Raw genomic sequence first — 57,671 nt, 5'->3', positions numbered from 1 at the left:
CATGCCCCGCAGGTCCAGAACAACGTCAGGCCCGCCAAAGCGGTCTAACCTGATTGTTCAGCCTGGCCCGTGCCGTGCGGGCCGATACAGAGCGGTGATACCGGTAACCACGACTGCCGGGCACCGGAGCACAAGGAGTTGGCAATGCCCTCGCTCGATAGCCTGAAAACCCTCAAGACCCTCCAGGTGGCCGACCGCGCCTACCACTATTTCAGCCTCACCGAGGCCGCCAGCCAGTTGGGCGACCTGCAACGCCTGCCCATGTCGCTCAAGGTCCTGCTGGAAAACCTGCTGCGCTGGGAAGACGGTGAAACCGTCACCGGCGACGACTTGCGAGCCCTGGCCGGCTGGCTGCAAGAGCGACGCTCCGACCGCGAGATCCAGTATCGACCTGCGCGGGTACTGATGCAGGACTTCACCGGCGTGCCCGCCGTGGTCGACCTCGCCGCCATGCGCGCGGCCATGGCCAAGGCTGGCGGCGATCCCCAGCGGATCAACCCGCTGTCGCCGGTTGACCTGGTGATCGACCACTCGGTAATGGTCGACCGCTACGCCACCGCCGAAGCCTTCGAACAGAACGTCGACATCGAGATGCAGCGCAACGGCGAACGCTACGCCTTCCTGCGCTGGGGCCAGAGTGCCTTCGACAACTTCCGCGTGGTGCCACCGGGCACGGGGATCTGCCACCAGGTCAACCTGGAATACCTTGGCCGCACCGTGTGGACCCGCGAGGAAGACGGGCGCACCTACGCCTTCCCCGACACCCTGGTCGGCACCGACTCGCACACCACCATGATCAACGGCCTGGGCGTGCTCGGCTGGGGTGTCGGTGGCATCGAGGCGGAGGCGGCGATGCTCGGCCAGCCGGTGTCGATGCTGATCCCCGAGGTGATCGGTTTCAAGCTCACCGGCAAGCTGCGCGAAGGCATCACCGCCACCGACCTGGTGCTGACGGTCACGCAGATGCTGCGCAAGAAGGGCGTGGTCGGCAAGTTCGTCGAATTCTATGGCGACGGCCTGGCCGACCTGCCGCTGGCCGACCGCGCCACCATCGCCAACATGGCGCCGGAATACGGAGCCACCTGCGGCTTCTTCCCGGTCGATGACGTCACCCTCGACTACCTGCGCTTGTCCGGTCGCCCCGACGAGACCGTGCAACTGGTCGAAGCCTACTGCAAGGCCCAGGGCCTGTGGCGCCTGCCTGGCCAGGAACCGCTGTTCAGCGACAGCCTGGCGCTGGACATGCACGAGGTCGAAGCCAGCCTCGCCGGGCCAAAGCGCCCGCAGGACCGAGTGGCGCTGTCCAAGGTCAGCCAGGCCTTCGACGGCTTCATCGAACTGCAGCCCAAGCCCTTGGCCAAGGAGGTCGGACGCCTGGAAAGCGAAGGGGGTGGCGGTGTTGCCGTGGGTAACGCCGACCAGGCCGGCGAGATCGACTACACGCACAACGGCCAGACCCACAAGCTGCGCGACGGCGCCGTGGTGATCGCGGCCATCACCTCCTGTACCAACACCTCCAACCCCAGCGTGATGATGGCCGCCGGGCTGGTCGCCAAGAAAGCCATCGAGAAAGGCCTGGCTCGCAAACCCTGGGTCAAGAGTTCGCTGGCGCCAGGTTCGAAAGTGGTCACCGACTACTTCAAGGCGGCCGGCCTTACCCCCTACCTCGATCAGTTGGGCTTCGACCTGGTCGGCTATGGCTGCACCACCTGCATCGGCAACTCGGGCCCGCTGGACGAGGCCATCGAGAAAGCGATCGGCAGCGCCGACCTGACCGTGGCGTCGGTGCTGTCGGGTAACCGCAACTTCGAAGGCCGGGTGCACCCGCTGGTCAAGACCAACTGGCTGGCCTCGCCACCGCTGGTGGTGGCCTATGCTTTGGCCGGCAGCGTGCGCGTGGATCTCACCCAGGATGCCCTGGGCACTGGCAAGGACGGCCAGCCGGTATACCTGCGCGATATCTGGCCCAGCCAACAGGAAATCGCCGACGCGGTGGCCAAGGTCGATACCGCCATGTTCCACAAGGAGTATGCCGAGGTGTTTGCCGGTGATGCCCAATGGCAGGCCATCGAAGTACCCCAGGCCGCTACCTATGTCTGGCAGGACGACTCCACCTACATCCAGCACCCGCCGTTCTTCGACGATATCGGCGGCCCGCTGCCGGAAATAGCCGACGTGCACGGGGCGCGCATTCTCGCGCTGCTCGGCGACTCGGTGACCACCGACCACATCTCTCCAGCCGGCAACATCAAGGCCGACAGCCCTGCCGGTCGCTACCTGCGCGACAAGGGCGTGGAGCCGCGCGACTTCAACTCCTATGGTTCACGTCGCGGCAACCACGAAGTGATGATGCGCGGCACCTTTGCCAACATCCGCATACGCAACGAAATGCTCGGCGGCGAGGAAGGCGGCAATACGCTGCATGTGCCCAGCGGCGAAAAACTGTCGATCTACGATGCTGCCATGCGCTACCAGGCGCAAGGCACGCCGCTGGTGGTGATCGCCGGGCAGGAATACGGCACCGGCTCCAGCCGCGACTGGGCCGCCAAGGGCACCAACCTGCTGGGGGTCAAGGCAGTGTTGGCCGAGAGCTTCGAGCGTATCCACCGCTCCAACCTGGTAGGGATGGGCGTTCTGCCCCTGCAGTTCAAGGCTGGCGACGATCGCAAGCGCCTGGGCCTGACCGGCAAGGAGCGCATCGATGTGCTGGGGCTCAGTGGCGCGCAGATCCGCCCGGGCATGAACCTGCAGTTGCGCATCCTGCGCGAGGATGGCCAGCAACAGGAGATCGAGGTGCTGTGCCGGATCGACACGCTCAATGAAGTCGAGTACTTCAAGTCGGGCGGGATTCTGCACTACGTGCTGCGACAACTGATCGCCGGTTGAAGGGAAGGCATCGCGGGTTCGCCCGCGATGCCTCTGCGACGTGTCCTGGCGCCCTCGGGGTGAGTCAAAGCATCATATCGATTTGCCACCTACCGGATTTCCGATGTCGCCTGCCCACTGGATCGCCCTCGCCCTGCTTGGTCTGGGCTATGCCCTCGCCCTGTTCCACGGCCACCTGGGGCTCGCCACCCTGCCCGCCTTGCTCGCCCTGTGTTGTACCGCACTGCTGGTGCGACGACCCGCAGGCTGGCAACGAGTGCTCGGGCACGGCTTCTTCATCGTCCTGGCCCTTGCCCTGGCGTTGCACTGGTTGCCCGGTTTCCAGGGGGCAAAGGTCATCGACAAGGTGGTGTTCAGCGAGGGCGCGCTGCCGTTCTCCATGTACCTGAACCTGGACAAGCCGCTGATCGGCTTCTGGATTCTGCTGGCTTGCCCCTGGATCCTGAGCCTGCGCGGGCGCGCTCTACTGCCAAGCCTCGGGCTGGTCTTGCCGCTGACATTGCTGGCTTGCCTGGGTGGCGCCTGGTCGCTTGGGATAGTGGGTTGGGCGCCGAAATGGCCGGAACAGACCTGGATCTGGGCCCTGAACAACCTGCTGCTGGTCAGCCTGACCGAAGAGCTGCTGTTCCGCGGTTATATCCAAGGTGGGCTGCAACGCCTGTTCAGGCACCAGGGGCTTGCATTGATCGTGGCCGCGCTGTTATTCGGCCTGGCGCATCTGGGGAGCGGCTGGCAGTGGTTCTACCTGGCAAGCCTTGCGGGTATCGGCTACGGCCTGGCGTATCGACTCGGCGGCTTGAGCGCTGCGGTCGTGTGCCATTTCGCTGTCAACCTGACCCATTTCGCATTGTTTACTTATCCGATGCTGGCCCCAGGCTGAACAACGAGTCATGATCGGACCATAACGTCATAAATCGTTAAAATGCTGACATCTTGAGTGCAAATGCAACCAACGAGCCGCCTCCCTAGCTGATGGCTCATGGCCACTTATTGCTCCAGATCAAGCAAGTTAAATATTCATTCAATAAAACCATGGGCTTGCCGATACCTGTCGAAAGCCTTGCGGATTGAACAGCCAATGCGTAACAACCAGCCGATTACCCAGAGAGAACGGACTTTCCCTGCCCAGCAGCGGTTGATTTCCACCACCAACGCCAAAGGCGTGATCACCTACTGCAACGATGCTTTCATCGAAATCAGCGGTTTCTCACGCGAAGAGCTCACGGGAGCGCCACACAATCTGGTACGCCACCCTGACGTGCCCCCAGCAGTGTTCGCCCACATGTGGCAGACCCTCAAGCAGGGCCTGCCGTGGATGGGGATCGTCAAGAACCGCTGCAAGTCGGGCGACCATTACTGGGTCAATGCCTACGTCACGCCGATCTTCGACAACAACCAGGTGGTCGGTTTCGAGTCGGTGCGGGTCAAGCCCACGGCCGAACAGATCCGTCGCGCCGAAGCGCTTTACCAGCGTCTGAACCAGGGCAAGCCGGCGGTGCCGCGTCGTGACAAGTGGTTGCCGGTACTGCAGGACTGGCTGCCGTTCATTCTCATCAGCCAGATCGGCTTCCTCATCGGCAACTGGCTCGGCCACTCCTGGGGCTTTGCCCTGGCTGCTGCCGTTTCTGTCCCCCTCGGCCTGCTTGGCCTCACCTGGCAGCAGCGCGGCCTCAAGCGCCTGTTGCGCCTGGCCGAACAGACCACTTCCGATCCGCTGATCGCGCAGATGTTCACCGACAGCCGTGGCGTGCAGGCACGCCTGGAAATGGCCATGCTCAGCCAGGAATCCCGCCTGAAAACCTGCCTCACCCGGCTGCAGGACAGTGCCGAGCACCTGAGCGAGCAGGCGCGCCAGTCCGATGTGCTGGCGCACAAGAGTTCTTCGGGGCTGGAACGCCAGCGCGTGGAGACCGAGCAAGTCGCCGCTGCCGTCAACCAGATGGCTGCCACGACACAAGAAGTGGCCAACCACGTGCAGCGCACCGCCGACGCTACCCAGGAAGCCAATCGCCTGACCAGCCAGGGCCGTCAGATCGCCGGGGAAACCCGCGAAGCCATCGAACGCCTCTCCGCAGCGGTGGGTGAAACCGGCCAGACCGTCACCCAGTTGGCCAAGGACAGCGACGAGATCGGTGGTGTGGTCGATGTGATCAAGGGCATCGCCGACCAGACCAACCTGCTGGCGCTCAATGCTGCCATCGAAGCGGCCCGCGCCGGCGAAATGGGCCGGGGCTTCGCCGTGGTTGCCGACGAAGTGCGCCAGCTGGCGCAACGTACCGCCGAATCCACCGGACAGATCCACGGCCTGATTGCCAAGCTGCAGCAGACTGCCAGCAATGCCGTGCAAACCATGGAGACCGGCCACCGTCAGGCCGAGGAAGGCGTCGAGCGAGTGATGCAAGCCGACCAGGCGCTGGTAGGGATCAGCGAAGCGGTGGCCAACATCACCGACATGGCTACCCAGATCGCTGCTGCCACGGAAGAACAGACTGCAGTGGCGGACGAGATCAGCCGTAACATCAGCACCATAGCCGATCTGGCCGACCAGACGGCAGAGCAGGCGCAGCATTCGGCACTGCTCAGTGAAGAACTGACCAGTACGGCTGGAACGCAGTACTCGCTAGTGGAGCGGTTCAACCGCTGAGTGACAAAAAAGGGGCTGCCTGAGGCAGCCCCTTTTTTTACCAGTCCAGACTCAAACGGCTCTGGAAATACCGCTTTTCACCCGTCAGCGGATCGTCGAACCCTAGACTTTGCGCCAGCAGTTTCAATGGCCGCTCGTAGTCGTCCTCGCCCTCGAGCAGTGTCGGATAGAACGGGTCGTTGCTGATCGCGGCGCCCAGTGCCGCCATGTGCACTCTCAACTGATGGGTCTTGCCGGTCACGGGCGAGAGCCCGTAACGCCACAGGTTACCGTTCTTCTCCAGGACTTGGGCCAGGGTCTCGCTGTTCGCCACCCCTTCGACCTCACGCATGCGAAAGAACGGCTCACCATGCTCCAGCCGACTACGGTGCACCAACGGAAACTCCCGCGTCGGCAGCGCAGCAGCGATGGCCTGGTAGCGCTTGTCGATGCGCCGCTCGGGAAACAGCCGCTGATAGGCGCTGCGCGACTGCGGATTGGACGAGAACAGTACCAACCCCGCCGTATGCCGGTCGATGCGGTGCAGCGGCACCAGGTGGGGATTGTCCAGACGACGGATCAGGCGTCGCAGCAGGGTGTGCTCGACATATTCGCCCGTGGGTGTGACTGGCAGGAAATGCGGCTTGTCCGCCACCACCAGGTGCTCATCGCAATGCAGGATCGTTTCCTCCACGGGAATGGGCCTTTCATTGGGGACTTCACGAAAGTAATGCAGACGCATGCCACGGCGGTAAGGCAGATCGGCCGCCACTGCCCTGCCCTCGGCATCGAGCACTCGCCCTCGACTGAAGCGATCGAGCCATTGGTCACGGCCAATGCCCTTGAAGTGATCGCACAGGCAATCGAGGACCGTGATCCAATCGCCAGGCGGCAAACAAACGGTACTGGCTTGCTGGTGAGCTGGGTCGAACGGCGTGGACATGGCAGGCTCTGTAATCAATGAGCGGGCATTATCGCCAATGCCCGCTCACTCAACCAGCCTCGCCAACTTGCTCACAACGCGACTTGAGCCAGCGCAACACCTGCACCGCCTCCCAGCGTCCGGCATCATAAAGGGCGTAGACCACCCCCTCGTAGCCAACGACATCCAGCGGGCGATGAAACCCTGCGCGCTGGAACAGTGCCTCGATCTCGGCAAAGCAGGTATTGAAATGGACCTTGCCGAACGGAGTACGGTCGTCGGTCACCAAGCCCTCCATGCGCAGCTCAAGCACCGCATCGCACACCGCTTCCGGGGGCATGCGGTTGACGCTGTACTTCAGTTGCTCGACATTGTGCATCGCCTCACCCCAAATACTGTATCTTTATACAGCATACGAATACCGTGGCCATTCCGTCAATTCGCAACAGCTCATTGCAAGCCTGGCAGGTGGCCGGTCCCCTTGCGAACAGTCATTACCTGGCGCCTGGGGTTGTCGCGTGAAATGGCCAGGTGAACCCAGGTGTCGAACTCCAGGATCAGTTGATCGAACACAATGGAACTGTCGCGAATGCATTCGGCCAGTTGCCGGGGCGTCATCGTTTTTACGCACATGTCGGCGGCCAGGCCGAGGCAATGCGCACTGTTGCGCACGCCGCCCACAAGCTGGTTGACGGTTTCATTGCGAAAACCGCTGGTGATCTGGATCGGGGAGTCGATCAAGGCTCGCACCTCTTCGAGCACCCCGCACAGCAAGCGCAGATTGGCCAAAGCCTCGGGATCGGGATCGTTGGGTATAGCGTTGTGCGCGGCGGCCAGCGAAAACGTCATCTCTTCGAGCGTGAAGTTCGGCGTAAGAAACATGATGTGTCCCCGGGTGATCGGCTGTATCGGGCCAGCATCATCGACCAGGACCACACCGGACGGGATGAAGGAAACGCTCCCCCCTACCTGTCACTTGAGGAACGCCGCCACCTGCTGCGCGTCGAACGGCCAGAGCAGTTCGGTGCCGCTGTCGCAGCGACGCAAGACAGGGATGATCAAGCCGTAACGCTCGAACATGGCTTCATCATCGGCGATATCAACCAATTCGACCCACAGCCCGTGCTCGACGAACGGCATCAACACAGCCTCGGCGACTTCACACAAATGGCACCCCAAGGTGCCGAACAATTGGCATTCAGGCAGCATTATCAGTTCCCGGGCCCAGTGAAGAGACGCTCATTCTAGGCCCGCCGGGAGCCGCCTGCATCTGCTGCTCAATCCTGACTGGTAGCGCCGATACGGTGCAGGGACAGGTCCGCCCCCTGGAACTCCTGCTCATGGCTCAAGCGCAAACCATGTACCGCCTTGACCAGCCCGTACACGGCAAAGCCACCAGCCAAGGCCACCAGTACGCCTGCCAGGCTGCCAAACAACTGGCTCGCCAGGCTGACACCGCCCAGCCCTCCGAGCGCCGACTGGCCGAAGATACCGCACGCCAAACCGCCCCAAACGCCGCATACACCATGTAGCGGCCATACGCCAAGTACATCGTCGACTTTCCAGCGATTCTGCGAGGCAGTGAAGCACCACACGAACAGTGCTCCCGCCACCAGCCCGGTCACCAGCGCGCCAACCGGGTGCATGAGATCGGAACCGGCACACACCGCCACCAATCCGGCCAGTGGGCCATTGTGCAGGAAGCCCGGGTCATTGCGCCCGACCAGCAAGGCCGACAGCGTGCCGCCGACCATCGCCATCAGCGAATTGATCGCCACCAGGCCGCTGACACCCTCCAGGGTTTGTGCACTCATGACGTTGAAGCCGAACCAGCCGATGATCAGGATCCACGACCCCAGCGCGAGGAACGGAATACTGGAAGGAGCGAAAGCCACCAGCCGTCCATCACGGTACCGTCCGCGACGGGCACCGAGCAGGATGACGGCAGCCAGCGCCAGCCAGCCGCCCATGGCATGCACCACCACCGAACCGGCAAAGTCATGGAACGGTGCGCCAAACCGGGCTTGCAACCAGGCCTGGACGCCCAGGTTGCCGTTCCACACCGCCCCTTCGAAGAAGGGGTAGACGAAGGCCACGATCAGCGCGGTGGCACATAACTGCGGGGCAAAACGTGCACGCTCGGCGATGCCTCCGGAGATGATTGCCGGAATCGCCGCAGCGAAGGTCAGCAGGAAGAAGCACTTGACCAAGGCATAGCCATGATCGCTGGCCAACTCCGCAGCCGGCTGGAAAAAGCTGACGCCGTAGGCGATCCAGTAGCCGATGAAGAAATACACCAGCGCCGAGACGGCGAAGTCGCTGAGAATCTTGCATAGGGCATTGACCTGGTTCTTGTGCCGCACGGTACCGACCTCGAGAAAGGCGAAACCCGCGTGCATGGCCAGGACCAGAATGGCCCCCATGAGGATGAACAGGGTGTTGGAGCCATGGACGAGTGAGTCCATCGCGCTATGCATGTTTTCCATGGAATGGGCAGACCTGCTGAAAAGTGCACCAGGACAGTTCAGAAACCTTGCTCGCGCACCTGATCGGTGCCTGCCGTGCGCCCCGTTTTGGGGGAGCGGCTACATAGGGAGTGGTTTTTTCTTGGGTTTGTCGTGGATTGGGTTAAGGTTTATCGGTGTCGGCCAGGGCCTTGCGCGCATATGGGGCAGCGCCCGGCATCGACGCCCCGCGACCCGGCAGAACAAAGCAAACGCCGTACCAGCGACAAGTGGTGAACCTTCCGCCACACTCATCACTCGAAATAGCCACACACATCGACAGGGAGAGACCCCATGGCCAGCAAATCGGCAAAGACTGCACAAGAGATCTTGATGGCTGACTTCCAGGCACTGGTGCGCGACACCGAGAAATTACTCGCCGACACTGCCAATCTGGCGGGCGACCAGGCCGACGAGCTGCGTGGCCAGATCCACGACCGCCTGCAGCAGGCCCGCGAAAGCCTGCAACTGACCCAGGACTCGGTCCGCGAGCGCGGTCAGGCAGCGCTGGGCAGTGCCGAGGAGTACGTACAGGAAAACCCATGGCAGGCCATCGGCATCGCAGCCGGTGTCGGGCTGCTGGTCGGCCTGCTCGCCAGCCGCCGCTGAGGAGGACGCATGGACAACGATGCCATCGGCGCCGGCGTTTCCGGCAGACGCCTCGGCGCGGCCATCCTGGGGCTGCTGCACAGCCACATCGAACTGTTCGGCATCGAATTGCAAGAGCAGAAAGGCCGAACCCTTCGCCTGCTGCTGTTCGCAGGCCTGGCACTGGTATTCGCCCTGCTCCTGCTGACCGCGCTGTCCGGGCTGATCCTGGTACTGCTGTGGGACAGCTACCGATTGGCCGGCATCGTCGGCCTTTGCGTGTTCTACAGCGCCGCGGCACTCTATTGCGGCCTGCGCCTGAAGGCCGCAGTGTTCGATGAATCTTCACCGTTCAACAGCACCCTCGAAGAACTCGCCAAGGACCGGGAGCGCCTGTTGCCATGAGCCTGCCTGAACTGCCTAATACCCGTAATCCTCGCGAACTGCGCAAGGCGCTGCTACGCCTGCGTCTGGAAATGCACCGCCAGGAGATCCGCCACGAGTCTCGTCAACTGCTCGAGCCGGTCCAGCGCCTGCGCGGCATGGGCGCATCGGTCCAGGACGGCCTCGGCATCAAGCACGCTCCGCTGTGGGGCCTGGGTGTCGTGGTCGCCATGGGCTTTCTGACCGGAAAGGGCGTGCGCAGCGGCAACCTGGCGCGCCTGGTGCGCCTGGGTGGCAGCCTGGCCCCTCTGGTGCGCCTGTTCCTGCAGAACGGCCGTCATCGCTGAAACGAGGCGCCCGCCGCTTGCGCGGGCGCCCGTGACACGGGAAGCTATGGCCACCATCTGACGGGAGATCGAGCCTTGGACTGGCATACCCTGCTCAACCGCGAACGCCTCGGCAAAGCCTTATACAGCCCCGAAGAACTGGGCCGCAGCCCATTCCACAAGGACCATGACCGCATCATCTTCTCCGGCGCCTTCCGCCGCCTGGGGCGCAAGACCCAGGTCCACCCGGTGTCCAGCAACGACCACATCCACACCCGCCTCACCCACTCCCTCGAAGTCAGTTGCGTAGGCCGCTCGCTGGGCATGAGGGTCGGCGAGACCCTGCGCGCCAACCTGCCCGACTGGTGTGCACCAAGCGACCTGGGCATGATCGTGCAATCGGCCTGCCTGGCTCACGACATCGGCAACCCACCGTTCGGCCACTCCGGTGAAGACGCCATCCGCCACTGGTTTCAGCAGGCAGCGGGCCGTGGGTGGCTCGACGACATGAGCGACGACCAACGTGCCGACTTTCTCAACTTCGAAGGTAATGCCCAGGGTTTTCGCGTGCTCACCCAGCTGGAATACCACCAGTTCGACGGCGGCACCCGTCTGACCTACGCCACCCTCGGCACCTACCTCAAGTACCCATGGAGCGCCCGTCATGCCGACGCGCTGGGGTACAAGAAACACAAGTTCGGCTGCTACCAGAGCGAACTGCCGCTGCTGCAGCAGATCGCTCACAAGCTGGGCCTGCCACAGCTCGAGGAACAACGCTGGGCTCGTCACCCGCTGGTGTACCTGATGGAGGCCGCGGACGACATCTGCTACGCGCTGATCGACCTGGAGGACGGCCTGGAGATGGAGCTGCTGCAGTACGCCGAGGTCGAGGCGCTGCTGCTGGACCTGGTCGGTGACGACCTGCCCGACACCTATCGGCAACTGGGCCCGGCGGATTCTCGTCGGCGCAAGCTGGCCATTCTGCGCGGCAAGGCCATCGAGCACTTGACCAACGCCGCCGCCGAGGCCTTCGTCGAACAGCAACAGGCACTGCTGGCCGGGCATCTGGCAGGGGACCTGGTCGAGCACATGCACGGACCGGCCAAGCACTGTGTGCTGCAGGCCAAGGATATCGCGCGCAAGAAGATCTTCCAGGACAAGCGCAAGACCCTGCACGAGATCGGCGCCTATACCACGCTGGAGATCCTCCTCAATGCCTTCTGCGGCGCAGCGCTCGAGCAACACGGTGGGCGCACGCCGTCATTCAAGAGTCGGCGTGTGCTGGACCTGATCGGCAACCACGCCCCCGACCCACACGGCACCCTGCACAACGCCTTCCTGCGCATGATCGACTTCATCGCTGGCATGACCGACAGCTACGCCAGTGAAATGGCTGGAGAAATGACAGGACGCTCCAGCCCTCATTGACAGACAACGAGGGACGGTCAGCCCCGGCTTGCCGTCCCTCTTGAAAGAAACTTCCTACGCAACCACTGCGCCATTAAATACTCAGAAGAATAATTTGAGATTTAGTGACTTTCTCGTCTTGACTCCTTACAAAACTCATACATATCCAAGCTGCGTGTAGTACTTGGACGTAGGTCTTTTCCCATATATGGCGTTACGCCTAGCCTCTCATGCGCGAAGGCGGTCAACTGCGATAAGGTTTTGTTTGCATCTGACAATCGCCGACTGGGAAGTTGATATGAGCTCCATATTTATTGTTGATGACCACCCCGTGATTCGCCTGGCCATTCGCATGTTGCTGGAAAATCAGAGCTACAAGGTCATTGGCGAATCTGACAACGGCGTCGAGGCCATGCAGATGATCCGTGAGACCCAGCCTGACCTGGTGATCCTCGACATCAGCATCCCCAAGCTCGACGGTTTGGAAGTCCTGGCACGTTTTCAGACCATGGGGCTGCCACTGAAAGTGCTGGTACTGACGGCACAGTCGCCTGCGTTGTTCGCGATCCGTTGCATGCACTCAGGCGCTGCCGGATTCGTATGCAAGCAGGAAGATCTGAGTGAATTGCTCAGCGCAGTCAAGGCCGTACTTTCTGGTTACAACTACTTCCCCAGCCAGGCAATGAACCCCCACCAGGAAATATCCGCTCGTGACATGGATCTTTTCCGACAAGTTAACGACAGAGAGTTGATGGTTCTTCAACTTTTCGCACAGGGGCGCAGCAACAAGGAAATAGCCAAAGGCATGTTCCTCAGCAACAAGACTGTCAGCACCTACAAAAAACGCCTGATGCAGAAGTTAAGGGTCGATACCTTGGTCGACCTGATCGAAGTGGCCAAGCGCAACGCGCTGGTCTGAGGTGGATCATGCCGAGGTACATCGCCTGCGTGCTGCTGACCCTGCTCAGCCTGGGTTGCCAGGCTCAAACGAAGCAGGAGCCCGCCCCCAGGAAACTCAACCTGCTGGTCCGCTCCACCTCCGAAGCAACCGTGCCAGCTTTTTCGACCGCGCAGCAGCAATGGCTGCAATGCCGCACCAGCCTGACACTGGGAACCTCCGCGCCCAACAATCCGCCCTTCGACGTCACCAATGGCAGCGAATATCAAGGCTTGACAGCGGAGTATGCCGGCCTGATCGGCAGGGCACTGGGGCTGGAAATAAAGGTGCTGCGCTTTAATCATCGCCAGGACGCAGTGGAAGCACTCAAGGCCGGGCGCATCGATCTGCTTGGCAGTGCAAACGGCTATGAGGCCGCGGTCGAGGGGGTGGCGCTGTCCAAACCCTACGCTGTAGATCGCCCCGTTCTGGTCACCCGCGAAGACGAGACACGCCCCCTCGACCTGGGGCTCGCCGACTTGCGCCTGAGCACGCTCTATCATTACCTGCCGCTCGAGGATATACATGCGCTTTACCCGCAAGCCCAGCTGAAAACCTTCGGTTCCACCTCCGAAGCGCTGAACGCTGTCGCATTTGGCCAGGCCGACGTCTTTCTCGGCGATACCATTTCGACTCACTTCCAGCTTACCCGCGGTCATCTGCCACAACTGCGCATGAGCAATTTCGGCAAGCACGAAGCCGTGGGCTTCAGCTTTGCCGTGCGTGCCCAGGATCAGCTGTTGATGGGCCTGATCAACACCATCCTGGACAGCCAGCCGGCCAGCGTCAGGAATTCGATCTTCAAGCGCTGGAGCGCGGGCAGCGACCTGCTGCTTACCGATCGTCGGCTGCAACTGACGCCGCGCGAGCAGCAATGGCTACATGATCACCCGAGCATGCGCGTGGTGGTAAACGATACCTCGGCTCCCCTGTCATTCTTCGACGGCAACGGCCATTTCCGCGGTATCACTGCCGACCTGCTGGAGCTGGTTCGACTGCGCACCGGCTTGCGTTTCGAGATCCAACGCGCTACCGGGATAAAGGAAATGATCCAGTCACTCGCGCAGGGCAGTGCTGACCTGATTGCTGCACTTGCCATCGCATCGCCTGCCCGAACAGACCTGCAACTCAGTCGCCCGTATCTCGAGAGCCCCTATGTACTGGTTACCCGCAGCGGCCGACCGTACACGTCGCTGGAACATCTGAATGGCCGCCGGGTCGCCGTTACACGACATACCTCCCCCTCCGTCCTGCTGGCGACGGCACACCCGAAGATCCGACTGATCGAGACCGAAAGCACTTTCTACTCCATGGCCCTGCTGGGCAGCGGCGCCGTGGACGCAGCCATCACCACGCTGCTGGATGCCAACCACGCCATCGCCGCCAACAACGATCTGGTGATCCGCAGCACCGTCGGCAACGACCCGGCCACCTTCTCCATGGCCAGCGTCAAGGACGCCAGCCCCCTGGCCTCCATCCTCGACAAAGCCTTGCTGAGCATCACGCCTGAAGAGCTGGGTGTCATCAACAGTCGCTGGCGCGGTTATGCATTGCACGATGGTGGCCAATGGCGCGAGTACCAGCGTCTGGTGCTGCAGGTCGTGCTGGGGATCGGCATCCTGCTGTTACTGGCGCTGGCCTGGAACGCCTACTTGCGACGCCAGATACGGCAGCGTCGCCGGGCAGAACGCGCCTTGAACGATCAGCTCGAGTTCATGCGCGCCCTGCTCAATGGGACCCCTCACCCGATGTACGTACGCGATCGCGAAGGACGGTTGCAAAGCTGTAACGACAGCTATCTGGAGGCCGTCGACGCGAGTGCCGACGCGGTCATGGGCAAACTGCTCCATGAAAGCCTGTTCAGCAACTGCGACTATACCCGGCAGATCCAAACCGACTATCTGCAGGTAATGGAAGCAGGCACGCCGCTGATCATCGACCGCCCCCTGCGCCTTAAAGACCGCGAACTGACCATCTACCACTGGATCCTTCCCTACCGCGACTCGCTGGGCGAAGTGCAAGGCATCATCGGCGGCTGGATCGACATCAGCGAACGCCGCAAGCTGATCCAGGACCTGCGCCTCGCGAAACAGCAGGCCGACGATGCCAACCGGGCCAAGAGCACCTTCCTGGCGACCATCAGCCATGAAATCCGCACGCCGATGAACGCCGTCATCGGCATGCTCGAACTCGCGGCCAGACGCGCCGATCAGGGGCAGTTGGACAAAGCGTCGATCGAGGTCGCCTATCATTCGGCCAGGGACCTGCTCGGGCTGATTGGCGATATTCTCGACATCGTCAGAATAGAGTCCGGGCATATGTCCCTGAGCCCCGAACCGATCGATCTGGCATCCCTGATCGAATCGGTACGACGGGTATTCGAAGGTCAGGCCCGAGAAAAAGGCCTGCTGCTGGAAGTGGTCATAGATCCCTCGGCACGTTGCCACGCCCTGCTCGATCCACTGCGTTTCAAGCAGGTGCTCTCCAACCTGGTCAGCAACTCGATCAAATTCACCAACGATGGCCATGTACGCATCAAAGCCTCGGTGCAGGAAAGCGAGCGCGACATGCTCGAGCTGGAAGTGCGCGACAGCGGGATCGGCATTCACGATGACGACTTGCGACGGTTGTTCACCCCCTTCGTACAGGTCGACCCACAGAGCGAAAGCGCCCGTGCCGGCACTGGGCTGGGCCTGGCGATCTGTCGCACCCTGTGCGAAATGATGGGCGGCCAACTGGCGATCAAGAGCCTGCAGGGCGTGGGTACCCAGGTACGACTGCTGATGCCGCTGCAGCGCGTGGCACCGCCCCCGGACAGCGTCGTGCGGCCCCCGCACATAGAGGCACCCGACACGCGGCTCAGGGTTCTTGTCATCGACGACCATCCCGCCAACCTGCAGTTGATGGCCCAGCAACTGACCTACCTGGGGCTCTGGCATGACAGCGCCCGCGACGGTCAGGAAGGGCTGGAAAAATGGCGGCACACAGACTTCGACGTGCTGATCCTGGACTGCAATATGCCGCGCATGAATGGCTACCAACTGGCAGAAGTCCTGCGCAGTGAAGAACGTCAACGGGGCAAGACGCCTTGCACCATTCTCGGCTACACCGCCAACGCCCAACCGGAAGTGCGCCAGCGTTGCCTGAACGCCGGCATGGACGACTGCCTGCTCAAGCCCATCAGCCTGCAAACCCTCGGCTTGCATCTGGCCAGCGTGAGCCCCTCGCAACGGCGGCAATCACAAGAACCTTTCGACCTCGACGCACTGGCGAAGATCGTCGGTGACCGCTGCGAGGACCGGGCAAGAATGCTGGCTACACTGCAACTGAGTCTCGAGCAGGACCTCACTCTACTGATGGCCCTGGACCCCGAGCACGACGCACAAGCCATCGTCGACCAGGCGCACAAGATTCTTGGCGTGGCACGCATGTTGGACGCAAAGGGATTGATGGAGGCTTGCCAGGCGCTGGAAACAGAGGGTATGTCGTCGACGCAACTGAAACTGCGTCGCCAGGCACTGGCGCGGCAGATGCGCCGCATAGAGAAGGCCTTGGCCGGTCAGCGTTGCCGACCAGCCAAGGCACAGTGACGCGGGATCAGGAAGCCGAGTTGATCGGCTTGTCCGGATACCAGGCATCCAGCAGCGGGCTGACTTCGATCTTGGTGAGTTCGCTGCGGCCTTTGAGCCACGCCTCGACAGTGGCGCGCTGCTCTTCGCTGACCGAGCCACGCTTGGCCAGGCAGACCAGGCCGAAGTCATCACCACCGACATAGTCCAGGCCGTTGGCGTCCATGGCTTCTGCCAGGAAAGCGTCGAGGAAGGCATCGATGGCTTCGTCGGACAGGTCTTCCTTGAAGTCCAGGTTCAGTTCGAAACCCAATTCCTGGAATTCATCCACGCACAGCTTCTTGCGCAGACGACGGGAACGGTTGGTAGCCATTGAAACAATCCTCTTGAGTAATTACGCGCGGCACTTTACCAGTTTCCGCGCCAGAGCGGCGCTTTTGTGTCGAACCTGCCCACAAACAGCACGCTTGGGGCATAATGCGCACTATATTTCGCCAAGGGGCCATCATCTCTTACAGCCCCGTCGTCCCTTTCCCTCGCCCGCAGGGTTACAGCACTCATGATCAAGACGCTTCGCCCACTGCTTTTCGCCGGCCTGCTCCTTCCCATCGCCTTGCCCAGCCAGGCTGCCGCCGTCAACACCAGCTTGCCACCGAAGGTGCAGCAGGCACTCAAGACCAACAAGCTGCAGGACAATGCCCTGTCGCTGGTGATGCTGCCACTCGATGGACCGGGCACGCCGACCATCTTCAATGCCGATGTCTCGGTCAACCCGGCCTCGACCATGAAGCTGGTGACCACCTACGCCGCTCTCGAATTGCTCGGCCCGACCTTTCAGTGGAAGACCGAGTTCTACACCGATGGCACCCTGAACAACGGCGTGCTCAACGGTAACCTCTACCTCAAGGGTGGCGGCGATCCGAAACTGAACATGGAAAAGCTCTGGTTGCTGATGCGTGACCTGCGTGCCAACGGTGTGCGCACCGTCACCGGGGACCTGGTACTGGACCGCAGCCATTTCGTGCAACCCACCCTGCCGCATTTCGACGACGATGGTGGTGACGTCAACAAGCCCTTCCTGGTCAAGCCGGACTCGCTGCTGGTCAACCTCAAGGCCCTGCGCTTCGTGGCCCGCAACGATGGCGGCAAGGTCGTGGTTTCGGTCGAGCCGCCCATCGCCAGCATCCGCATCGACAATCAGGTCAAGGCCGTGGCCTCGAAGCAATGCACCGGCGATGTACGCTACAACCCCGTGGTTCAGCCCGATGGCGTGAGCGTCACGGTCAGTGGCCAGCTCGGCGACGGCTGCAACTCGCAAACTTATCTGGCCCTGCTCGACCACCCCGCCTATGCGGCCGGTGCGGTCAGAGCGATCTGGAACGAGCTCGGCGGCAGCATCCAGGGCCGTGACCGCATCGAAAACGTGCCCAAGAGCGCACGCCTGCTGGCCCGGGCCTTCTCGCCAGACCTGGTCGAGGTGATCCGCGATATCAACAAATACAGCAACAACACCATGGCCCAGCAACTGTTCCTCAGCCTGGGCGCGCAATTTCGCACCGATGCCGACGGCGACGATGCCCGCGCGGCACAGCGTGTCGTGCGCCAGTGGCTGGCCAAGAAAGGCATCACCGCACCGCACCTCGTGATGGAAAACGGCTCTGGTCTGTCACGCGCCGAACGTGTCAGCACACGTGAAATGGCGGCTTTGCTGCAAGCCGCGTGGAAGAGCCCCTATGCGGCCGAATTCATCAGCTCGATGCCATTGGTGGGCATGGATGGCACCATGCGCAAGCGCCTGAAGCGCACCGCCATGACCGGCGAGGCGCACATCAAGACCGGCACCCTCAATACCGTACGCGCGATCGCAGGCTTCAGTCGCGACAGCAACGGTCATACCTGGGCCGTGTCGGCGATTCTCAATGATCCAAAGCCGTGGGGCGCCTCCCAGGTACTGGATCAGGTGTTGCTGGAGCTCTACCGCCAGCCCAAGGTCGGCACCGGGACTGTCGGCGTAGTGCCCTGACAGAAACGGACAAACCGGGGCTGTCACGCAGCCCCGACCACCTCAAGGCAACTCCGCCTCCACGCGATCGCGTCCGGCCTGCTTGGCCGCATAGACCCCCGCATCCGCTCGCAGCAACAAGGCATCGGCCCCTTCACCGACACGCCATCCCGCTACGCCGAAACTGGCCGTCACTCTGCCGACCCCTTCGACCGGCACACCGCGTACCCCCTGCCACAGCTCCAATGCAAGCTTGCGGGCCTGCTCGGCATTGCTGCCCGGGCAAAGCACCATGAACTCCTCGCCTCCCAGCCGGCAGAACACATCGGTCCGCCGCAAGCGATGGCCAATCCGCTGGCAAAGGCTGCGCAACACGCGATCGCCGACAGCATGGCCAAACTGGTCGTTGATGCATTTGAAGTGGTCGATATCGAGCATGATCACTGCCAGGTCCAGATCATCACGCTGGGCCCGCTCCAGCTCGACCTTGAGTCGCTCCTGGAAGTAACGCCGATTGTGGATGCCGGTAAGGACATCAGTCACCGACAATGCACGCAATTCCTCCTCCACCCGCTTGAGATCGGAGATGTCCGTCAGATAGCCATGCCAAAGGGTACAGCCCTCCTCCCCGATCTCCGGCGTTGCCTCCCCCCGCACCCAACGCAGACCGGCGCGGGGCAGGCAGACGCGGTACTCCTCGCGCCAGGGCGTCATACGCTCGGCCGACTGGCGCACCGAACGGCGCACCCGATCAAGATCGTCCGGATGAATGCGCTCGAACACCGTCGATGCGTCTTGGCGCAGCAGCTGCAGATCCACTTCATAAATGTCCAGCAGCCCGGCGCTGGCGTAGGGAAAACACGAATGGCCGTCGGCATCCAGACGATATTGGTAGATGCCGCCCGGGACCTCGGCACTGAGCTTCTCCAGCAGCCGATCACGGGCGGCCAACGCTTCATGAACACGACGACGCTCGGTGACATCGATGCAAATGGCCAGGTAACCCACCCACAAGCCTTGCTCGTCGAGCACCGCCGTCACCAGCATGTTGGCCAGCAAATGACTGCCGTCCTTGCGCACCAGGGTCCACTCCCCGGGCTCCCCTGCACCCTCCTGCACGGTTTCGGCGAACATCGCCTGACCTGCCGTGATCTCGCGCCCATAGCGCAGACTCAAGGCATGGGCACGCTGGCGCAGTTCGTCGGGCTGGACCAGATCCTCCAGCGCCAGGTGACCGAGCGCTTCGTCGGCCGAGTACCCCAGCATGCGCTGGGCTCCTGCATTGAAGGTGCTGATAACGCCCCGCAGGCTGGTGGCAATGATTGCTACCTGGGTCGCGGCATCCAGCACGCTGCGTAGCTGGTTGTGAGTCTCACGCAGCGACTGCTCGCTCACGCGCAGTGCCGCCGTGCGCTGCTCTACCAGGGTCAAAGCACGCTGACGCTGGCTGAACAGGCTGTAGAGCAAGGCGCTGAGCAACAGGCTCAACAAACCACCGAGCAGCGTCACGGTGAACACCGCCGAGGAACGGTTGGCCTGGAGGAAGGCTTCGCTGGGGCGAATATCGAGCTGATAGTGATGGTCGGCCAGATGCAGCAACTGGCTGCTGGTCAAAGGCAATGGCGCGCCAAGGTTGCCCGAATCGTACAACGTCTCATGGCCCTGGCTGCCCGACAGATCGAGGATACGTACCACCAGGTTATCGTCCGACGCGGTCGGCAGCCCCTCGCCAATCAGCTGACGCATGCTCAACAAGGCCATGACATAACCGGCAGGCGGCCCGCTCGGCGCCGACGCGGTGAACACCGGTGCGACGATCAGCAGGCCACGGGTGTAGGCCGGCTCGACATCGATCATGTCCAGTGGGGAGGAGACCGCCAGGCTGCCGGGCGTGGTGGCGCGATCCAGCGCATCCTGGCGCTGAGGCTGGCTACGCAGGTCGAGCCCGTAAGGCTGGTCGTGCTGATGGGTGGCCTGGGTGTAGAGCACCGGGTAATAGAAGGCCCGTGACGGCGATGCCTGCCAAAGGCCTTGGGCATCGAAATCACGAATCTGATAGGGGCGCCCCAGCCAGGTGCTGGCGCGGCGCTCGAAGGCATCGCGCTCGTCGGCTTCGACCCGCGGCGCCCAGGAATATGCCTGGGTACGGTGCAACAAGGGGCGGGCGTAACCGTCGAACTCCTCGGGGAGAATGTCACTGGAATAGGTGAAGAAGCGCCGCAGACCGTCCAGGCGCTGTTCCTGATCCTCGAAGCGTTCGGCGATACGGCTGTAGCGCTCACTGGCCAGCAGTTCGAAGCGCTGACGCAACTGCTGCTTGTAGAAGGCGTGGGCGGCGAAGGCCAGCGCAGCAGTGAGCAACCCGCCGGCCACCAGCGCGAACAGCGCAACGGCCCAGGCCGAGAGCGCCTCGCTGATCAGGCCGAACATCTTCGCACGCACCCTCGACATAGAGCATTCTCACCACGTCAGCGTCCTGCGAATTGTTCGGCCCTGAGCTGATTTATAGCCATTAGCCATCAGCCCTGCAATGCACTTCTTCTCTTCAGCGTAGCTGCAGGCGCCAGGCGCGGTGGATGCGGTTATTGCGGGCAAAGTCCGGATCCAGGGTCTGTGCGCTGATCTCTTCCACCGCATAGCGCTCAAGCAGGTGCTCGTCGAGCTGGAACTTGCGGAAGTTGTTGGAGAAGTACAACACGCCCCCCGGCGCCAGACGCGCCATCGCCAGGTCGAGCAGACGCACGTGGTCACGCTGCACGTCGAACACCCCCTCCATGCGCTTGGAGTTGGAGAAGGTCGGTGGGTCGATGAAGATCAGGTCGTAGCTGTCCTGGGCATTCTCCAGCCAGGCCATCACATCGCTCTGTTCCAGGCGGTTGCGCTCGGAGAAGCCATTGAGCGACAGGTTGCGCCGCGCCCAATCCAGGTAGGTTTTCGACAGGTCGACGCTGGTGGTACTGCGCGCACTACCCTTGGCCGCATGCACGGTGGCGGTAGCGGTGTAGCAGAAGAGGTTGAGGAAGCGCTTGCCCGATGCTTCGCGCTGGATACGCAGACGAATCGGACGGTGATCAAGGAACAGGCCGGTGTCCAGGTAGTCGGTCAGGTTGACCAGCAGCTTGACGCCGCCTTCGCTGACTTCCTGGAAGCGCCCTTCCGTGGCCTGACGCTCATACTGGCGTGTACCGCCCTGACGCTCGCGGCGCTTGAGCACCACGCGCTGAGGATCGACACCCAGAGCCTGGGGAATCGCCGCCAAGGCATCGAGCAGGCGCGCCTGGGCCTTGTCCGGGTCGACCGAACGCGGCGCCGCGTACTCCTGAACGTGCACCCAATCATGATACAGGTCGACCGCCAGGGCATATTCGGGCATGTCGGCATCGTACAGACGGTAGCAGTCGACCTGCTCGCGGCGGGCCCACTTGCCCAGCTGCTTCAGATTCTTCTGCAAGCGGTTGGCGAACATCTGCGCGCCTTCGGAAAGGCGTGCCGGTTCATGGGCCACGGCCGGTGCCGCACGCGAGTCGCCGGCCTGATCATCGGTCGGGCGACGCTCACCCGTCACGAACTGGTCGGGCTGGACCTTGAACAGCAACAGCTTGCACGGCAGCGCACCGTTCCAGAACGCATACTGCTTGTGGCTGCGGATGCCCATGCGCTTGCCCAATTCGGGTGCGCCGGTGAACACCGCCGCTTCCCAGCCCATGCAGGCCTGGCGCAGGCGCTCGCCGAGGTTCTGGTAGAGGTAGAGCAGGCTCGCCTCGTCCCCCAGACGCTCGCCATAGGGCGGGTTGCTGATGACCAGGCCTTTCTGGTTCTGGTCCGGGCGCGGCTCGAAGCTGGCGACTTCGCCCTGGTAGATCTTCACCCAGTCACCCAGGCCTGCGCGCTCGACGTTGTTGCGTCCGGGCTGAATCAACCGCGGATCGGCCTCGTAGCCGCGAATCCACAAAGGTGGCTTGGCCAGGCCCGCCTGGGCACGGGCCTGGGCCTCGTCATGCACCTTGCGCCACAGCGCTGGGACATGGCCCTGCCAGGCACTGAAGCCCCAACGCTCGCGCTTGAGGTTCGGTGCAATATCGGCGGCAATCATCGCAGCTTCGACGAGGAAGGTCCCGACACCGCACATGGGGTCGGCCAGCGCGCCGCCCTCGGCGGCAATACGCGGCCAACCGGCGCGGATCAACACCGCGGCAGCCAGGTTTTCCTTGAGCGGTGCAGCACCCTGCTGCAGGCGATAGCCGCGTTGGTGCAGGCTGTGGCCGGAAAGGTCGATGGACAGGATGGCTTCACCGCGGTCCAGGCGCAGGTGTACACGCAGGTCAGGGTCGATCTTGTCCACGGATGGGCGCTGGCCTTCACGGTTGCGCAGCTTGTCGACAATGGCGTCCTTGACCTTGAGCGCACCGAAGTGGGTGTTGTCGATGCCCGATCCATGGCCACTGAACTCCACCGCCAGGGTGCCGTCGGCGGCCAGGTGGTCCTGCCAGTCGACACCGTGCACGCCATCATAGAGGTCGTCGGCGTTTTTCATGGCGAAGCGCTTGACCACCAACAGCACGCGGTTGGCCAGGCGCGACCAGAGGCACAGCCGGTAGGCAGTTTCCATGTCGGCCGCGCCGCGGATCGCCGAGGTGTGCTCGCGCACGTCGGCCAGGCCCAGGCCGCGGGCTTCTTCCGCAAGCAGCCCTTCCAGGCCTTTGGGGCAGGTGAGATAGAGTTCGAGTGAGTCCGACATGTAGATTCCAGAGCCTCTGGGCTGTGTGCTGGCAACGCGACGCATCGCTGTTGCCTGAGTTTGCCGGATACCCTTCCAGCAGGTATCCGGGTGGCGTGCCGATCATTCGGCAAACCGGGCCACCCGATCGACATCCAGCGCCGGCTGGCGCAAGGTGGTTTGATCGTCGGGCAGTGTGAAAATTTCGTCTAACGAAGGCATCGATGTGACCCTTCGTCGCATTACCAGATGTTGCGTCAGTTCGATGGCGCCAATGGCCAAATGATTTCAATCATCGGCAAACCCTCATCATAGCGGGACAAAACCTAAACAAGGTTGAGTCGCATTTATTTACTTATCCCCTCACCCCTGGAAAGGTTACGTCCTTATGACAAATTGATCATTCACACTGTGACCCGCATTGGTTAGAACTGACCTCAGGCCGCTTCGCAACGAGGCGGCACTTTCAGCTCGCCACGCCGGCAGCGAGCGCAAAACCGGCAGAAAGATTCTGCCCGGCCTCGGAGAGGCCGACGGGACATTACAGTCAACAAGTGAGGGCAACACCCTATGAGAAGACTTAAGCGTGATCCGTTGGAAAGAGCATATTCACGTGGCTACCAATACGGGGTAACCGGCAAATCCCGCGAACTTTGCCCCTTCAATCTGCCATCCGTTCGCCAGGCATGGATCAACGGTTGGCGTGAAGGTCGCGGCGACAACTGGGACGGCATGACCGGCACCGCTGGCATCCAGAGACTCAACGAAAATCACGCCGTTGGCTGAACGAGGACACTGAATTCGAGTCACCATGCACGCCCCATCCGGGCGGCGGGCTGCGGCCCAGGGGCCCCTTGAAGGGGCCCTTTTTATTGGGCCGCGTCTTTGTTAGCGGGGCAGCGCCGCAATTGCATCCACCGCTTCGCGAATCAGTGCAGGGCCCTTGTAGATGAAGCCCGAATAGATCTGCACCAGGCTCGCACCGGCTGCGATTTTCTCGGCGGCATGGCGACCTTCGGTGATTCCGCCCGCAGCGATGATCGGCAACTTGCCGCCCAGTTCAGCAGCCAGCACCTTGACGATGTGAGTGCTCTTCTCCAGCACCGGCGCCCCGGAAAGCCCACCCGCCTCGCCCCCGAACGGCAGCCCTTCGACCCCTTCGCGACCCAAAGTGGTATTGGTCGCGATTACCGCATCCATGCCCGACTCGACCAGGGCTGCCGCCACCAGCGCGGTTTCCTCATCGCTCATGTCCGGTGCGATCTTGATCGCCAGCGGCACGCGTTTGCCGTGCTCGCTCGCCAGCTGTTCACGACGCTCGGCCAGCGCGTCGAGCAGTTGCTTGAGCGAATCACCGAATTGCAGGCTGCGCAGGCCGGGAGTGTTGGGCGAGCTGACGTTGACCGTGATGTAGCTGGCCTGGGTGTAGACTTTTTCGAGGCAGATCAGGTAGTCGTCCTGGGCACGCTCGACTGGCGTGTCGAAATTCTTGCCGATGTTGATGCCCAGCACGCCGTCATAACGCGCCGCGCGCACCCGTTCCAGCAGGTGATCCACACCCAGGTTGTTGAAGCCCATGCGGTTGATGATCGCAGTCGCTTCCGGCAGGCGGAACAACCGTGGCTTCGGATTGCCAGGCTGTGGCCGCGGGGTGACAGTGCCGATCTCGACGAAGCCGAAGCCGAGCTGGGCGAAGCCATCGATGGCCGCGCCGTTCTTGTCCAGGCCTGCGGCAAGGCCCACGGGGTTGGCGAAGTTCAAGCCCATGACGGTCACCGGCACCGAGGCCGGGCGCTTGCACAGCAGGCCATTGAGGCCAAGGCGGCCACCGGCGCCGATGAGGTCGAGCGACAGGTCGTGGGAGGTTTCCGGGGAGAGCTTGAACAGCAGCTGGCGGGCCAGGGTATACATGGGCAGGCAGGACTCGGGGATGAGTGAGGGATGCGATTATAGCCAGCGCGCCGTCCGCGCGACAGGGCCTTGGCACATGGGTTGCTTCGAAGCGCTGGCAACCCGATCGGTACGGGTGAGGATATTTCGTGAACACAGCCCCTCCGACAACACCCTTGGCCTGGGTCAACGGCAGCGATGCCCCCGAGAAACCCAGCCTGAACATCGGTTTCATGGCCCTGACCGACTGCGCCTCGGTGGTGGTCGCGGCCACGCAGGGCTTCGCCCAGCTCCAGGGTCTGACCCTCAATCTTCAGCGTCAGGCCTCCTGGGCCGGGACCCGAGACAAACTCGCCAGCGGCGAACTGGATGCTGCCCACTGCCTGTACGGGCTGGTCTACGCCATGCACCTGGGCATGGGCGGTGCCGTGGCCAACGATATGGCGGTGCTCATGGGCCTGAACCAGAATGCCCAGGCCATCAACCTTTCCCCGGAACTGCAGCGCAAGGGCGTGACCAGCCCTGAAGCACTGGCACGGCTGGTGCACCAGCGTGGCGCACGCCTGACCTTCGCCCAGACGTTTCCCACCGGCACCCACGCCATGTGGCTGTACTACTGGCTGGCCAGCCAGGGCATCCACCCGCTGCACGATGTCGACAGCGTGGTGGTGCCACCGGCACAGATGGTCGCGCACCTGCAGGCCGGGCGCATTGATGGCTTCTGTGCCGGCGAGCCCTGGTCGGCAGACGCCGTGGGGCAGAACCAGGGTTTCACCCTGGCAACCAGTCAATCGATCTGGCCGGACCATCCAGAAAAGGTCCTGGCGAGCACCCGCGCTTTCGTCGAGCACTACCCCAACAGCGCCCGCGCGCTGGTCAAGGCGATACTCGCCGCCAGCCGTTTCATCGAGCAAAGCCCGGAAAATCGCCGAGGCACGGCGCAACTGCTCAGCGGCAGGGCCTACCTGGATACGCCAGCCAGCAACATCGAACCGCGCCTGCTGGGCGACTACCACGACGGACTGGGCAACCGCTGGCAGGATCGTCACGCCCTGCGCGTGCATGACCAAGGTCGGGCGAACCTGCCCTATCTGTCCGACGGCATGTGGTTCATGACCCAGTTCCGACGCTGGGGCCTGCTGCGCGAGGATCCGGACTACCTGGCGGTGGCCACTCGTGTGCAGCAACTGGCGCTGTACCGTGAAGCAGCCCAGGCCGTGGGCGTGCCCTGCGCAGATGAACCGATGCGCAGCAGCCTGCTGATCGACGGCATCCGCTGGGACGGCAGCGACCCCCATGCCTATGCCCGCAGTTTCCGCCTGCACGCCCTGGATGACGCCCCGCACATGCGGGTTGGTTCGTGAAGGTGGCCACCATGCTGCGTATTCTGCTGATCGATGATACCGAGAAGAAGGTCGGTCGCCTCAAGGCTGCTCTGATCGAAACTGGCTTCGATGTGATCGAGGCGCCGGGGCTGACCATCGACCTGCCCACCTGCGTCGAAACGGTGCGCCCGGATGTCGTGCTGATCGATACCGAGTCACCGGGTCGCGATGTGATGGAACAGGTGGTGCTGGTCAGTCGCGACCAGCCACGGCCCATCGTGCTGTTCACCGACGAACATGATCCGGGGGTGATGCGCCAGGCGATCCAGGCCGGCGTCAGCGCCTACATCGTCGAAGGCATCCATGCAGCGCGCCTGCAGCCGATCCTCGACGTGGCCATGGCCCGCTTCGAGAGCGACCAGGCGCTCAAGGCGCAGCTGCTGGCTCGCGACCAGCAGTTGGCCGAACGCAAGCGCATCGAACAGGCCAAGGGCCTGCTGATGAAGATGAAGGACTGCAATGAAGAGCAGGCCTACACCCTGATGCGTCGCCAGGCCATGAGCCGTCAGCAGAAGCTGATTCAGGTGGCCGAGCAGATCATCGCCATGTCCGAGATGCTTGGCTGAGTCGATGTTGGCCCGGCTCTTGCTCAGCCAATAGCTCAGGTAGCCAACGGCGGTTGCCACATCATCCCGACAAAGACGTCGCTCTCCCCTCCACGCTGATGGACCGGGTAGCGACGTCTTTTTCATTTGCGCCCTGCGCAGGCAGGGCATGACAACCGTTGCAAGCCGCGCGAGGTGTTCAATGAATACGAGCTTCTGGAAATCCGGGCATGTGCCTACGCTGTTTGCCGCCTTCCTCTACTTCGACCTGAGCTTCATGGTCTGGTACCTGCTCGGTCCCTTGGCAGTGCAGATCTCCGCCGACCTGCAGCTGACTGCCCAGCAACGGGGCCTGATGGTCGCAACACCGATCCTGGCCGGTGCCATATTGCGCTTTATCATGGGCATGCTGGTCGACCGACTGTCTCCCAAGACTGCCGGGCTGATCGGCCAGGTCGTGGTGATCGTCGCCCTGGCCTGTGCCTGGTTCATGGGCATTCACAGTTACGAACAGGCGCTGCTGCTGGGCGTGTTCCTCGGCGTTGCAGGTGCCTCGTTCGCCGTGTCGCTGCCGTTGGCGTCGCAGTGGTATCCACCTCAGCACCAGGGCAAGGCCATGGGCATCGCTGGTGCGGGTAATTCCGGAACGGTGTTCGCAGCCCTGCTCGCCCCAGTGCTGGCCGCAGGTTTCGGCTGGAACAACGTGTTCGGTTTCGCCGTCATCCCGCTGGTGATCACTCTCGTGGCCTTTGCCCTGCTGGCACGCAACGCCCCACAGCGCCCCAAGCCCAAGGCGATGGCAGACTATTTCAAGGCACTGGGCGATCGAGACAGCTGGTGGTTCATGTTCTTCTACAGCGTCACCTTCGGTGGCTTCATCGGCCTGGCCAGCGCCCTGCCGGGCTACTTCAGCGACCAGTATGGCCTGAGCCCGATCACCGCCGGCTACTACACGGCGGCCTGCGTATTCGCCGGCAGCCTCATGCGCCCGCTGGGCGGGGCCCTCGCCGACCGTTTCGGTGGCATCCGCACCTTGCTCGGGATGTACAGTGTGGCGGCGGTGTGCATCGCCGCGGTCGGCTTCAACCTGTCCAGCGCCGCGGCAGCCCTGGCCCTGTTCGTCAGCGCCATGCTTGGCCTGGGCGCTGGCAACGGTGCGGTGTTCCAATTGGTGCCGCAACGCTTCCGCCAGGAAATCGGGGTCATGACCGGCCTGATCGGCATGGCCGGTGGTATCGGCGGCTTCCTGCTGGCGGCAGGCCTGGGTGCAATCAAGCAGCACAGCGGCGACTATCAGCTTGGCCTGTGGCTGTTCGCCAGCCTGGGGTTGCTCGCCTGGTTCGGCCTGTATGGGGTCAAGCGTCGCTGGCGCACCACCTGGGGTTCGGCTGCCGTAACGGCGGCGCGGGTCTGACCGCATGAGCTTGCAACTGGCGTTCGCCCAGGCCAGCGCCACCGGCCCGCGCCCGGAAAACCAGGATGCCCTGCGCCTGGTCACCCCGGCCGCAGAGCTGGCCGCCAGCAAGGGCTACCTGTTCGCCCTCGCCGACGGTGTCAGCCAGTGCGCCGATGGTGGCCTGGCCGCCAGGGCCAGCCTGCAGGCCTTGGCACTGGACTACTATTCCACCCCCGCCACCTGGGGGGTGGCCCAGGCCTTGGATCGGCTGCTGCTGGCGCAGAACCGCTGGCTGCGTGCCCAGGGCAACGGTCAACCGCTGATGACCACGCTGACCGCCCTGGTGCTGCGCGGCAAGCGGTTCACCCTCGCCCATGTCGGCGACTGCCGCGCCTACCACTGGCACGACGGTCGCCTGTCGTGCCTGAGCGATGACCATGTCTGGGACCAGCCAGGGATGCATCATGTGCTCAAGCGCGCCTTGGGTCTGGACCAACACCTGCTGGTCGATTACCGGGAGGGTGAACTGCAGCCAGGCGAGTGCTTCGTGCTGCTCAGCGATGGTGTCTGGTCAAGCCTGAGCGATCAGCAGATCCTGTCGATCCTGCGTGAGCAGCCTGACTTGCAGGTGGCCGCCGATACCCTGGTCGCCACCGCGCACCTGTGTGGCAGCCAGGACAACGCCAGCGCATTGCTGGTCAGGGTCGAACAACCGGGCTCCGCGAATCTGGGCGACACCCTTGCGCAGTTGCAGGAATGGCCGATACCAACCGCCCTGCGTACGGGCCAGCGCATCGATGGCTGGTGTGTTGAGGGGCTGCTCGCCCAGAGCCGACAATCCTTGCTCTACCAGGTCAAGGATGCCCAGGGCCAGACATGGTTGCTCAAGACCCTCCCACCGGCCCGCGAAACCGATCAAGGCGCCGCCCAGCGGCTGCTGCTCGAAGAATGGTTTCTGCGCCGGGTTGCTGGCCGACACTTCCCCGAGGTGAATGCCGCCAGCCAGCGCCAGCACCTGTACTACCTCATGCGCCAATATCCCGGTCAGACGCTTGCCAGCCTGTTCGCCGAGCATGGGCCCTTGCCACTACCACAATGGCTGGAACTGACGCGCCAGTTGCTGCAGGCGGTGGGCGTGCTGCACCGGCGCAACCTGCTGCACCGCGATATCAAGCCGGAAAACCTGCACCTGGGTGAAGATGGTCAACTGCGCCTGCTGGATTTCGGCCTGGCGTATTGCCCAGGGCTGTCAGAGGATCAACCGCACGATCTGCCCGGCACACCTTCGTTCATTGCCCCGGAAGCCTTCGATGGTGAGCCGCCGACACCCCGTCAGGATCTCTATGCCGTTGGCGTGACCCTGTACTACCTGCTGACCGGGCACTATCCGTACGGCGAAGTCGAGGCGTTCCAGCGCCCACGCTTCGCAGCGCCAGTCAATGCTGCGCGCTATCGTCCCGACCTGCCGGAATGGTTGCAGCGCAGCCTGGAAAAAGCTGTCTCGGTGGACCCTGCACAACGTTTCGAAACTGCCGAACAATGGCTGCTGCTGCTCGAACGCGGTGACCGCCAGGAGTTGGCCATGCGCCCTCGCCCCCTGCTGGAGCGCGAGCCGCTGAAGGTCTGGCGAACCTTGGCGCTGTTGTCGATGGTGTTGAACCTGGTGCTGCTGTACATCCTGCTTAAAAGGTAAGCCTGAGCGAACCTCTTCGCGGGCAAGCCCGCTCCCACAGATGCACGCCCGTGCGGCACACCCAAATCCCAGGCAAAGAAAAACCCGGCCGAGGCCGGGTTTTTCGTGAAGCTTCAAACCAATTACTTGGCCTGAGCTTCTACCTGAGCTTCTACGCGACGGTTAACGGCGCGGCCAGCTTCGGTGGCGTTGTCAGCAACTGGACGGGTCTCACCGTAGCCAACCGAGTCAACACGGTTGGATTCGATGCCGTACTGCTGGGTCAGAACCTGCTTGACAGCATTGGCACGACGCTCGGACAGCTTCTGGTTGTAAGCGTCTGGACCTACGGAGTCAGTGTGACCTTCAACCACGGTGGTGGTTTGTGGGTACTGCTTCATGAAGTCAGCCAGGTTCTTGATGTCGCCGTAGCTGTTAGGCTTGACGACCGACTTGTCGAAGTCGAACTTCACGTCCAGCTCAACGCGGACGTTTTCAGCGGCAGCCGGGCAGCCGTCGGCGTCAACGGTAACGTTGGCCGGGGTGTCAGGGCACTTGTCGACGTTGTCGCAGACGCCGTCGTTGTCGCTGTCGGTGCAGACTTCGGCAACCGGAGCAGGAGCAGGAGCTGCGGACTGCTTCGGGCTACCGCCGAAGTTCAGGCCAACGCCGACGCTCGGTGCCCACTCGGTGTCACCTTTGTCGATGTTGTATTGGGCTTCAACGCCGGCACGGGCGTAGAACATGTCGGTGATGTACCACTTGGCACCAGCGCCCAGGTTGGCGAAGGTGGAGTGGTCACGACCGCCACGGCCGGTCTGGCCCAGCGACTGGTGGGAGAAACCAGCCGAAACGTACGGACGGATAGCGTCGTACGGGTTGTTGAAGTGGTAAACGGCATCCAGGGCGGTGTTCGAGCCCTTGATGTTCTTGCCGTCGTCGCCACGAGCGTTGTGAACTTCGTCGTAGCCCAGACGCAGTTCAACGTCGTCGGTCAGGAAGTAACCGATCGAGCCGCCGAACAGGTTGCCGTCGTTCTTGAAGTCGCGCTGGCTGTCGAAGAACTCCTTCTTGTAGAAGATCTCGGTTTCGACGGCGCCTTGGCCTTGTGCCATAGCGCCAATCGAGGTGGCGGCTACGAGCGAACCAATGGCCAAGCCCAAGGTATTTTTCAATTTCATCCGTTAAATCCCCATCTGGTGATAGTTAAGCAGCCCCACCAAAATCCGGGGGGACAACTCGACGGCAAGTCTAGCAGACCTTGCCGATTCGTTTGAGCCATTTGCATAAGACTAAGTTTCAGCCGAGTCCGCAAATTTCTCACGAAGCTTGTCGAGCGCACGCTTGTAACGCATTTTCGTGGCGCTCAGGCCCATGTGCATGATGTCGGCGATCTCCTGAAACTCCAGCTCTGCGACAAAACGTAGCACCAGAATCTCCCGGTCGATCGGGTTCACATACACCAGCCATTTATCCAGCCCGCCTTTTTCTTCAGGTTTCGGAGCCTTGTCCTCGGACGCCTCTTCGACGGGGTCCAGGCTCAGGGCATCCATCAACCTTCTCTTGCGACGCTCCTTGCGGTACTGGGTGATACATTCGTTGTAGGTGATGCTGTAGAGCCAGGTCTTGAACTTCGATTTGCCCTCGAAATTCTTCAGGCCGTACAACACTTTCAGCATGACCTCCTGACAGACATCGTCAGCATCCCGATCGTTCCCCAGATAACGTGCACAGACGTTGAACAGGGTCCGCTGGTAGCGCCGCATGAGTTCCTCATAGGCGCGGGTAACATGAAACAGCTCCTCATGCGAACGCGCCACCAACTCCTCGTCGGTGAGCTCGCGGGGGTCGTAACGCATGGGCGGCGAATAGACTTTATTCAAAACGGATCTGGCCGACAGTCAGGTCAATGTCGCCGCTCAGCCCTTGGGCCGATTTTTGCGGCGGCATACATTAACAGCTTTGTGCGGTTAGCGGCTATTGACGCGCTGCTCGAGCAGCACCCGATTGGACAGCGACACCAACTCGCCATCATCGGTCAGCAGCGTCGTCTTGACCGTCCCGATCTCTTCGATATGCCCTTCGACCTCTCCAATCCGCACCTGCTGGCCAACCTGATACAACTCGCGCACGTAGATCCCGGCAAGGATCTGTCCGGCGATTTCCCGGCTGCCCAGGCCCATTGCCAGGGCCACGGCCAGACCAACGGTAATCAATCCGATGACGATCACATGGTTGAGCAGGTCGGTCTTGACCTCAAGCTGGCTGATCGCCACCGAGATCGCGATGATGATGACCAGCCCCTGGGCAATGCGCCCGACGCCCGCTGCGTATTCCAGGCCGATGCCTTCGGCAGCGCCGCGCACCAGGCCGTTGACCAGTTGCGCCAGCAGTACACCGGCCAGCAATACCAGCGCCGCACCAAATACTTTGGGCAGGTAGAGGGCAAGCATGTCGAGGGTGGCGGAAACCCGCTCCAGGCCCAGCGATTCGGCGGCGGAAACGAGGAAGATCAGCAGGATGAACCAGTAGACGATCTTGCCGATCAAGGTCGAAATCGGCACCTGGATACCGACTCGGCCGAGCATCTTGGTCAGCCCGGTCCCGCTCATCAGGCGGTCGAGACCGAACTTGGCGAGCAGCTTGGACAGCAGTGTGTCGAGCAGCTTGGCCACCACGAAACCGAGCAGCACCACGACCAGCGCGCCGAACAGGTTGGGGATGAAGTTCGCCACCTTGGTCCAAAGGGCAGTCATGGCGGTGACCAGGCTCTGGGTCCAGAGATCGAGTTCCATATTCAATCGGCCTTATCAGCTTTCTGTCTGCCAGCGGCAGGGGTACGGCGCACCGGCGCGACATGCGCCGAGCCATTGTTGACAGCGATCAGCAGCGCCTGGCTCCAGCGGCCCAGCAGGCTGAACAGATCGCCCGCGCCAACCTGACGGTTGGCGGTTTTGAGCACGCGACCCAGGCAGGCATCGTCATCTCGGTCATGGCCGGACGGCGACGCCTTGAGCAGGTCGCGCAGGGATTCTTCAAACGGATCGTGCATGGGCACCTCGCGTGATGTCAGTCAAAGACGAGAGCTCTGGCCAACGGGTCACACAGCGATGTGGGACGAATGTTTCAAAATACATACGTGATCGTCGCTCAGACCCAGCGCAACTTGCGCAACAACCACCATTGCCCTGCGGCCAGCCCCAGCACCACCAGGCAGGCGAACAGGAAGCCGTAGGGGTTCTCGGCCCCTGGAATACCACCGACATTGATGCCGAGCAGGCCGGTGATGAAGCTCATCGGCAGGAAGATGCAGGTGATGATGCCGAAGCGGTACATGGTCCGGTTCATCCGCTCGCTGCGCCGCCGGTCCTCGCCTTCCAGCACCAGCGCAGCGCGCTCTCGGGCCAGTTCCAGCTCCTCGAGATAACGGATCAGGCTGTTGTTCAGCTCGTTCCAGTAATCGGCATCGGCGTCGGCGAACCAACTCCACTTGTTGCGCGAAAGCTGAGCATAGATGTCACGCTGCGGCGCCAGGAAGCGACGCAGGCCGGCGGCACGACGACGAATCTGCTGCAGGCTGCCCTGGGCCGGGCTATACCGTTCGTCGGATTCTACCTTTTCTTCCTCGAGATCGACCGCTTCGGACAGGTCGCTGACCAGTGCCTGGACCTTTTCGGTCAACAGTTCACCCATCAGCAGCAGCAATTCGGAGGCCGATTTCGGCCCCCTGCCCTCATCCAGTTGCTGCAAGACTTCATCGCTCGCGCGCAAAGGCCGCAGCCGCAACGAAATGACGCGCTGCGCTTCGGCGAAGATGCGCACCGAGACCATGTCTTCCGGCTCTGCGCCAGGGTTGAGATTGACCCCGCGCAGAAACAGCAGCAACTGCTCGTTGGCCAACGCCAGCAGGCGTGGGCGAGTGTTCTCCTCGAGCAGCAGGTCGCAGGCAAACTCGCTCAGGCCGCTATCGTGCAGCAGCCAGGTGCGGGTTTGCGGATGACTGCGGTCCCAGTGCAACCACAGGCTCTCTTGCGCCTGCAATTGCAGGTTGTCCAACTCGGTACGGGCAATGGCGCGCGCGCCTCCCTTGCCGTCGAGCACCAGGGCATGGACCAGCCCCCACTGCGCGTTGTCTTCCTCGAACATCAATGCTCCATCAGCGCGCGCGGCGCATCACTCCGGCATTTTCAGGGGGCTTGGCGAGACGATCACGCCATTGTTGTCGGCGTAGATGTATTCGCCGGGGCGAAAAGTGACGCCGGCAAAGCTGACCACGACGTCGAGGTCGCCAATGCCGCGCTTGTCGGTCTTCATCGGATGGCTGGCCAGGGCCTGCACGCCGACATCGGTCTGCACCAGCACATCCACGTCACGCACACAGCCGTAGATCACCAGGCCTTCCCAGCCATTCTTCGCCGCTTTTTCCGCGAGCATGTCGCCCAGCAGCGCCCGGCGCAGCGATCCGCCGCCATCGACCACCAGGACCTTGCCCTTGCCGTCGAGCTCGACCTGCTCCTTGACCAGGGAGTTGTCCTCGAAGCACTTGATGGTGACGATCTGGCCGCCGAAGGAATCGCGGCCGCCGAAATTGCTGAACATCGGCTCCAGCACCTGGACCAGGTCCGGGTAGGCGTCGCACAGGTCGGGCGTTACGTAATGCTGCATGAGAAGCTCCTGTCAGTCACAACGAAAGCGGGTATCGGGCAAGGCTACACCCTGAAGGCCGTTGCAGTCATCCGGGACCAGGCAGTCAGTTCGGCGCTACGACTTGCCCGCGAATGACCTGCTTACTCAATTGTGGCGGGCGGCGCCTGAACGTCGCTCAGCCAGCGCGCCACCAGCGGCCACACCTGCGTCTGCGCCGCCTTGCTCACCAGCATGTCGACATGCCCGAAGGCTTCGAAGCCCTCTTCACGGCCCAGGCGCAGGAACTGCTTGCGTTCATCGCCCCACTGCTCGAACAGTTTGCGACAGGCCCAAGCCGGATCCTGGAAATCCGCCGCACCCGCGACTGCCAGCAGCGGTACATCCATCTGCGCCAGCCCGGCCCACCAGTCTCGGTCCTTGACCCCGAAACGGCCGAACAGGCCATGCCAACGCAAGCTTTCCAGGGCCAGCCCGATCGGCTCGTCCTCCGGCCCACGCTTCAACCTGGGGCCGGAGAGCTGGGCAAAACGCTTGACCAGCAAGCGCGCACCCCACGCCACTGGCGGCACTTTCAACGGCCAGTAGACCCGGCTGACCTGGGTGCCGAACAACGCCACGCTGGCCACGCAGGCGCTATCCAGGTAGCCGCCACCCAGTGCGGCCGCCAAGGTGGTGCCGCCCAGCGAATGGCCAATCCAGTGCGGCGCCTGGCCGGCCATTTCCTGGACGAAGGCGCCAATCACCGGCAGGTCGAAACGCGCGTAGTCGGCCACGGTGTTCTGCCGCCACTGGCGGTTGCGCGGCGACAGGCCATGCCCGCGCATTTCCGGAATCCACACGTCGAAACCGGCACGTGCGAGGAAAGCACCCAGGCCAATGCCCTTGGGCGAGTACCAGAAACGACGATTGGAGAAACTGCCGTGCAGGAGAATCACCGGCACCCCGGGGGTGGCGTGCTGATCGGCAAGCCCGAGACGGGTCAGGGCCAGTTCGACACTGGCGTCGGGGCTGTTGCCCGCCTTGATCCGGTAAACGTCTTCACAGAGGTCGCCGCGGCGCTCGGCACTGAGCAGGGCCACGGGAAAAAGGGTGCTGCTGCTTTGCATGGATTCACAGAATGAAAAGAGGAAACAGGATGGGGAACTGCCACGCTGAACCTGGGCTGCAGCGCATTCGCGGGGGGGCCCCCCCCCCCCCGGGGGGGGGGGGGCGGGGGGGGGGGGGTTTCCCCCCGCGAAAAGGCAGAAACGCGAAGCGCGTCAGGACGCGCCCCGCGCGGGTTACATCAAGCGGCGCCCTGACCTTCGGCCAGGAAGAACCAGGTCTCGAGTACCGAGTCCGGGTTCAGCGAGACGCTCTCGATGCCCTGCTCCATCAGCCACTTGGCGAGGTCAGGGTGGTCCGATGGGCCCTGGCCGCAGATGCCGATGTACTTGCCGGCCTTGTTGCACGCGGCGATGGCATTGGCCAGCAGCTTCTTGACCGCAGGATTTCGCTCGTCGAACAGGTGGGCGATGATCCCCGAGTCGCGGTCCAGGCCCAGGGTAAGCTGGGTCAGGTCGTTGGAGCCGATCGAGAAGCCGTCGAAGTATTCCAGGAACTCTTCGGCGAGGATGGCGTTGGACGGCAGCTCGCACATCATGATCACGCGCAGGCCATTGTCGCCGCGAGCCAGGCCATTCTCGGCGAGCAGGTCGACGACCTGGCTGGCTTCGCCCAGGGTGCGCACGAACGGCACCATGATCTCGACGTTGGTCAGGCCCATCTCGTTGCGCACGCGCTTGAGGGCGCGGCACTCGAGTTCGAAGCAGTCACGGAACGACTCGCTGATATAGCGCGAGGCACCGCGGAAGCCCAGCATCGGGTTTTCTTCTTCCGGCTCGTAGAGCTTGCCGCCGATCAGGTTGGCGTACTCGTTGGACTTGAAGTCCGACAGGCGCACGATCACCTTTTTCGGGTAGAAGGCTGCGGCCAGGGTGCTGATGCCCTCGACCAGCTTCTCGACATAGAAGCCCACCGGATCGCTGTAGCCAGCGATGCGCTTGTCGACGCTCTCTTTCAGCTCAGGCGGCAGGCCGGCGTAGTTGAGCAGAGCCTTGGGGTGCACGCCGATCATGCGGTTGATGATGAACTCCAGGCGCGCCAGACCCACGCCCGCATTGGGCAGTTGGGCGAAATCGAAGGCGCGGTCGGGGTTGCCGACGTTCATCATGATCTTGAACGGCAGCTCCGGCATGGCATCCACCGAGTTCTGCTTGACGTCGAAGCCCAGCTCGCCCTCGAAAATGAAGCCGGTGTCGCCTTCGGCGCAGGATACGGTCACGCCCTGGCCATCTTTCAACACCTGGGTGGCGTTGCCGCAACCGACCACGGCCGGGATACCCAGCTCACGGGCGATGATCGCGGCGTGGCAAGTACGGCCACCGCGGTTGGTGACGATGGCGCTCGCGCGCTTCATGACCGGTTCCCAGTCCGGGTCGGTCATGTCGGAAACCAGTACGTCACCTGGCTGCACCTTGTCCATTTCGGACACATCGTGGATCACGCGGACCTTGCCGGCGCCGATACGCTGGCCAATGGCGCGACCTTCGACCAGTACCGTGCCCTTCTCTTTAAGCAGGTAGCGCTCCATGACATTGGCGCTGGCGCGGCTCTTCACGGTCTCGGGGCGAGCCTGCACGATGTACAGCTTGCCGTCGTCACCGTCCTTGGCCCATTCGATGTCCATCGGGCGCTGGTAGTGCTGCTCGATGATCATCGCCTGCTTGGCCAGTTCGTTGACCTCGGCGTCGCTCAGGCAGAAGCGCGCACGCTCGGCACGGTCGACCTCGACGGTCTTGACCGAACGACCGGCCTTGGCTTCGTCGCCGTAGACCATCTTGATCGCCTTGCTGCCCAGGTTGCGGCGCAGGATGGCCGGGCGGCCTGCCTGCAGGGTGTTCTTGTGCACGTAGAATTCGTCAGGGTTGACCGCACCCTGCACGACGGTTTCACCCAGGCCGTAGGCGCCGGTGATGAACACCACATCGCGGAAGCCCGACTCGGTGTCGAGGGTGAACATGACGCCAGCGGTGCCGGTTTCCGAACGCACCATGCGCTGCACGCCGGCCGACAGGGCGACCAGCTTGTGGTCGAAGCCCTGGTGCACGCGGTAGGAAATGGCGCGGTCGTTGAACAGCGAGGCGAACACTTCCTTGGCCGCGCGGATCACGTTGTCGACGCCACGGATATTGAGGAAGGTTTCCTGCTGGCCGGCGAACGAAGCATCCGGCAAGTCTTCGGCGGTCGCCGAAGAGCGCACGGCCACGGCCATGTTGTCGTTGCCGGCAGCCATTTCGGCGAAGGCGGTGCGGATTTCGGCGTCCAGACGTGCCGGGAAATCGGCCTCCATAACCCACTGGCGAATCTGTGCGCCGGTCTTGGCCAAGGCGTTGACATCGTCGACATCCAGCGCGTCGAGCGCGGCATGGATGCGGTCGTTCAGGCCACTTTGTTCGAGAAAGTCGCGATACGCCTGAGCCGTAGTGGCAAAGCCGCCCGGCACCGATACGCCGGCACCGGCAAGATTACTGATCATCTCGCCCAGGGATGCGTTCTTGCCCCCCACATGCTCCACATCATGGACGCCGAGCTTATCGAGGGAAACTACGTACTCTACCAAGGTGATCTCTCCACTAACTGTATTGGAAAAGCTCAAGGGCGCCCGCCTGTCGACTCTGCGGCTGGGCCGGGACGCTTGTGGCCTGGACCTGGAAAATAAGTGAGAATGCCGAACGACCGCGTTCGGCAAACCGAACCTATCATATCCAGAAACATTCGGCAGCTTAAGGCCTCAGGTGCAAATGAAACGATCCGCGTTCTTCATCTCCGACGGTACCGGCATCACGGCCGAAACACTGGGCCAAAGCCTGCTGGCGCAGTTCGAAAGCATTCCCTTCGCCAAATTCACCCGCCCCTACATCGATACGCTCGACAAGGCACGCGCCATGGTCCAGCAGATCAATGCCGCGGCCGAGCGCGACGGTGTGCGCCCCATTATCTTCGATACCATCGTCAACCAGGACATCCGCGAGGTCATGGCTACGTCCAATGGCTTCATGATCGACATCTTTTCGACGTTTTTATCCCCGCTCGAGCAGGAATTGACCGCCCATTCGTCGTATTCCGTGGGCAAATCACACTCGATCGGTGGCAATTCCAACTACATGGAGCGCATCGAGGCGGTCAACTTCGCCCTGGACAACGACGATGGTGCGCGCACCCATTACTACGACAAGGCCGACCTGATCCTGGTGGGTGTGTCGCGCTGCGGCAAGACACCAACCTGCCTGTACATGGCCATGCAGTTCGGCATCCGCGCCGCCAACTACCCGCTGACCGAAGACGACATGGAGCGCCTGCAGTTGCCAGCGGTGCTGAAAAAGCACCACAACAAGCTGTTCGGCCTGACCATCGACCCCGACCGCCTGACCGCCATTCGCCACGAACGCAAACCCAACAGCCGCTATTCGAGCTTTGCCCAGTGCGAATTCGAAGTGCGCGAGGTGGAGAACCTGTTCCGCCGGGAGAACATTCCCAACATCAACTCCACGCATTTTTCGGTGGAAGAGATTTCGGCGAAGATTCTCGTGGAGAAAGGCGTGGAGCGGCGGTTCAAGTAAGATCGGCGGAAGCCTTTTAGCGGGCAAGTCGCAGCGGCGAACCGCCGCTCCCACAGGGCCGCCAGAGACAGACAAAAAAGCCCCGGCATTGCTGCCGGGGCTTTTTCATTTCAGGGCCAAGGTCAGGATGGAATCACCACCGACTGCCCACTCAGCGCCAGGTCGACCAGCTCGCGGTTGGCCACCGCGTACATCGCATAGTCGGTGCCTGTGGCGTTGCGCAGGTCGTCCAGCATGGCGCGCCAGCGCTCGACCATCACCCGGTGCTGCTCGGCCCACAGGGCCACGCGGGCGTCCATGTCGTCCGGTGCATCGGCCATCTGCAACACGGAAATGGTGATCGCGCGCTGCTGCAGGTCGATGTCGTCGCGGAACGCTTCGCGGGCCAGGGCCTGCCAGTTGTTCTCCACTGGCAGGTTGCTGATTTCCTGCAGGTACCAGGTCAGGTCGAGCGCGCTGCCCACGGCGAAGAACGCCTTGGCCACCTGCGCCGGATCGTGACCGGTGACATCCGAAGCTTCGATGATCGGCAGCAGAGTGTACAGGTGAGTAGTGCCTGCCACCATGCGCGCCAGCAACTCCGGCACCCCGGCTTCGACGAAGCCCTGGTAGCGCGCCTGCCAGCGCTCGCGGGTCGGCCCTTCCAGCAGTTCGTCGAGCTTGAGCCCCAGTTGCGCGATCTTCGGCCCGAAATGGGCAGCGTCACGACCGGCATCCTGCTCGTTACGACGGCTGCGCAGGAACCAGCGGGTGGCACGACGTCCCAGGCGCATCAGCTCGTCCATGAGGGTCAGCTGGATCTCGGCGGGCACCTGGTAGTCCAGCGCCTCGATCTGGCGGAACCAGTGCGGCAGGTGGAAGATGTCGCGCACGATCACATACGCACCGGCAACGTTGGCCGGGCTCATGCCGGTGGACTCCTTCAGGCGCTGCACGAAGGTGATGCCCATGTTGTTGACCAGGTCGTTGGCGATCTGGTTGCTGACGATCTCGCGCTTGAGGCGGTGACGGCGCATGGCCTCGGCGAACTTGCTGACCAGTGACGGCGGGAACGCCGTCTCCATGTCACGGGTCAGGTAGTCGTCGTCCGGCACCAGCGACTTGAGCAGTTGCTCCTTGAGATCGATCTTGCTGTACGAGATCAGCACCGACAGCTCGGCACGGGTCAGGCCCTGGCCAGCCGCCAGGCGTTCGGCCAGTTGCTCTTCGGTCGGCAGGAACTCGATGGCGCGGTCCAGCTTGCCCCGCGACTCGAGGTCGGCCATCAGGCGCTTGTACTCGGCGATCCGCTCGCGGGCGCGGCGGGCCGCCAGCGACAGGGCCTGGGTCTGCTTGTAGTTGTTGCCGAGCACCAGCGAGGAGACTTCCTCGGTCATGCTGCCCAGCAGCTGGTTGCGCTGCTTCTCGGTCATGTCGCCAGCCTGCACCACTTCGTTGAGCAGGATCTTGATGTTGACCTCGTGGTCGGAGCAGTCCACGCCACCGGCGTTGTCGATGAAGTCGGTGTTGGTGGCGCCGCCATGCAGGCCGAACTCGACGCGACCGAGCTGGGTCATGCCAAGGTTGCCGCCCTCGCCCACCACCTTGCAGCGCAGCTCGTTGCCGTTGACGCGCAGGGCGTCGTTGGCCTTGTCGCCGACATCGGCGTGGCTTTCGCTGCTGGCCTTGACGTAGGTGCCGATGCCGCCATTCCACAGCAGGTCGACCGGCGCCTGCAGCAATGCATGCAGCAGTTCGGTCGGGGTCAGGCGGTCGGCTTCGATGGCGAAGCGTTCCTTCATCTGCGGGCTGATGGCGATGCTCTTGGCGCTACGCGGGAAGATCCCGCCGCCTTCGGACATGATCGCGCTGTTGTAGTCGGTCCAGGCCGAACGCGGCAGCTCGAACAGGCGCTTGCGCTCGGCGAAGCTGGTGGCCGGGTCCGGATTCGGGTCGACGAAGATGTGCAGGTGGTTGAATGCGGCTACCAGTTGCAGCTTGTCGGACATCAGCAGGCCGTTGCCGAACACGTCGCCGGCCATGTCGCCGATGCCGACCACGGTGATCGGATCTTCCTGCACGTTGATGCCGCGCTCACGGAAGTGGCGCTGCACGCCCACCCAGGCGCCACGGGCAGTGATGCCCATGCCTTTGTGGTCGTAGCCAGCCGAACCACCGGAGGCGAAGGCATCGCCGAGCCAGAAGCCGTAGTCGTTGGCGATGCCGTTGGCGATGTCGGAGAAAGTCGCGGTGCCTTTGTCTGCAGCTACTACCAGGTAGGGGTCGTCGTCGTCATGACGCACCACGTTGGCCGGCGGCACCACCCCACCGTCCTTGAGGTTGTCGGTGATGTCGAGCAGGCCACTGATGAAGATGCGGTAGCAGGCGATACCCTCGGCGGCGATCTCGTCGCGGCCGCCACCCAATGGCAGGCGACGCGGCAGGAAGCCGCCCTTGGCGCCGACCGGCACGATCACCGAGTTCTTCACCTGCTGCGCCTTGACCAGGCCCAGCACTTCGGTGCGGTAGTCTTCCTCGCGGTCCGACCAGCGCAGGCCGCCGCGGGCGACGTTGCCAAAGCGCAGGTGCACGCCTTCGACCCGCGGCGAATAGACGAAGATCTCGAATTTCGGTACGGGCTTGGGCAGCTCGGGAATCAGGCGCGGGTTGAACTTGAAGCTGAAGTACGACTTGCTCTGGCCAGCGGCGTCGGGCTGGTAGAAGTTGGTGCGCAGGGTGGCCTTGATCAGGTCCAGGTAGCGACGCAGGATGCGGTCCTCGTTGAGCACCTGGACGTCGTCCAGGGCGGTGAGGATCGCCTGCTCCAGGCGCTGCTGCTTGTCGTCCAGGTCATCCTGGCCGAGCTTGCGCGCGAGGTAGAAGCGGGTCTTGAACAACCGCGTCAGCTCGCGGGCGATGTCGGTGTGGTTGTTCAGGGTGCTGGCGATGTAGCCCAGATCGAAGCCCAGGCGGATCTGCTTCATGTAGCGGGCATAGGCGCGCAGCAGTGCCACATCGCGCCATGGCAGGCCAGCGGTGAGCACCAGGCGGTTGAACGCGTCGTTCTCGGCGTCGCCCTTGACGATGTGGATGAAGGCATCCTGCAGGGTGTCGTTGAGCTGCTGCAGGTCCAGGTTCAGGCCTTCGCTGTAGGTGAAGGCGAAGTCATGGATCCAGAACTCGCGACCGTTGGCGTGGCGCAGGCGGTACGGGAATTCACCCAGCACGCGCAGGCCGAGGTTCTCCAGGATCGGCAGCACGTCGGACAGCGCCAGCGGCGTGTCGGCGTGGTACAGCTTGCAGTGCAGCTGGCGCTCGCCCAGTTGGGTGAGTGGCTGGTAGAAGCTCATGGCCAGCGGCTTGGCTTCGGACAATGCCAGCACATGCTGCATGTCCACCACCGCCGAATGCGCAGCGAAGCGCTCGCGGTAACCCGCCGGGAAGCCCTTGGGGAAGTCGGCGAGGATGTTGGTGCCCTGGGCTTCGCCGAAGTTCTCCACCACCAGCGCCGAGAAGTCGTCCTGCCACGAGCGGCAGGCCTGGATCACTTCGTTTTCCAGCTGCTGCGGGTCGATGTCGATGCGGTTCTTCGGGTCGACCCGCAGGATCAACTGCACACGTGCCAGCACCGACTCGGAGAAGAAGGTCCAGAACTCACAGTCGGTAGCCTTCAGGCGCTCCATCAGCACCTGCTGGATCTTCTGGCGCACTTCGGTGGAGTAGATTTCACGCGGTACGTAGGCCAGGCAGTAGCAGAAGCGTCCGTACGGGTCCTTGCGCAGGAACACGCGGATCTTGTTGCGCTCCTGGATCTGCACGATCGACATGACGGTGTTGAACAGCTCGTCGATCGGGGTCTGGAACAGGTCGTCGCGCGGCAGCACTTCGAGCACCTGCGTGAGTTCCTTGCCCAGGTGCGCCTTGGGATCGAAGTGCGAACGGCGCTCGATCTCGGCGACTTTCCCGCGGATGTACGGGATGGTGTACACGCTTTCACCGTACACCGTCGAGGTGTACAGGCCCATGAAGCGGCATTCCTTGATGACCTTGCCATCGGCATCGATCTGGCGAATCGACACGTAGTCCGGGTAAGCCGGACGGTGCACGCGGCTTGGTTGCGAAGCCTTGGCGAACGACAGCAGGCGCGGCTCGCGCAGGTAGCTGACGGCGTAGTCCTCGATGCGCAGGTCTTCATTGCTCAGGCCGCTGCGCAGCACGCGCGGCAGGCCGAGGAAGGACGATTCGTCGTAGACCAGGCTGCCGCCGGCAGCGTCGGACTCGACCACGAACTCTTCATAGCCGAGGAAGGTGAAGTGGTTGTCCAGCAGCCAGGTGAGGAAGCTCTGCACCTCGGCCTTGTCGTTCTGCGCCGGGCCGAAGGCGTTTTCGCCCACCAGCGCCAGCAGGTCGCGGACCTTGGCCTTCATCGGGTCGAAGTCGGCGACGACGACGCGCACATCGGCCAGTACCAGCTCCAGCTCGCGGGTCAGGCTGGTCAGCTCGGCGGCATTGGCGCAGCGGTCGATCTCCAGGTACATCAGCGACTCGTGGCTGACGCCTTCACCCTGGGTGCCCTTGGGCAGCAGTTCGAGCAGCTCGCCCTTCGGCCCGCGGCGGGCGCTGAGCACGGTGGTCTGCAGGGTGTGGATGCTGTAGCCGCGGCGGTTGAGTTCGGTGCGTACCGAGTCGACCAGGAACGGCAGGTCATGGTGCAGCACTTCGACCACGGTGTGCGTGGATTGCCAGCCATGGCGTTCGTAGTCAGGGTTGTAGACCCGCACTTGCGCAGTGTTCGGGTCGAAGCGCTCGATGGTGCGCCAGGCAGAGAGGGTGCAGCCGGCCAGGTCGGACAGCCGACGCTGGGTGAGTTCGTCCAGAGAGATGATGCCGAAGAACTGTTCGGCGAACAGCGCCACTTGTGGCAGGGACTGCTCGCTGATGTGCTGCGCCAGGGCCGCCTGCAGTTGATGCTGGAAGTCGGCTTTGCTGGCTGCGGTGAAAAACGCCATCTGTGGTACTCCGCTTGGGCTTTGTTATAGGTGAAGCGTCGTGTACGTGCGCCATGTACGGATCAACGATAGCCAACCCGTAGCAGGAAGACGGTAAAACCAAGGCGTAGGACGCTTCCTTCGCGTCCATGTTCCAGGGATGGGCAGCTGCAAAGACGACTGCCGGTGGCTGTGTCTTTACGGTTGTCCATCAACTGGGCAGCTTAACGACTGAGCGGTCATCCCGGCTTGCAGCGCTGCGACATATTCGGTCAAAGGGCGGTAACATTGCGTTTATGCGCAAGGCCCAGACTGGCACAATCGCATTTCATTTCCTTGAACCGAGCTGCCCATGCAACTGAAAACCGCCCTGCTCTTCGCCACCCCCTGCGATGACGAGGAAGACAACATGGCGACCCTGTGCTGCCACAGCGACAAGGGCCAGATGTTCCTGCTCACCCGCTATCCGGACGAAGACACCGTCGATCTCACGCTGGACGACGAACCGTCGACGCTGGACGGGCTGAAAGTGACCTTGAGTGCCGAGCGCCTGCTGATCGAGGTTTCACCGGGGGATCGGGATGCACTCAGGGGTGATGAATCGCTGGAGATCCTGCTTACGTCGGCCGGAAGCGATCTGGAGGAAGTGGCGCTGACGCTGCGCAATATTCTCGAGGGAACGGGGACGTTCGTTTCCGAGATCTGAGACGGCGCCCCGTTGCGGGTTAGCCCGCACAGGGGCAAGGAAGCGTCGACAGCGCACACAACAAAGGCGACCCAAGGGTCGCCTTTGTGTAGTTGCCGATCAGCGCGACAACCTCACCCATTTGATTTAGCGAGAACAGTCCACATGCAGCCAGTCATACAACACCCTTGGGATATAACCCCAAGCGAGGCTATCGATCTACAGATACGACTATCTAAACTTGTAGTCAAGCAAGATCAGCTTGGGCCTATTTCTAGTATCGCAGGCATTGATGTCGCCTACCACAAAGAAAACGATACACTCATAGCCTCTATTGTTGTGGTTGACGCAGAAAGCCTGGAAATCATCGAAGAGCATGCATGGTCGGGTACGACTTCGTTTCCCTATGTGCCTGGTCTTTTTTCGTTTAGAGAACTGCCTTCTATCGTAAAGCTCTTATCGGCTATAACCCACCGACCTGACCTGATCATCTGCGACGGGCAAGGTATAGCTCACCCTCGTCGGTTTGGCTTGGCATCGCATTTGGGGGTACTTTATGACATACCCACTATTGGATGCGGAAAAAGTCGCTTCATTGGTGAATACGCACCTCCGCTTAATGAAAGGGGATGCCAATCAGGCCTGTTCGACGGCGACAAACTAATCGGGGCCGCGCTCAGGACTCAAAAAAATGTAAAACCCGTGTTCGTTTCAATCGGCCACCGAATCTCCCTTGAAACTGCCTGTCACTGGGTATTGAATGCAACACGCCACTATCGACTACCAGAAACGACCCGGCTTGCAGATCGATATGGAAGGCAGTTCTACGAACAGAACAAACACCCCATCACCCCTCCAAACTAACCTTCCGATTATTTAAATATACGTCACATTCGGGACAAAGTACCTGAAACTGGACGCACCCTTCACGCCACCAGTCAACGCAATCCTTAGCAGCCACAACTTTCAATACACTCAACTGCTGATAATTTTTCAAACACTGCAGAATTTCCGGTGTACCATTGACACCATCCAGCTCTAACTCTCTGATACAGCGCTCATTGCCCCCCATAAAAATGTAATCAACCACAGCCTTGTCAATACCATCTCCAATGAGTGAAACCCGGGACGCATACTTAAGAGACGAGAGCTCCGCTTTATCACGCAACACAGGAAACCTTATGCACCCGATCACTTGCGGTAGTTTAGAAAAATAGTCACCCAACAGAGTCAACCGCGTCAGACCTTCCAATGAAAATATCAAGGAAAACATGAAAATATTATTCTGGTGAACCGTCATCGCTTCCAGTCCACCGCCTTCGAACCACCCATAACTCTGTGGAACATCCTCCCCGATCTCGACAGTTCGCAACTGTCCATCTGGGAAATATGTTACTTCCTCTATCACCCAGCCATATTCATACAAGCGCTCGCTGACACATACATCACCACTGAACTCATAGGAAAATCCATTGTAGACACTATCCCCCCAATAAAACTGCTCCCCCGTATAGTCTCGCTCCATTTCGATACTATTACGCACCTCCCCAATAATAAACTCGCTGCGGTAGACATCAACATAGCGGCCATCTTCATACATACCTCCTCCAACCACATGACCATTCGAGAACTCCAACGCTCCCCCGGTGTAGGGTACGCCCCGAAAAGTCCACAATCCGCCCTGGTTGCTTATCGCATTTCTTTTGATAATCATCAGAGCTTCCTTCCGGTAATCACATCGGCATCCTTCAGTAAACCGCTACAGTTTGAGCACGCCTCGAATTTATCCACCTGCCCCTGCTTCGGTGCCAGCTTGTAGGTGGCCACTTTCACATCATCAATTGATACCTTGGGGTACCGAGTCCTTATTCCCACTAAACTGAAAGGGATCTTTTGACCAGATTACGCTGTTGAGTAAGACGGAGCTCTGCGGGCGAAACCAATCTTTGAATTTATTAAGCCCAATTGAATCAAGGGCAATAAATTTCATCTCACCTTTTCGATACGACACATTCGAAGTCTTTAGCTTTCCAAACCCTTGAACTACATCTCCACGCTCTATTCTTGCGTCTACAAGCAACTGATCCGACCAAATACACAATTGGCATCCTAGATAATTTTAGCCCCCACAAATTACGCCTCTCTAAAGCCCAGAAAAACCCAACACAACCACAAATTAAAAATCAGTCGCTGCGCTTTTTTTTAACCTCTACCACCTTTGACTTCACCCATATCCCTAAAGCAACTGGAACCCCGCAAGACAATCCAACAATAATAGACTTATGAATCTCCTTCCAACCAAATACCCAACAATCAAACTTATAATAACCAACAATCGACCCTACAAGGTGCCCCACCACCCCAACTCCAAAAAAAAGCAATACAGAATACACCAACAACACAGCCATCAAAAAAAAACCAACTCTTTCCAGCTTCACTTTTTATCCCCTACAGAACTGACTTGTCCCCCGACGACTTCGGAAAGTACAGAGCCAGATACGTTGCCATATATATCCGCTGCTTCTCCGACAATTGGCTTTAACTGACCAGACACTACTTGCCCTCCCTTGAAACCCATCAAGCCACCCAGAACTACTCCCAGAAGTGAATACGTCGGATCTTCACCCTTGATCAAACTTCCTAAATAAGACCCACCCGCCCCAGCGCCGAGAGTGAACCCTAACCCTCTGCCTTGAGTGGCCCCGCCAACAGTAGCAGCAATTGATGCATCCACGTAACTAAACGGCTTATCGGTGGATAACTGATCACCGATATTCGCTCCGTCGGCTGCTGGGCGCCACAAACACACCTAATGTGCCAGGAGCGTAAACCCAACCGGCGACATAATCATGACCTGGTTCCTGATGCCCATAGCTTCTTGTTAGGGGCTGTCTGAAATGTGTCTGCTCGAAAGCCAGACAAGGCGAAACGGGGCGAGAAACGGCCGGGGCTGCGCCCGACTGTACTGGAATACGTGAACGTTCCGAGCCCATTTCAATATAGCATGAGTGAGCCCAGATATATTCAGGCAGAGCTTAGATATCATTTGTTTTATTTTGATGATCAAGTTTATTCAAAAGCGCCTTTCTTTTGTTATCTTTACGCTGAGCCCTGCTATTCTCTCTCATTTCTTCTACTGAAAAACCTATGCGCCCCCCCATTTCCTGATATAGCAGGCAAGCAGCCTCCCCCTCAGCAACATATTCAACCAAAAAGGGCGTAGGAGGGGCATCTTTATTGCGAACTCCAGATTTTAAAAAGCTCACATATTCGCTCAGCACATCAGTGGCTTGTGCCACCGTCATAATGACTTGAAGTCCATCGCTATACTCACACTCCAAATACAGGTGGCCTTCAGCGTATCCCATATGGTGCGCATTTCCAAACCCCAAGTATTCGGCATGCCCTTGAAGCCCACATGCACTCAAACGATCGATCAATGCTTGAACACTGGCCGTACCACTCACATCATCACTCAACCAACCAACAATTTCGCGCACCCCTACAGGTATTTGCTCGATGCGCGCTCGCTCGCCATGTTCAGACGCGCCCAGATCATAAAATCCAAATATCGACCAATGAGGATATACGATACCTAAATTCATATTTTTCTATCCTTTCCATACACAGGCCACGCTGTGGCCCCCGTACCATCCGGCTTACCGTAGTATCCCTCTATTCTCACGCCACTAGGTGAAATCCCTCGCCACCGTTCAGTACCAGCTATAGGAGATGAATTCCTGAATGCACCCTCGATCTCTACCTGAACTTGCCGCTTGCTCCACTGCTCAGGGAAAAATGTTGTCTCTGCTTTCTTCGGGGCCCAGCTATTCGTCAGAGGATCGCGTATAGAGACATACCCTTTTGAAACACCAAATTCATCAACTTGACCAGTGATTCGAGTCACATTGACATCAGGAGACCTTAAATAATGACCACCCGTCCCAACCCTCTCACCACTCCTCAACGTATTTACTCCACCGTCGAGGATATGATCAAAGCGTATAAACGCCGTTGCGTATAACGTCTCTGTCTGTTGCCGCACCAGCTCCAGTGGGGTAGGCGACGGTTTGAAATCTTCTAGGTATTTTCCGGTATTTGGTGAAACTGCAAGAGCTGGGTCATTCCTGATAACGCCCGGGTTTCCTGGTCGTGTGGAGGCAGCGTCGCCGATTGCAACCGCCCCACCCTTGATGGCAGGAATCCCCAGTGTAGCCATCCCCAGCAGGCCGGCCACCATATTACCAGCGGCATTCCATCCATCACCATCAACCGCTTGCTTGGCACCCTGGGTAAACTGCAGCGCCCCGTTGGTCGCCGCTACAGCCCTGATCGTGCTGCCGATAGAGCCGGTCAGGAAGTAGATCGCAGGATCACCCAGGTTGGCCAAACCTTGCTGCTGCTCGCCAATGCGCAGGCTGGACTTGGCATCAAGGTAGGTCTGCTCGTCGACGCTACGGTCCCGGGTCCAGGCCAGGTTTTCAACCAGTCCCATTTGGCTGCGCTGAGCATCTGCCCACGCGAGCTTGTCCTGGCTGCTACCTGCATAGGGATAGCCATAGCCCAAGGTCTGCTCACCACTGAGCAAACTGGCGACACTTGCCTGGACGGTTGCCAAGCTATGGCTGATACCCAAGCCATTTTGGGCATCCAGTTTCCTGACGGCATCCAGTCTCTCGAAGGCATAAACCTGCAGGTATGCCGCGAGCTCGACCTTGTCATCCTGGCTAAGCAATGAGGGATCGCGCTTGTAGAGTTGCAACAGCTTGTCGCTACGCTGATCCGCGCCTTCCAGGTTGACCAGATCACGCGCGGCGTCCATTCCGCCGTCTTTGCGATAATTGTCCCTTGCCTCGTCTCGCTGCTTAGCCGAGTGGTCTCCGAGGAAGTTGTATTGCGTGCCGTTTTTGGCTACCCATGCCGCTTTGTTCAACGAGCTGGCGTCAGCATCCTCCTGACTAGCCGCCGCCAGCACCCCGACGATCTGCGAGCTCATGGTCAGCAGGTTTTCATTTCCCCCAACCAGCTTGTTGAGCTGTACCACCAGCGCTTCATTCGCGCCGGCCGCCAAGGCACCCGTTTTGAAGTCACCGCCAGTGGCCTTCGACAGCAAGCCACCCACCATCGCATGGATGGCAATCTTGGGAAGGCTGCCGTTCTCGATGCCGAACTGCTTGGTGTAATCCCCCACCGCATTGAAACTGGCTGCCGCCAGCGTATTGAACAGCGCGCTTTTCAACGCATCGCTGGCACTGCCGCCCTGCCCAAGGGCTTTGCTCAGCAGCAGGGAGGTGCCATTCTGCAACGTCTGGTTGGCTGCGAACTGACCTACGCCTTTGATCGTGTACAGTTTCGGCCCCAGGACTTTGCCCGTGACTGGGTCAGTTTTCGTTCCCGTCCAGCCATCGAAATAGGCCGCTGTCAGACCTGCAGCCACACCCGAAATGACATAGCCTTTCATCGCATCGGAGGAGGTCACATCCTTGACCACAGCCCCCAGATTGCCTCGATTATTGACGACGCTTACCGAAGCATTGGTCGCAGCGCCCGTGGCAACGGCCCCGACGGCGGCGCCAGCGACACCGCCGTTGGCCCAGGCCGCTGCGGCAGGGCCCACGACGGCCGCCATGACGATCGCAATCGCGAGCTGAGCAGCCGGCCCCAGCCCGGAATTGCTGTACTTGAACGAATCGTGGATTTCTTTGACCTGACGCCAGTCCACGCCACCTTGTGCTTCGACCTGCTTGAGCCAGGCCAGCTTGGGATCAGCCTTGACCATGGCATCGATGGACTCGCTCACCGTCTGCTGGTTGACCTGGCGCACATCCACATGAATCTTGCCAACAGCATTGATCACCAGGTCGCCTTTAGCGACCAGCTCGCTCTGGCGAACCGTTTCATCCGTACGGCCCTCGCCCTTCATGCTGAACCAGCCAACGTTGGACTTGCTCTTCTCGTGACTCTCCTGATGCAGGTCCTTGACCGCCTCGAACGTCACCGCGCCGCCACTATCGATGGTCAGGTCAGCACCCGAGGCGAGCTTCGCCCCCTGGTACAACTGATCACCACCGCTCTTGAGCGTCAGATCACCACCGCTGCTGACTTCGCTGCCCACCGCCTTGACGTCGGTGACTTCGTCGCGCTGGGTCTGCTTGCTGCCCCAGCCGCCTTTCTTGCTCATGTCGTACAGCGAGTACTGGCTGTCGTTGGCCGCCAGCAGCTCCAGCTTGTCGCCGGCCACCAGGTAGGCTTCCTCGCCGGCGCTGACTTTGCTCGCCACCAGGCGCAGGTCACGTCCGGCGTCGATGGCCAGGTCGCCGCCGGCCTTCACCACGGCAGACTGCTGCTCGACGTCATCCTCCTGTCCCTCGTACTTGGTCTTGCCCTTCTTGCCCTTGGCGTAGCTGTGCTCCTCGTTCGCCGCAGCAGCCAGGGTCACGTCGCGGCCGGCCTGCAGGGCCAGGTCGCGGCGTGCCTCGACTTCGCTGGCAACGATGCTCAGGTCCTGACCTGCCGTGGCGGTGAGGTTGCCACCTGCGCTGATCTCGCTGCCGTACTGGGTGATGCTGGTGTCGTGGCCGCTGACACGGCGGCGTTGATACTCGTGGCTGTCGACGCCTTCCTGGCTGACGATGGACAGGTCGCGACCGGCATCCAGCCTGATATCGCCACCCGCCTTGACCACCCCACCCACGTTGCCGATATCGCGCCCAGCGGTGACGGTCAGGTCGTTCGCCGCCTCGATGCGTGCTGCAGTGTCGACCAGGTCCTTGGTCACATGCTCGCCACCGGCCCGGCCTTCCAGGCGGGTGACGCTGCGTTCGTTGATCACATCGCCGGTCAGCGCGGTCAGGCTCACTTCACGACCGGCGATGATCCCGCCCTGGGCGTTGCGGATCGAGTCGGTGGCGAGCATGTCCAGGCGCCCGCCTGCTTCGATCAGCCCGCTGTTGCTGATGTTGGTGGCGCTGGCGGCGAGGTTGTTGGTGGCACGCAGGGTGCCGACGTTGACCAGGTCGCCGCCGCTGATCAGGTTGACGTCACGGCCTTGAATCAGTGCGCCGTTGGGGGCGACGCGACCGTTGGCGTGGGCCAGGTACAGCACTGGCGCCAGCACCTTCTCGCCGTTGACCTCGACCTGCTCCATCCAGACGATGTCGTGGGTCAGGGCGGCGATCTGCTCGGCGCTGAGCGACACGCCCACGCTCAGCGACAGCTTGTCCTTGCTGGCGATGGCGTTGTCCATCAGGTAGCGGAACAGCGTCTCGTCGCTGGTCATGCCATCGATGTAGCGCTGGCCGGTGCGGGCCACCACAGCTTCGCGGATCAGGCGTTGTTCGTAGAGACCGTCGCCCAGGCGCTTGATGGCCTGGTCTGGATTGACGTTGAGCTGGCCAAGCAGGTAGTCGGAGCTCAGGAACTGCTTGAGGTCGGTCAGGGCCGGGTTGGTCTCCACCAGGTATTTGTGCGAGGTGCTCGGCACGCTGCGCTCAGGGACGCCCTGGACCAGTCGAACACCCGCTGCCAGGCCATCCAGCGCCACACCGGCGCCGCTGACGGCGCCTTGGGCCGCAGCCGAGCCTTGGGCGGACAGCGTCTGCGCCGCACGGTTGTCGGCATTGGTGGTGCTGGCCAGCGGTGATATGAAGGTGCCGCTGCCTGCTTGGGTATGGTCGGCGGTGGCGCCCAGGGCATCGCCGCTGATCGCGGCCTGGCCAGTCTGGGTGCTGATGCGGAACAGGCCGTTGCTGCCTTGCGGCAGGCTGAAGCTGGGCAGCGTGACCGGGTTGACCTGGCGCTGGGCGAGGTCGGGCGGCAACTGCGGGTTGAGCGCGCGCACCTGGGTCTGGACCTGGCGCGGATCAGCCGTGGCATCGCCACGGGCCCCGATGGTACCGGCGCCGGCCTGATTGACGCGCACCACGCTGTTGTCGATGCGCTGGGTGGCGTTGATGGTCACGGCGCCAGCTGACTGCACGACCGCCGGGGCAACCACGGCGCCAGCGATCGGCGTCCTGTTGTCGATGACGTCATAGATGCTGTACTGCGGATACCCCGCAGCGGCCATGACCTGGTCGAGGGTCAGCGAGCCGGGGTTCTGGTTGAACTGGTTCTTGGCCTGGATGAACGCGTTGTACTGGCCGCGATCACGGGTATACATGCTCGCGGTGAGGTTGCGCTGCTCGCCTCCACCGGCGCCCTTGTTCTCGAACACCGCCGTGTTGATGGCGATGTCACCCGCCGCCGAAACGCTGCTGTAGTGGTTGCGGAATGCGTCACCGGCGAAGGTCAGCTTGCTGCCGGTGGTGATGAAGGCGGTGGGGGTATCGCGGTCGATGACGTCTTCCCAGCTTTCCGTTGCCGAGAAGTACAGCTCGCAGCCCTTGCCCTTGCAGCGGTCGTCGGAATAGACATTGACGTTGCCGGCGACCAGTTTCTTGGTCGAGCTCAGGAATTCCTTGCGGTTGAGCAGCGTGTCCACCGCCAGGGTCATGTTGCCGGCGCTTTCCACGCTGCCGGAGATATTGTCCAGCAGCACCGCGCGGGCACCGGCGTTGCCGGCAAGATCAAGGCCACCAAGGCTGTAGATATCGCCGTAGTAGTTGCTCAGGCTGCCGACGCGCAAGGTCATGTCATTGCCGCTGAACACCAGGCCGCGCTGGTTGCTCAGGCTGTTTGCGGCGAGCTTCACCGCCGCAGCGCCACCCAGGGTGCCGCGATTTTCGAGGCTGGCGGCCGTCACCGTCAGGCCGCCCAGGGCGGTCAGGCGACCGTCGTTGCTCAGCAGGTTGCGCGCGGTCACTGCGGTGTCGGCGCCACCGGCGAGGCTGGCGGTACTGGACAGGCGGATATCGTTGGCGCCCAGCGTCAGTGCGCCAAGGCTGCTCAGGCGGCCATTGCCGTCATAGTTGCCGGTCAGATCCAGTTGCAGGCTGCCATCGCTGGCCAGCAGGCCATGGTTGGTCCAGTCGCCGCCTCGGCCCCTGAGGCTCTCGACGGCCAGCAGCTTGCCGCTGGCGGTCTGGACGAAGCGACCGATGTCCAGCTCCAGGCGCCGGGCTTGCAGCACGCTGCTGTTGGTCCAGCTGGCAGCGGCGATGCTCAGCAGGCCATCGGTGTGCAGCACGCCGCCGGCCTGGGTGACCTTGTCGGAAGCCAGGCCGAAGCTACCCTGGCCGGTGTGCAGCAGTTGCCCGCCGCTGTTGCTCAGGCCACCAATCTGCAGGTCGAGGTCCTGGTTGGCGGTGGCCAGCACACCGTTGTCGTTGAGCAGGTTGCCCGCGACGATCAATCGGCTGGTGCCGGTCTTGCCAAGGGCGCGCAGGTTGCCGCTGCGGTTGTCGAGTTCGCTGGCGCGCAGTTGCAGCTCGCTCTCGCTTTCCAACTGGCCGAGACTGTTGTACAGCGCGCCGCTCAGGCCGAAGTCGATGCGCCCGGCGCCGATCTTGCCGCTCTGGTTGAACAGTTGCTGGCCCTGCACCTTCAGCAATCCGGCGGCGTACAGGCCACCGCCGCGGTTGTCGAGATCGGCGGTGACGATCTTGCCGTCACCGCTCAACGCCGAAAGGTAGCCGCCCTGGTTGTTCACCTTGGCGTCGGCTGCGATGTCCACGGACTGCGCCTGGGTGGTACCGCCAGCGTTGTCGAACAGGTCGCTGAAGACGCCCTTGAACAGGCCTTTGGCCGCGCTGAGCATGCCGCTGCCACTGTTGTCGAGGCTCGCCGCGTGCAGTTCGAGGTTGCCTGCCTGGCTCTCCAGGCGACCGCCGCGGTTGTCCAGGCGCTTGTCCAGGCGCACGTCGATATCGCCCTGGCTCTTGAGCGCGCCGGCCTGGTTGTCCAGGGCAACCGCGTGGATATCGAGCTTGCCGTGCTCACTGAACAGCAGGCCATCGTTGCCGTTGAGCAGATCGCCGCTCAGGCGCAACACCAGGTTCTGCTGGCTGGCCAGGTTGCCGCCGTGGCTGTTGTCCAGTGTGCCCGAATCGACATGCAGCAACCCATGGCTGATCAGCTTGCCGCCTTGGTTGTCGACACGCGCGGCCTTGAGCAGCAGGTCGGCGCCACTGACCAGGCGCGCATCGTCGGTATTGAGCAGTGCATCGGCCAAGGTCAGGTCGAGCGCCGCGCGGCTGATGAGCTGGCCCTTGCCGTTTTCCAGACGCTTGCCGGCGACGCTGATCGCCTGGCCGTTGATCTGCCCGCCCTGGTTGTCGATGACGGTGCCGTCCTGGTCGAGCGTCAGGTCACCTGTGGCGGAAATGAGGCCGCCGCTGTTGTCCAAACGATCGCCGACACTGAGGGTGATCGCCTGCTCCGAGGAGACGATGCCCTTGCGGTTGTCCAGGCTGGCCGCCGTAACCTGCTGGCGGCCCTTGCTGACCAGAGCGCCCTGGTCACGGTTGTCGAGGGCGCCTGTCAGGGTCACGGTAAGATCGCCGTCCTTGCTCGACAGCGTGCCCTCGGCGCTGTTGTTCAGGTCGCTGCCGGTGACCTGCAAGCCTTGAACGCCGGACATCAGGCCCTTGGTGCTGTTGTCCAGCTGTGCCGCCTCTACGGTCAGCCGGCCGTCGCTGAGGATGCGGCCCTGCTGGTTGTCGATGCGCTTGGCGAGCAGGCTGAAGGATTGCTGGCTGGTGACTTCGCCAGCGCTGTTGTCGAGCTTGCCCAGGCGCTGGATGATCAGCGGGCCATTGGCACTGATCAGGCCGCCCTGGTTGGTCAGGTCGCCGCCGTTGAGGTCGAGGTCGAGTTTCTGTTCACCGATCAGACGCCCCTGGCGCTGGATCAACGCACTCACCCGCAGCAGCAGATCGCCCTTGGCGGAGATCTCGCCGCCCTCGCTGGAATCGACCTGCCCGGCCACCAGCGTCAATTCGGCATCGCTGTGGATGCGACCGCCGCGCTGAAGGGCATCGGCGCCGTTGCGCACGTCGCCCGTGGTCAGGGTCATGGCCTGCTTGCTGCTCAAGGCGCCGCCACGGTTGTCGAGGCCGTCGCTGGTGACGGTCATCGCCGCCTGGCTGATGAGCTGGCCGCCCTGGTGGTTATCCAGTTGTCCGGTCGTGACGGTCAGGCCGGTGTTGCCCGACAGCAGGCCACGCTCGCTGTTGAGCACGCCTGCACTGGTGACGGTCAGCGCTGCGGCGGCAGAAAGGATGCCCTGGTCGTGGTTGTCGAGTTGACCGTCGATCACGGCCTTGAGGGCCTTGCCGCTGGCCAGGGTGCCGCCGCTGAAGTTATCGAGGCTGGCAGCCTCGACGTCGAGATCGTGGCTAGCCGACAACACGCCCTTGAGGCTGTTGTCCAGAACACCGGCAATGCGCAGGGTCAGGTCCTGGGCGCTGATCAGGCGTCCGCCACGGTTGTCGAGGCGGTCGGCGACCAGGCTGAAGCCGCGGTCGCTGGAAATCTCTGCGCCGTTGCGGTTGTCCACCGCGCCGATCTGGCGCAACAGCAGGCTGCCTGGCGAGCGCAGCAAGCCCCCGTCGCGGTTCACCAGCTGGCCGTGCTGCAGGTCGAGGTCAATGCCGGTCCCGCTGACCAGTTGCCCGTGGTCATGCTGGTCGAGGCCGGTCAGCGTCGCATCGATCTGGCCGGAGGCACTGATACGGCCGCGGGCGCTGTTGTCGAGCTGGGTGGCGACCAGCAGCAGGCTGCCGGCACCGATCTTGCCCTTGGCGCTGTTGTCGATGGCGCCGCTGCGCAACTGGGCATGGCCAGCTGCACTGATGGCGCCGCCCTGGCTGTTGTCCAGGCGGGCGGCGTCAAGTACCAGCCCGGCATCGGTCACCAGAATGCCGCCCTGGTTATCCAGCAGCCCTTGGCTGGTCAGGCCCATGGCAGCGATGGCCGAGACCTTGCCGCCCTGGCGGTTACGCAACGTGCCGGCGTTCAACGTGAGGGTGCCGTCACTGACGATGAGGCCGGCGTCGCTGTTGTCCAACTGGCCGTCCAGGGCCAGCTCGATATGCTTGTGGCTGCTCAACCGGCCGCCGTTGTTGAGCAGTTCGGTGCCTTTCAGGCTCAGGCTGTCGTAGCCGCTGAGCAGGCCCTTGCTCTGGTTCAGCAGGCGCTGGACGGTCAGGGTCAGGCCACGGTCGCCAATGACCTTGCCAGCCTGGTTGTCCAGCAGTGCGCTGGCGTCGAGCACGACCTTGCCTGCGCTGGAGATCTCACCCTGCTGGTTGAGCACGCGCGCCGCGCGGATGTCGACCAGATTGGTCGCGCCAATCCCGCCGCCGTTCTGGTTGTCGATCGTGTTGGCGGTGAGCAGCAGGCTGCCCAGGCTGGTCAGCCTGCCGCCCTGCTGGTTCAAGGTGCCCAAGTGGGCTTCGAGGTCACCCTTGGCCGTGATGTTACCCAGGCGTTGATTATCGACTTTGTCGGCGATCAGCTCGAGGCGGCCATCGCTCTGCAGGTGGCCGGCATCGCTGTTGGCCAGGCTGCCAACTTCGATGTGGGCCTTGCCCTTGGTGGTGGCTACGCCCTTGTCGCGGTTGTCGAAGTCCCCACCGGTGACGGACAGCGAGCGGTCGGCAAGCACCAGACCGCCACGGTTGTCGAGGCGTTCGCCATGCAGTGAAAGATCGCCGACGCTCGACAGCATGCCGTTGTCGCGGTTGTTCAGGGTGGCCACTTTGACGGCCAGGGTGCCGTCGCTGAGCAGGTTGCCCTTGCCGCTGTTGTCCAGGCCCACGGCTTTGAGATCGAGCAGACGCTTGGCCGAGATCAGCCCGAGGCGGTTGTCGATGTCGGCGCTGGCGACGATCAGCACGTCGCCGCCCAGCAACTGCCCGCCGCTGTTGAGCAGCCCGGCGGTGGTGATGTCGAGGCGATCGGCCTTGAGCTTGCCGCCGTTCTGGTTGTCCAGCAGCGCGCGGGTGGTCAGCCTGGCCTGCTGGTCGCTGCCGATCAGACCGTTGCCGCGGTTGTCCACCTGGGCGGCGGTGACCTG

At 62.0% G+C, this 57,671-nt stretch carries 40 protein-coding genes (1 of these 40 only partly in view); 18 read left to right on the top strand and 22 right to left on the bottom strand.

The annotated features are described in order from the left end of the window. Positions 1–144: 144 nt before the first annotated feature. From acnA to IAE40_RS11795, 3 genes are all read left to right on the top strand, one after another. The gene (gene acnA, locus IAE40_RS11805) at positions 145–2,886 is read left to right on the top strand and encodes an aconitate hydratase AcnA (protein WP_197892521.1); all 2,742 of its coding nucleotides are present in this window, start codon (positions 145–147) and stop codon (positions 2,884–2,886) included. 103 nt (positions 2,887–2,989) lie between these two features. Next, the gene (locus IAE40_RS11800) at positions 2,990–3,766 is read left to right on the top strand and encodes a CPBP family intramembrane glutamic endopeptidase (protein WP_200603207.1); all 777 of its coding nucleotides are present in this window, start codon (positions 2,990–2,992) and stop codon (positions 3,764–3,766) included. Positions 3,767–3,964: 198 nt separating this feature from the next. Next, positions 3,965–5,530 (top strand): methyl-accepting chemotaxis protein, encoded by a 1,566-nt coding sequence (locus IAE40_RS11795; RefSeq protein ID WP_054892449.1) that lies wholly within the window; start codon positions 3,965–3,967, stop codon positions 5,528–5,530. 37 nt (positions 5,531–5,567) lie between these two features. On the opposite strand, the gene IAE40_RS11790 is transcribed toward IAE40_RS11795, so the two are convergent. The 5 genes from IAE40_RS11790 to IAE40_RS11770 all read right to left on the bottom strand — a co-directional run bounded on the left by IAE40_RS11790 (position 5,568) and on the right by IAE40_RS11770 (position 8,917). Further along, entirely contained in the window at positions 5,568–6,452 is an 885-nt protein-coding gene (locus IAE40_RS11790) for a pseudouridine synthase (RefSeq protein ID WP_200603206.1), read from the bottom strand. Between the two features lie 49 nt (positions 6,453–6,501). After that, positions 6,502–6,810: a hypothetical protein gene (locus IAE40_RS11785; RefSeq protein WP_054892451.1), complete on the bottom strand. Its 309-nt coding sequence runs from the start codon at positions 6,808–6,810 to the stop codon at positions 6,502–6,504. Between the two features lie 71 nt (positions 6,811–6,881). Further along, complete coding sequence (locus IAE40_RS11780) at positions 6,882–7,313, bottom strand: D-Ala-D-Ala carboxypeptidase family metallohydrolase (RefSeq protein WP_200603215.1); 432 nt, start codon at positions 7,311–7,313, stop codon at positions 6,882–6,884. A 90-nt stretch (positions 7,314–7,403) separates the two neighbouring features. Next, entirely contained in the window at positions 7,404–7,640 is a 237-nt protein-coding gene (locus IAE40_RS11775; protein ID WP_063544014.1) for a glutaredoxin family protein, read from the bottom strand. 68 nt (positions 7,641–7,708) lie between these two features. Continuing rightward, positions 7,709–8,917, bottom strand: a complete 1,209-nt coding sequence (locus IAE40_RS11770) for an ammonium transporter (RefSeq protein ID WP_153772915.1) — start codon at positions 8,915–8,917, stop codon at positions 7,709–7,711. Positions 8,918–9,229: 312 nt separating this feature from the next. On the opposite strand from IAE40_RS11770, the gene IAE40_RS11765 reads away from it, so the two are divergent. The 6 genes from IAE40_RS11765 (at position 9,230) to IAE40_RS11740 (ending at position 16,167) form a co-directional block, all read left to right on the top strand. Continuing rightward, a complete protein-coding gene (locus IAE40_RS11765; RefSeq protein WP_054892453.1) occupies positions 9,230–9,544 on the top strand; it encodes a DUF883 family protein in 315 nt (104 codons plus the stop codon). Between the two features lie 9 nt (positions 9,545–9,553). Next, a complete protein-coding gene (locus tag IAE40_RS11760) occupies positions 9,554–9,928 on the top strand; it encodes a phage holin family protein (RefSeq protein WP_200603205.1) in 375 nt (124 codons plus the stop codon). After that, on the top strand, positions 9,925–10,254 hold the full coding sequence (locus tag IAE40_RS11755; protein WP_054892455.1) for a hypothetical protein: 330 nt from the start codon (positions 9,925–9,927) through the stop codon (positions 10,252–10,254). The genes IAE40_RS11760 and IAE40_RS11755 overlap by 4 nt, the downstream gene beginning before the upstream one ends. A gap of 75 nt (positions 10,255–10,329) precedes the next feature. After that, positions 10,330–11,661, top strand: coding sequence for a deoxyguanosinetriphosphate triphosphohydrolase (locus IAE40_RS11750; protein ID WP_125930368.1), 1,332 nt, complete (start codon positions 10,330–10,332; stop codon positions 11,659–11,661). A gap of 277 nt (positions 11,662–11,938) precedes the next feature. Beyond that, entirely contained in the window at positions 11,939–12,559 is a 621-nt protein-coding gene (locus IAE40_RS11745) for a response regulator transcription factor (protein WP_063544006.1), read from the top strand. Positions 12,560–12,567: 8 nt separating this feature from the next. Further along, positions 12,568–16,167, top strand: a complete 3,600-nt coding sequence (locus IAE40_RS11740) for an ATP-binding protein (protein ID WP_153772914.1) — start codon at positions 12,568–12,570, stop codon at positions 16,165–16,167. A 7-nt stretch (positions 16,168–16,174) separates the two neighbouring features. Here the strand turns inward: IAE40_RS11740 and IAE40_RS11735 are convergent, their stop codons facing one another. Then, positions 16,175–16,519: a YggL family protein gene (locus IAE40_RS11735; RefSeq protein WP_054892459.1), complete on the bottom strand. Its 345-nt coding sequence runs from the start codon at positions 16,517–16,519 to the stop codon at positions 16,175–16,177. 186 nt (positions 16,520–16,705) lie between these two features. Here IAE40_RS11735 and dacB point away from each other — a divergent pair, with 186 nt between their 5' ends. Continuing rightward, complete coding sequence (dacB, locus tag IAE40_RS11730; RefSeq protein ID WP_054892460.1) at positions 16,706–18,169, top strand: D-alanyl-D-alanine carboxypeptidase/D-alanyl-D-alanine endopeptidase; 1,464 nt, start codon at positions 16,706–16,708, stop codon at positions 18,167–18,169. 42 nt (positions 18,170–18,211) lie between these two features. On the opposite strand, the gene IAE40_RS11725 is transcribed toward dacB, so the two are convergent. Both IAE40_RS11725 and rlmKL read right to left on the bottom strand, forming a co-directional pair. After that, positions 18,212–20,599: a sensor domain-containing diguanylate cyclase gene (locus tag IAE40_RS11725; protein WP_200603204.1), complete on the bottom strand. Its 2,388-nt coding sequence runs from the start codon at positions 20,597–20,599 to the stop codon at positions 18,212–18,214. Positions 20,600–20,693: 94 nt separating this feature from the next. Next, positions 20,694–22,886 carry a bifunctional 23S rRNA (guanine(2069)-N(7))-methyltransferase RlmK/23S rRNA (guanine(2445)-N(2))-methyltransferase RlmL gene (gene rlmKL, locus IAE40_RS11720; protein ID WP_200603203.1) on the bottom strand — a complete coding sequence of 731 codons (2,193 nt, stop codon included), beginning with the start codon at positions 22,884–22,886 and terminating at the stop codon, positions 20,694–20,696. Between the two features lie 549 nt (positions 22,887–23,435). Here rlmKL and rmf point away from each other — a divergent pair. Continuing rightward, entirely contained in the window at positions 23,436–23,651 is a 216-nt protein-coding gene (gene rmf, locus IAE40_RS11715; protein WP_080642046.1) for a ribosome modulation factor, read from the top strand. Positions 23,652–23,753: 102 nt separating this feature from the next. On the opposite strand, the gene IAE40_RS11710 is transcribed toward rmf, so the two are convergent. Further along, positions 23,754–24,776: a quinone-dependent dihydroorotate dehydrogenase gene (locus IAE40_RS11710; protein ID WP_063543995.1), complete on the bottom strand. Its 1,023-nt coding sequence runs from the start codon at positions 24,774–24,776 to the stop codon at positions 23,754–23,756. Positions 24,777–24,904: 128 nt separating this feature from the next. Between IAE40_RS11710 and IAE40_RS11705 the strand changes: the two genes are divergently transcribed. The 4 genes from IAE40_RS11705 (at position 24,905) to IAE40_RS11690 (ending at position 29,774) form a co-directional block, all read left to right on the top strand. Continuing rightward, positions 24,905–26,119 carry a CmpA/NrtA family ABC transporter substrate-binding protein gene (locus IAE40_RS11705; protein ID WP_200603202.1) on the top strand — a complete coding sequence of 405 codons (1,215 nt, stop codon included), beginning with the start codon at positions 24,905–24,907 and terminating at the stop codon, positions 26,117–26,119. An 11-nt stretch (positions 26,120–26,130) separates the two neighbouring features. Continuing rightward, complete coding sequence (locus IAE40_RS11700; protein ID WP_054892484.1) at positions 26,131–26,706, top strand: ANTAR domain-containing response regulator; 576 nt, start codon at positions 26,131–26,133, stop codon at positions 26,704–26,706. Between the two features lie 181 nt (positions 26,707–26,887). After that, positions 26,888–28,099 (top strand): nitrate/nitrite transporter, encoded by a 1,212-nt coding sequence (locus IAE40_RS11695; RefSeq protein WP_054892465.1) that lies wholly within the window; start codon positions 26,888–26,890, stop codon positions 28,097–28,099. A 4-nt stretch (positions 28,100–28,103) separates the two neighbouring features. Then, positions 28,104–29,774: a bifunctional protein-serine/threonine kinase/phosphatase gene (locus IAE40_RS11690; RefSeq protein WP_200603201.1), complete on the top strand. Its 1,671-nt coding sequence runs from the start codon at positions 28,104–28,106 to the stop codon at positions 29,772–29,774. A gap of 122 nt (positions 29,775–29,896) precedes the next feature. On the opposite strand, the gene IAE40_RS11685 is transcribed toward IAE40_RS11690, so the two are convergent. The 8 genes from IAE40_RS11685 to ppsA all read right to left on the bottom strand — a co-directional run bounded on the left by IAE40_RS11685 (position 29,897) and on the right by ppsA (position 38,061). Further along, positions 29,897–30,934, bottom strand: a complete 1,038-nt coding sequence (locus IAE40_RS11685; protein ID WP_054892467.1) for an OmpA family protein — start codon at positions 30,932–30,934, stop codon at positions 29,897–29,899. A gap of 111 nt (positions 30,935–31,045) precedes the next feature. Further along, positions 31,046–31,612: an RNA polymerase sigma factor SigX gene (sigX, locus tag IAE40_RS11680; protein ID WP_054892468.1), complete on the bottom strand. Its 567-nt coding sequence runs from the start codon at positions 31,610–31,612 to the stop codon at positions 31,046–31,048. Positions 31,613–31,723: 111 nt separating this feature from the next. Then, positions 31,724–32,548 carry a mechanosensitive ion channel family protein gene (locus tag IAE40_RS11675; RefSeq protein WP_054892469.1) on the bottom strand — a complete coding sequence of 275 codons (825 nt, stop codon included), beginning with the start codon at positions 32,546–32,548 and terminating at the stop codon, positions 31,724–31,726. Between the two features lie 2 nt (positions 32,549–32,550). Beyond that, a complete protein-coding gene (locus tag IAE40_RS11670; RefSeq protein WP_054892470.1) occupies positions 32,551–32,805 on the bottom strand; it encodes a hypothetical protein in 255 nt (84 codons plus the stop codon). Between the two features lie 98 nt (positions 32,806–32,903). Next, positions 32,904–33,899: a zinc transporter ZntB gene (locus IAE40_RS11665; protein WP_200603200.1), complete on the bottom strand. Its 996-nt coding sequence runs from the start codon at positions 33,897–33,899 to the stop codon at positions 32,904–32,906. Between the two features lie 27 nt (positions 33,900–33,926). Beyond that, positions 33,927–34,418, bottom strand: a complete 492-nt coding sequence (gene rraA, locus IAE40_RS11660) for a ribonuclease E activity regulator RraA (protein WP_054892472.1) — start codon at positions 34,416–34,418, stop codon at positions 33,927–33,929. Between the two features lie 122 nt (positions 34,419–34,540). Then, a complete protein-coding gene (locus IAE40_RS11655; protein ID WP_197892496.1) occupies positions 34,541–35,506 on the bottom strand; it encodes an alpha/beta fold hydrolase in 966 nt (321 codons plus the stop codon). A 179-nt stretch (positions 35,507–35,685) separates the two neighbouring features. Further along, entirely contained in the window at positions 35,686–38,061 is a 2,376-nt protein-coding gene (gene ppsA / locus IAE40_RS11650) for a phosphoenolpyruvate synthase (protein ID WP_054892474.1), read from the bottom strand. A 181-nt stretch (positions 38,062–38,242) separates the two neighbouring features. Between ppsA and ppsR the strand changes: the two genes are divergently transcribed. Then, positions 38,243–39,061: a posphoenolpyruvate synthetase regulatory kinase/phosphorylase PpsR gene (gene ppsR / locus IAE40_RS11645; RefSeq protein WP_054892475.1), complete on the top strand. Its 819-nt coding sequence runs from the start codon at positions 38,243–38,245 to the stop codon at positions 39,059–39,061. A gap of 122 nt (positions 39,062–39,183) precedes the next feature. On the opposite strand, the gene IAE40_RS11640 is transcribed toward ppsR, so the two are convergent. After that, complete coding sequence (locus tag IAE40_RS11640) at positions 39,184–44,049, bottom strand: NAD-glutamate dehydrogenase (protein ID WP_063543985.1); 4,866 nt, start codon at positions 44,047–44,049, stop codon at positions 39,184–39,186. A 331-nt stretch (positions 44,050–44,380) separates the two neighbouring features. Here IAE40_RS11640 and IAE40_RS11635 point away from each other — a divergent pair, with 331 nt between their 5' ends. Both IAE40_RS11635 and nfi read left to right on the top strand, forming a co-directional pair. Next, positions 44,381–44,734 (top strand): hypothetical protein, encoded by a 354-nt coding sequence (locus IAE40_RS11635; RefSeq protein WP_063543983.1) that lies wholly within the window; start codon positions 44,381–44,383, stop codon positions 44,732–44,734. Between the two features lie 144 nt (positions 44,735–44,878). Then, positions 44,879–45,577, top strand: coding sequence for a deoxyribonuclease V (gene nfi / locus IAE40_RS11630; protein ID WP_082420915.1), 699 nt, complete (start codon positions 44,879–44,881; stop codon positions 45,575–45,577). Here nfi and IAE40_RS11625 read toward each other — a convergent pair. The 4 genes from IAE40_RS11625 to IAE40_RS11610 form a co-directional block, all read right to left on the bottom strand. Next, positions 45,561–46,427 carry a hypothetical protein gene (locus IAE40_RS11625; protein WP_200603199.1) on the bottom strand — a complete coding sequence of 289 codons (867 nt, stop codon included), beginning with the start codon at positions 46,425–46,427 and terminating at the stop codon, positions 45,561–45,563. The genes nfi and IAE40_RS11625 overlap by 17 nt on opposite strands. A 469-nt stretch (positions 46,428–46,896) precedes the next feature. Continuing rightward, positions 46,897–47,151 (bottom strand): hypothetical protein, encoded by a 255-nt coding sequence (locus IAE40_RS11620; RefSeq protein WP_200603198.1) that lies wholly within the window; start codon positions 47,149–47,151, stop codon positions 46,897–46,899. Positions 47,152–47,748: 597 nt separating this feature from the next. After that, entirely contained in the window at positions 47,749–48,318 is a 570-nt protein-coding gene (locus tag IAE40_RS11615; protein ID WP_200603197.1) for a hypothetical protein, read from the bottom strand. Continuing rightward, on the bottom strand, positions 48,315–57,671 hold the 3' portion of the coding sequence (locus IAE40_RS11610; RefSeq protein ID WP_200603196.1) for a two-partner secretion domain-containing protein. It continues 1,407 nt past the right edge of the window; only the last 9,357 of its 10,764 coding nucleotides appear in the window; its start codon lies off the right edge, out of view; it ends in the stop codon at positions 48,315–48,317. The genes IAE40_RS11615 and IAE40_RS11610 overlap by 4 nt, the downstream gene beginning before the upstream one ends.

This window comes from Pseudomonas sp. S44 (genome assembly GCF_016624805.1).
Lineage (GTDB): Bacteria > Pseudomonadota > Gammaproteobacteria > Pseudomonadales > Pseudomonadaceae > Aquipseudomonas > Aquipseudomonas machongensis.
This window is presented reverse-complemented; position numbering and strand designations above follow the sequence as displayed.

Bases quoted from the DNA above. Each gene is read 5' to 3' on its own strand.
- dacB (WP_054892460.1), top strand. From the start codon at position 16,706: ATGATCAAGACGCTTCGCCCACTGCTTTTCGCCGGCCTGCTCCTTCCC.
- IAE40_RS11735 (WP_054892459.1), bottom strand. From the start codon at position 16,519: ATGGCTACCAACCGTTCCCGTCGTCTGCGCAAGAAGCTGTGCGTGGAT.
- IAE40_RS11770 (WP_153772915.1), bottom strand. From the start codon at position 8,917: ATGGAAAACATGCATAGCGCGATGGACTCACTCGTCCATGGCTCCAAC.
- IAE40_RS11640 (WP_063543985.1), bottom strand. From the start codon at position 44,049: ATGGCGTTTTTCACCGCAGCCAGCAAAGCCGACTTCCAGCATCAACTG.
- rlmKL (WP_200603203.1), bottom strand. From the start codon at position 22,886: ATGTCGGACTCACTCGAACTCTATCTCACCTGCCCCAAAGGCCTGGAA.
- IAE40_RS11625 (WP_200603199.1), bottom strand. From the start codon at position 46,427: ATGATTATCAAAAGAAATGCGATAAGCAACCAGGGCGGATTGTGGACT.
- IAE40_RS11615 (WP_200603197.1), bottom strand. From the start codon at position 48,318: ATGAATTTAGGTATCGTATATCCTCATTGGTCGATATTTGGATTTTAT.
- IAE40_RS11760 (WP_200603205.1), top strand. From the start codon at position 9,554: ATGGACAACGATGCCATCGGCGCCGGCGTTTCCGGCAGACGCCTCGGC.
- IAE40_RS11665 (WP_200603200.1), bottom strand. From the start codon at position 33,899: ATGTTCGAGGAAGACAACGCGCAGTGGGGGCTGGTCCATGCCCTGGTG.
- IAE40_RS11800 (WP_200603207.1), top strand. From the start codon at position 2,990: ATGTCGCCTGCCCACTGGATCGCCCTCGCCCTGCTTGGTCTGGGCTAT.
- IAE40_RS11790 (WP_200603206.1), bottom strand. From the start codon at position 6,452: ATGTCCACGCCGTTCGACCCAGCTCACCAGCAAGCCAGTACCGTTTGT.
- IAE40_RS11655 (WP_197892496.1), bottom strand. From the start codon at position 35,506: ATGCAAAGCAGCAGCACCCTTTTTCCCGTGGCCCTGCTCAGTGCCGAG.
- IAE40_RS11670 (WP_054892470.1), bottom strand. From the start codon at position 32,805: ATGCACGATCCGTTTGAAGAATCCCTGCGCGACCTGCTCAAGGCGTCG.
- IAE40_RS11765 (WP_054892453.1), top strand. From the start codon at position 9,230: ATGGCCAGCAAATCGGCAAAGACTGCACAAGAGATCTTGATGGCTGAC.
- rmf (WP_080642046.1), top strand. From the start codon at position 23,436: ATGAGAAGACTTAAGCGTGATCCGTTGGAAAGAGCATATTCACGTGGC.
- IAE40_RS11785 (WP_054892451.1), bottom strand. From the start codon at position 6,810: ATGCACAATGTCGAGCAACTGAAGTACAGCGTCAACCGCATGCCCCCG.
- IAE40_RS11675 (WP_054892469.1), bottom strand. From the start codon at position 32,548: ATGGAACTCGATCTCTGGACCCAGAGCCTGGTCACCGCCATGACTGCC.
- nfi (WP_082420915.1), top strand. From the start codon at position 44,879: ATGCAGCCAGTCATACAACACCCTTGGGATATAACCCCAAGCGAGGCT.
- acnA (WP_197892521.1), top strand. From the start codon at position 145: ATGCCCTCGCTCGATAGCCTGAAAACCCTCAAGACCCTCCAGGTGGCC.
- IAE40_RS11700 (WP_054892484.1), top strand. From the start codon at position 26,131: ATGCTGCGTATTCTGCTGATCGATGATACCGAGAAGAAGGTCGGTCGC.
- IAE40_RS11710 (WP_063543995.1), bottom strand. From the start codon at position 24,776: ATGTATACCCTGGCCCGCCAGCTGCTGTTCAAGCTCTCCCCGGAAACC.
- sigX (WP_054892468.1), bottom strand. From the start codon at position 31,612: ATGCGTTACGACCCCCGCGAGCTCACCGACGAGGAGTTGGTGGCGCGT.
- IAE40_RS11635 (WP_063543983.1), top strand. From the start codon at position 44,381: ATGCAACTGAAAACCGCCCTGCTCTTCGCCACCCCCTGCGATGACGAG.
- IAE40_RS11775 (WP_063544014.1), bottom strand. From the start codon at position 7,640: ATGCTGCCTGAATGCCAATTGTTCGGCACCTTGGGGTGCCATTTGTGT.
- rraA (WP_054892472.1), bottom strand. From the start codon at position 34,418: ATGCAGCATTACGTAACGCCCGACCTGTGCGACGCCTACCCGGACCTG.
- IAE40_RS11755 (WP_054892455.1), top strand. From the start codon at position 9,925: ATGAGCCTGCCTGAACTGCCTAATACCCGTAATCCTCGCGAACTGCGC.
- IAE40_RS11745 (WP_063544006.1), top strand. From the start codon at position 11,939: ATGAGCTCCATATTTATTGTTGATGACCACCCCGTGATTCGCCTGGCC.
- IAE40_RS11740 (WP_153772914.1), top strand. From the start codon at position 12,568: ATGCCGAGGTACATCGCCTGCGTGCTGCTGACCCTGCTCAGCCTGGGT.
- IAE40_RS11685 (WP_054892467.1), bottom strand. From the start codon at position 30,934: ATGAAATTGAAAAATACCTTGGGCTTGGCCATTGGTTCGCTCGTAGCC.
- IAE40_RS11795 (WP_054892449.1), top strand. From the start codon at position 3,965: ATGCGTAACAACCAGCCGATTACCCAGAGAGAACGGACTTTCCCTGCC.
- ppsR (WP_054892475.1), top strand. From the start codon at position 38,243: ATGAAACGATCCGCGTTCTTCATCTCCGACGGTACCGGCATCACGGCC.
- IAE40_RS11690 (WP_200603201.1), top strand. From the start codon at position 28,104: ATGAGCTTGCAACTGGCGTTCGCCCAGGCCAGCGCCACCGGCCCGCGC.
- IAE40_RS11695 (WP_054892465.1), top strand. From the start codon at position 26,888: ATGAATACGAGCTTCTGGAAATCCGGGCATGTGCCTACGCTGTTTGCC.
- IAE40_RS11780 (WP_200603215.1), bottom strand. From the start codon at position 7,313: ATGTTTCTTACGCCGAACTTCACGCTCGAAGAGATGACGTTTTCGCTG.
- IAE40_RS11725 (WP_200603204.1), bottom strand. From the start codon at position 20,599: ATGTCGAGGGTGCGTGCGAAGATGTTCGGCCTGATCAGCGAGGCGCTC.